This is a genomic window from Vibrio nomapromontoriensis (genome assembly GCF_050337205.1).
In the GTDB taxonomy this organism is placed as follows: domain Bacteria; phylum Pseudomonadota; class Gammaproteobacteria; order Enterobacterales; family Vibrionaceae; genus Vibrio; species Vibrio nomapromontoriensis.
Genome location: NZ_JAKJSS010000015.1, coordinates 57,672 through 115,342 on the forward strand (window position 1 = coordinate 57,672; position 57,671 = coordinate 115,342).

51 protein-coding genes (2 of these 51 cut by a window edge) are annotated in these 57,671 nt (G+C 44.7%); 25 read left to right on the forward strand and 26 right to left on the reverse strand.

Going from position 1 to position 57,671, the window contains the following annotated elements:
* The 4 genes from cgtA to folA form a co-directional block, all read left to right on the forward strand.
* Nucleotides 1-789, forward strand: the 3' portion of a protein-coding gene (gene cgtA, locus L4D05_RS18765; RefSeq protein WP_250617469.1) for an Obg family GTPase CgtA. The gene continues 384 nt to the left of window position 1, outside the view; the window shows 789 of its 1,173 coding nt (coding positions 385-1,173); the start codon falls outside the window, past its left edge; its stop codon occupies nucleotides 787-789.
* Nucleotides 790-920: 131 nt separating this feature from the next.
* A complete protein-coding gene (locus L4D05_RS18770) occupies nucleotides 921-1,688 on the forward strand; it encodes a threonine/serine exporter family protein (RefSeq protein WP_428794914.1) in 768 nt (255 codons plus the stop codon).
* Between the two features lie 5 nt (nucleotides 1,689-1,693).
* A complete protein-coding gene (locus L4D05_RS18775) occupies nucleotides 1,694-2,167 on the forward strand; it encodes a threonine/serine exporter family protein (protein ID WP_428794958.1) in 474 nt (157 codons plus the stop codon).
* 97 nt (nucleotides 2,168-2,264) lie between these two features.
* Nucleotides 2,265-2,747 (forward strand): type 3 dihydrofolate reductase, encoded by a 483-nt coding sequence (folA, locus tag L4D05_RS18780; protein WP_428794915.1) that lies wholly within the window; start codon nucleotides 2,265-2,267, stop codon nucleotides 2,745-2,747.
* A 116-nt stretch (nucleotides 2,748-2,863) separates the two neighbouring features.
* On the opposite strand, the gene L4D05_RS18785 is transcribed toward folA, so the two are convergent.
* From L4D05_RS18785 to lptD, 6 genes are all read right to left on the reverse strand, one after another.
* On the reverse strand, nucleotides 2,864-3,667 hold the full coding sequence (locus L4D05_RS18785; protein ID WP_428794916.1) for a symmetrical bis(5'-nucleosyl)-tetraphosphatase: 804 nt from the start codon (nucleotides 3,665-3,667) through the stop codon (nucleotides 2,864-2,866).
* 114 nt (nucleotides 3,668-3,781) lie between these two features.
* Nucleotides 3,782-4,162 carry a Co2+/Mg2+ efflux protein ApaG gene (gene apaG / locus L4D05_RS18790; RefSeq protein WP_428794917.1) on the reverse strand — a complete coding sequence of 127 codons (381 nt, stop codon included), beginning with the start codon at nucleotides 4,160-4,162 and terminating at the stop codon, nucleotides 3,782-3,784.
* A gap of 59 nt (nucleotides 4,163-4,221) precedes the next feature.
* Nucleotides 4,222-5,028 carry a 16S rRNA (adenine(1518)-N(6)/adenine(1519)-N(6))-dimethyltransferase RsmA gene (rsmA, locus tag L4D05_RS18795; RefSeq protein WP_428753254.1) on the reverse strand — a complete coding sequence of 269 codons (807 nt, stop codon included), beginning with the start codon at nucleotides 5,026-5,028 and terminating at the stop codon, nucleotides 4,222-4,224.
* Nucleotides 5,025-6,017, reverse strand: coding sequence for a 4-hydroxythreonine-4-phosphate dehydrogenase PdxA (gene pdxA / locus L4D05_RS18800; protein WP_428794918.1), 993 nt, complete (start codon nucleotides 6,015-6,017; stop codon nucleotides 5,025-5,027). The genes rsmA and pdxA overlap by 4 nt, the downstream gene beginning before the upstream one ends.
* A 65-nt stretch (nucleotides 6,018-6,082) precedes the next feature.
* On the reverse strand, nucleotides 6,083-7,387 hold the full coding sequence (surA, locus tag L4D05_RS18805) for a peptidylprolyl isomerase SurA (protein WP_428794919.1): 1,305 nt from the start codon (nucleotides 7,385-7,387) through the stop codon (nucleotides 6,083-6,085).
* Between the two features lie 94 nt (nucleotides 7,388-7,481).
* Nucleotides 7,482-9,812 carry an LPS assembly protein LptD gene (lptD, locus tag L4D05_RS18810; RefSeq protein WP_428794920.1) on the reverse strand — a complete coding sequence of 777 codons (2,331 nt, stop codon included), beginning with the start codon at nucleotides 9,810-9,812 and terminating at the stop codon, nucleotides 7,482-7,484.
* Between the two features lie 153 nt (nucleotides 9,813-9,965).
* On the opposite strand from lptD, the gene djlA reads away from it, so the two are divergent.
* Both djlA and L4D05_RS18820 read left to right on the forward strand, forming a co-directional pair.
* Nucleotides 9,966-10,814: a co-chaperone DjlA gene (gene djlA, locus L4D05_RS18815; RefSeq protein WP_428794959.1), complete on the forward strand. Its 849-nt coding sequence runs from the start codon at nucleotides 9,966-9,968 to the stop codon at nucleotides 10,812-10,814.
* Nucleotides 10,811-11,356: a DUF924 family protein gene (locus tag L4D05_RS18820; protein ID WP_428794960.1), complete on the forward strand. Its 546-nt coding sequence runs from the start codon at nucleotides 10,811-10,813 to the stop codon at nucleotides 11,354-11,356. The genes djlA and L4D05_RS18820 overlap by 4 nt, the downstream gene beginning before the upstream one ends.
* 68 nt (nucleotides 11,357-11,424) lie before the next feature.
* On the opposite strand, the gene L4D05_RS18825 is transcribed toward L4D05_RS18820, so the two are convergent.
* From L4D05_RS18825 to leuA, 5 genes are all read right to left on the reverse strand, one after another.
* Entirely contained in the window at nucleotides 11,425-12,204 is a 780-nt protein-coding gene (locus L4D05_RS18825) for a DUF547 domain-containing protein (protein ID WP_428794921.1), read from the reverse strand.
* Nucleotides 12,205-12,432: 228 nt separating this feature from the next.
* Nucleotides 12,433-13,035 carry a 3-isopropylmalate dehydratase small subunit gene (gene leuD, locus L4D05_RS18830; protein ID WP_428794922.1) on the reverse strand — a complete coding sequence of 201 codons (603 nt, stop codon included), beginning with the start codon at nucleotides 13,033-13,035 and terminating at the stop codon, nucleotides 12,433-12,435.
* 10 nt (nucleotides 13,036-13,045) lie between these two features.
* The gene (leuC, locus tag L4D05_RS18835) at nucleotides 13,046-14,449 is read right to left on the reverse strand and encodes a 3-isopropylmalate dehydratase large subunit (RefSeq protein WP_428794923.1); all 1,404 of its coding nucleotides are present in this window, start codon (nucleotides 14,447-14,449) and stop codon (nucleotides 13,046-13,048) included.
* A 125-nt stretch (nucleotides 14,450-14,574) separates the two neighbouring features.
* Entirely contained in the window at nucleotides 14,575-15,663 is a 1,089-nt protein-coding gene (leuB, locus tag L4D05_RS18840) for a 3-isopropylmalate dehydrogenase (RefSeq protein ID WP_428794924.1), read from the reverse strand.
* Nucleotides 15,664-15,721: 58 nt separating this feature from the next.
* Entirely contained in the window at nucleotides 15,722-17,269 is a 1,548-nt protein-coding gene (leuA, locus tag L4D05_RS18845; RefSeq protein WP_428753241.1) for a 2-isopropylmalate synthase, read from the reverse strand.
* A 400-nt stretch (nucleotides 17,270-17,669) separates the two neighbouring features.
* On the opposite strand from leuA, the gene L4D05_RS18850 reads away from it, so the two are divergent.
* The 7 genes from L4D05_RS18850 (at nucleotide 17,670) to L4D05_RS18880 (ending at nucleotide 28,066) form a co-directional block, all read left to right on the forward strand.
* Nucleotides 17,670-18,323: a TetR/AcrR family transcriptional regulator gene (locus tag L4D05_RS18850; protein WP_428753240.1), complete on the forward strand. Its 654-nt coding sequence runs from the start codon at nucleotides 17,670-17,672 to the stop codon at nucleotides 18,321-18,323.
* A gap of 14 nt (nucleotides 18,324-18,337) precedes the next feature.
* The gene (locus tag L4D05_RS18855; protein WP_428794925.1) at nucleotides 18,338-19,639 is read left to right on the forward strand and encodes an efflux RND transporter periplasmic adaptor subunit; all 1,302 of its coding nucleotides are present in this window, start codon (nucleotides 18,338-18,340) and stop codon (nucleotides 19,637-19,639) included.
* The gene (locus tag L4D05_RS18860; protein WP_428794926.1) at nucleotides 19,636-22,737 is read left to right on the forward strand and encodes an efflux RND transporter permease subunit; all 3,102 of its coding nucleotides are present in this window, start codon (nucleotides 19,636-19,638) and stop codon (nucleotides 22,735-22,737) included. Before L4D05_RS18855 ends, L4D05_RS18860 begins: the two co-directional genes overlap by 4 nt.
* A gap of 161 nt (nucleotides 22,738-22,898) precedes the next feature.
* Nucleotides 22,899-23,477, forward strand: a complete 579-nt coding sequence (locus L4D05_RS18865) for a phosphatase PAP2 family protein (RefSeq protein WP_428794927.1) — start codon at nucleotides 22,899-22,901, stop codon at nucleotides 23,475-23,477.
* A gap of 10 nt (nucleotides 23,478-23,487) precedes the next feature.
* The gene (locus tag L4D05_RS18870; protein WP_428753234.1) at nucleotides 23,488-24,531 is read left to right on the forward strand and encodes an MJ1255/VC2487 family glycosyltransferase; all 1,044 of its coding nucleotides are present in this window, start codon (nucleotides 23,488-23,490) and stop codon (nucleotides 24,529-24,531) included.
* Between the two features lie 566 nt (nucleotides 24,532-25,097).
* On the forward strand, nucleotides 25,098-26,057 hold the full coding sequence (gene leuO, locus L4D05_RS18875; protein ID WP_265676223.1) for a transcriptional regulator LeuO: 960 nt from the start codon (nucleotides 25,098-25,100) through the stop codon (nucleotides 26,055-26,057).
* A gap of 176 nt (nucleotides 26,058-26,233) precedes the next feature.
* Nucleotides 26,234-28,066 carry an AMP-dependent synthetase/ligase gene (locus tag L4D05_RS18880; RefSeq protein ID WP_428753232.1) on the forward strand — a complete coding sequence of 611 codons (1,833 nt, stop codon included), beginning with the start codon at nucleotides 26,234-26,236 and terminating at the stop codon, nucleotides 28,064-28,066.
* A gap of 204 nt (nucleotides 28,067-28,270) precedes the next feature.
* On the opposite strand, the gene shyC is transcribed toward L4D05_RS18880, so the two are convergent.
* Entirely contained in the window at nucleotides 28,271-29,560 is a 1,290-nt protein-coding gene (gene shyC, locus L4D05_RS18885; RefSeq protein ID WP_428794928.1) for a peptidoglycan DD-endopeptidase ShyC, read from the reverse strand.
* Nucleotides 29,561-29,689: 129 nt separating this feature from the next.
* On the opposite strand from shyC, the gene tyrS reads away from it, so the two are divergent.
* On the forward strand, nucleotides 29,690-30,877 hold the full coding sequence (tyrS, locus tag L4D05_RS18890) for a tyrosine--tRNA ligase (RefSeq protein ID WP_428794929.1): 1,188 nt from the start codon (nucleotides 29,690-29,692) through the stop codon (nucleotides 30,875-30,877).
* Between the two features lie 206 nt (nucleotides 30,878-31,083).
* Here tyrS and grcA read toward each other — a convergent pair whose 3' ends face one another.
* On the reverse strand, nucleotides 31,084-31,461 hold the full coding sequence (gene grcA, locus L4D05_RS18895) for an autonomous glycyl radical cofactor GrcA (RefSeq protein ID WP_428754559.1): 378 nt from the start codon (nucleotides 31,459-31,461) through the stop codon (nucleotides 31,084-31,086).
* A gap of 369 nt (nucleotides 31,462-31,830) precedes the next feature.
* Here grcA and nfo point away from each other — a divergent pair, with 369 nt between their 5' ends.
* From nfo to L4D05_RS18910, 3 genes are all read left to right on the forward strand, one after another.
* Nucleotides 31,831-32,682 carry a deoxyribonuclease IV gene (gene nfo / locus L4D05_RS18900; RefSeq protein ID WP_428754560.1) on the forward strand — a complete coding sequence of 284 codons (852 nt, stop codon included), beginning with the start codon at nucleotides 31,831-31,833 and terminating at the stop codon, nucleotides 32,680-32,682.
* A 351-nt stretch (nucleotides 32,683-33,033) separates the two neighbouring features.
* On the forward strand, nucleotides 33,034-33,720 hold the full coding sequence (ung, locus tag L4D05_RS18905) for a uracil-DNA glycosylase (RefSeq protein ID WP_428794930.1): 687 nt from the start codon (nucleotides 33,034-33,036) through the stop codon (nucleotides 33,718-33,720).
* Between the two features lie 86 nt (nucleotides 33,721-33,806).
* Nucleotides 33,807-34,358: a hemerythrin domain-containing protein gene (locus L4D05_RS18910; protein WP_428794931.1), complete on the forward strand. Its 552-nt coding sequence runs from the start codon at nucleotides 33,807-33,809 to the stop codon at nucleotides 34,356-34,358.
* An 83-nt stretch (nucleotides 34,359-34,441) separates the two neighbouring features.
* Here the strand turns inward: L4D05_RS18910 and L4D05_RS18915 are convergent, their stop codons facing one another.
* From L4D05_RS18915 to L4D05_RS18960, 10 genes are all read right to left on the reverse strand, one after another.
* Nucleotides 34,442-35,629: a tetratricopeptide repeat protein gene (locus L4D05_RS18915; protein WP_428794932.1), complete on the reverse strand. Its 1,188-nt coding sequence runs from the start codon at nucleotides 35,627-35,629 to the stop codon at nucleotides 34,442-34,444.
* On the reverse strand, nucleotides 35,626-36,252 hold the full coding sequence (locus tag L4D05_RS18920) for an energy transducer TonB (RefSeq protein WP_428794933.1): 627 nt from the start codon (nucleotides 36,250-36,252) through the stop codon (nucleotides 35,626-35,628). Before L4D05_RS18920 ends, L4D05_RS18915 begins: the two co-directional genes overlap by 4 nt.
* The gene (locus L4D05_RS18925) at nucleotides 36,252-36,656 is read right to left on the reverse strand and encodes an ExbD/TolR family protein (protein WP_428794934.1); all 405 of its coding nucleotides are present in this window, start codon (nucleotides 36,654-36,656) and stop codon (nucleotides 36,252-36,254) included. The genes L4D05_RS18920 and L4D05_RS18925 overlap by 1 nt, the downstream gene beginning before the upstream one ends.
* Nucleotides 36,653-37,246 (reverse strand): MotA/TolQ/ExbB proton channel family protein, encoded by a 594-nt coding sequence (locus tag L4D05_RS18930; protein ID WP_428794935.1) that lies wholly within the window; start codon nucleotides 37,244-37,246, stop codon nucleotides 36,653-36,655. Before L4D05_RS18930 ends, L4D05_RS18925 begins: the two co-directional genes overlap by 4 nt.
* On the reverse strand, nucleotides 37,236-38,579 hold the full coding sequence (locus tag L4D05_RS18935; protein ID WP_428754564.1) for a MotA/TolQ/ExbB proton channel family protein: 1,344 nt from the start codon (nucleotides 38,577-38,579) through the stop codon (nucleotides 37,236-37,238). The genes L4D05_RS18930 and L4D05_RS18935 overlap by 11 nt, the downstream gene beginning before the upstream one ends.
* Entirely contained in the window at nucleotides 38,579-39,346 is a 768-nt protein-coding gene (locus L4D05_RS18940; protein ID WP_428754565.1) for a DUF3450 domain-containing protein, read from the reverse strand. The genes L4D05_RS18935 and L4D05_RS18940 overlap by 1 nt, the downstream gene beginning before the upstream one ends.
* Nucleotides 39,347-39,658: 312 nt before the next feature.
* A complete protein-coding gene (locus L4D05_RS18945; RefSeq protein WP_428794936.1) occupies nucleotides 39,659-40,381 on the reverse strand; it encodes a siderophore ferric iron reductase in 723 nt (240 codons plus the stop codon).
* Nucleotides 40,382-40,478: 97 nt separating this feature from the next.
* Nucleotides 40,479-42,620 carry a TonB-dependent siderophore receptor gene (locus tag L4D05_RS18950; RefSeq protein ID WP_428794937.1) on the reverse strand — a complete coding sequence of 714 codons (2,142 nt, stop codon included), beginning with the start codon at nucleotides 42,618-42,620 and terminating at the stop codon, nucleotides 40,479-40,481.
* A gap of 122 nt (nucleotides 42,621-42,742) precedes the next feature.
* Nucleotides 42,743-43,663, reverse strand: coding sequence for a helix-turn-helix domain-containing protein (locus L4D05_RS18955; protein WP_428794938.1), 921 nt, complete (start codon nucleotides 43,661-43,663; stop codon nucleotides 42,743-42,745).
* Between the two features lie 218 nt (nucleotides 43,664-43,881).
* Nucleotides 43,882-44,067 carry a DUF3545 family protein gene (locus L4D05_RS18960; RefSeq protein WP_250617504.1) on the reverse strand — a complete coding sequence of 62 codons (186 nt, stop codon included), beginning with the start codon at nucleotides 44,065-44,067 and terminating at the stop codon, nucleotides 43,882-43,884.
* A gap of 702 nt (nucleotides 44,068-44,769) precedes the next feature.
* Between L4D05_RS18960 and L4D05_RS18965 the strand changes: the two genes are divergently transcribed.
* On the forward strand, nucleotides 44,770-46,212 hold the full coding sequence (locus tag L4D05_RS18965; protein ID WP_428754569.1) for an alanine/glycine:cation symporter family protein: 1,443 nt from the start codon (nucleotides 44,770-44,772) through the stop codon (nucleotides 46,210-46,212).
* Between the two features lie 113 nt (nucleotides 46,213-46,325).
* On the forward strand, nucleotides 46,326-47,099 hold the full coding sequence (yaaA, locus tag L4D05_RS18970) for a peroxide stress protein YaaA (RefSeq protein WP_428754570.1): 774 nt from the start codon (nucleotides 46,326-46,328) through the stop codon (nucleotides 47,097-47,099).
* Between the two features lie 85 nt (nucleotides 47,100-47,184).
* Here yaaA and srmB read toward each other — a convergent pair whose 3' ends face one another.
* Together srmB and L4D05_RS18980 are read right to left on the reverse strand one after the other, a co-directional pair.
* Entirely contained in the window at nucleotides 47,185-48,414 is a 1,230-nt protein-coding gene (gene srmB / locus L4D05_RS18975) for an ATP-dependent RNA helicase SrmB (protein ID WP_265676424.1), read from the reverse strand.
* Between the two features lie 95 nt (nucleotides 48,415-48,509).
* A complete protein-coding gene (locus tag L4D05_RS18980) occupies nucleotides 48,510-49,232 on the reverse strand; it encodes a tRNA1(Val) (adenine(37)-N6)-methyltransferase (RefSeq protein WP_428754572.1) in 723 nt (240 codons plus the stop codon).
* A gap of 296 nt (nucleotides 49,233-49,528) precedes the next feature.
* Here L4D05_RS18980 and brnQ point away from each other — a divergent pair, with 296 nt between their 5' ends.
* The gene (gene brnQ, locus L4D05_RS18985) at nucleotides 49,529-50,839 is read left to right on the forward strand and encodes a branched-chain amino acid transport system II carrier protein (protein ID WP_428794939.1); all 1,311 of its coding nucleotides are present in this window, start codon (nucleotides 49,529-49,531) and stop codon (nucleotides 50,837-50,839) included.
* 126 nt (nucleotides 50,840-50,965) lie between these two features.
* Here brnQ and fldB read toward each other — a convergent pair whose 3' ends face one another.
* Nucleotides 50,966-51,484 (reverse strand): flavodoxin FldB, encoded by a 519-nt coding sequence (gene fldB / locus L4D05_RS18990; RefSeq protein ID WP_428754614.1) that lies wholly within the window; start codon nucleotides 51,482-51,484, stop codon nucleotides 50,966-50,968.
* A 156-nt stretch (nucleotides 51,485-51,640) separates the two neighbouring features.
* On the opposite strand from fldB, the gene xerD reads away from it, so the two are divergent.
* The 5 genes from xerD to lysS all read left to right on the forward strand — a co-directional run.
* Complete coding sequence (gene xerD, locus L4D05_RS18995) at nucleotides 51,641-52,549, forward strand: site-specific tyrosine recombinase XerD (RefSeq protein WP_390902956.1); 909 nt, start codon at nucleotides 51,641-51,643, stop codon at nucleotides 52,547-52,549.
* A gap of 74 nt (nucleotides 52,550-52,623) precedes the next feature.
* Nucleotides 52,624-53,412 (forward strand): bifunctional protein-disulfide isomerase/oxidoreductase DsbC, encoded by a 789-nt coding sequence (gene dsbC, locus L4D05_RS19000; protein ID WP_428754575.1) that lies wholly within the window; start codon nucleotides 52,624-52,626, stop codon nucleotides 53,410-53,412.
* A 37-nt stretch (nucleotides 53,413-53,449) separates the two neighbouring features.
* A complete protein-coding gene (gene recJ / locus L4D05_RS19005; RefSeq protein WP_428754576.1) occupies nucleotides 53,450-55,189 on the forward strand; it encodes a single-stranded-DNA-specific exonuclease RecJ in 1,740 nt (579 codons plus the stop codon).
* 104 nt (nucleotides 55,190-55,293) lie between these two features.
* Nucleotides 55,294-56,392 (forward strand): peptide chain release factor 2 gene (gene prfB / locus L4D05_RS19010; protein ID WP_265676420.1). Its coding sequence is split into 2 segments (ribosomal slippage): nucleotides 55,294-55,368 and nucleotides 55,370-56,392, totalling 1,098 coding nucleotides; the frame shifts between segments, so codons are not numbered across the junction.
* A gap of 29 nt (nucleotides 56,393-56,421) precedes the next feature.
* On the forward strand, nucleotides 56,422-57,671 hold the 5' portion of the coding sequence (gene lysS / locus L4D05_RS19015) for a lysine--tRNA ligase (RefSeq protein WP_428794940.1). Its footprint extends 268 nt past the window's final position; 1,250 of the gene's 1,518 nt are visible here — the first part of the coding sequence; it begins with the start codon at nucleotides 56,422-56,424; its stop codon lies off the right edge, out of view.

The window sequence follows — 57,671 nt, forward strand, 5'->3', positions numbered from 1 at the left end:
CGTTTCAAATCTTCAGTTAACCGTGCACCACGACAAAAGACACTGGGTACTAAAGGTGAATTACGCGAGCTAAGACTTGAGCTTTTGTTGCTGGCTGACGTGGGTATGCTAGGTCTACCTAACGCAGGTAAATCGACGTTTATTCGTGCGGTTTCAGCAGCCAAGCCTAAAGTGGCAGATTACCCATTTACGACGCTAATCCCAAGCTTGGGTATGGTGAGTGTTGTTCCTGAGAAAAGTTTCGTCGTTGCCGATATTCCAGGCCTTATCGAAGGTGCTGCGGATGGCGCAGGTTTAGGTATTCGCTTCTTGAAGCACCTAGAGCGCTGCCGAGTGCTGCTGCATGTGATTGATATCATGCCTATCGATCAGTCTAGCCCAATTGAAAATGCGTTGACTATCATTGATGAGCTTGAGCAGTACAGTGAAAAACTGGCTGGTAAGCCTCGTTGGTTGGTGTTCAATAAGGTCGATCTAATGTCTGAGGAAGAAGCGGACGAGATCATCCAAGAAGTGATTGATGCACTAGGTTGGGAAGACGATCACTTTAAGATTTCAGCGGTGAACAAGCAAGGTACCAAAGAACTGTGCTATAAGCTGGCTGACTTTATGGAGACATTACCTCGAGCTCAGGAAGAGATTTCTGAAGAAGAGAAAGTTGACTTCATGTGGGATGATTACCACAAAGATGCGATTGCTGGTAAAGACGTTGTGACCGAAGATGGTGATGACTTCGATGATTGGGATGACGAAGAAGATGATGGGCACGTCATCTATGTTCGTGACTAATCGCGATTCGCAAGATAGTTAAATAAGGCCGCAATATAATATTGCGGCTTTTTTGTACCTAAATCATTTTTACTCAACCCAATATAAGGCAAACTGACGAACCAAAATTATTGTGTATGCTGGAAGGAACCATGGCATCAAAACAAAGAAACGTATCAAGACTGATCGCTCAAGCTGGTCAAATGCTGTTAGCTCACGGTGCAGAGAGCACATTGGTCGGTCATATCACGCATCGGATAGGCATTGCAGCGGGCATGGATGAAGTTGAAGTCTCTCTGTCAGCAAGCTCTTTAGTTGTGACAACCGTTTACCACGAACATTGTGTGACGACGGCGCGTAGGAGTCCGGATAAAGGGCTGAACATGCGTGTTGTCACGCAAGTTCAGCGAATTTGTATCATGATGGAGAAGGGCATTCTCGATTATGAGTTGGCGCAAAAGAAACTCAATGCCATTAGCCCCGAGCGCTATAATCGTTGGCTGGTCGTGATCATGATTGGTTTGTCGTGCGCGGCATTTAGCCGCCTTGCCGGTGGGGATTGGTCGGTATTTATGATGACATTTTTAGCCTCATCCATAGGTATGATTGTGAGGCAGGAAGTCGGCCATCGCCACTTCAATCCGCTACTTAACTTCGCAGTCACAGCTTTTGTGACCACGTTAATATCCGCTCAAGCGGTGATCTATAGTATTGGTGCTCAGCCTCAATTAGTGATGGCTTCTTCGGTATTGATGCTAGTCCCAGGTTTCCCACTCATCAACTCTGTTGCCGACATGATCAAAGGTTACATCAATATGGGTATTGCTCGTTTTGTCATGGCCAGTTTGTTGACCCTAGCAACCTGTCTAGGGATTGTCGGCGCGATGAGTGTCACTAACGTACTAGGGTGGGTGCAATAATGGTTATGCCAGGATTTGATCTTATACTCGCGTTACTCAATGACATGTTTTTTGCTGCCATCCCTGCTGTGGGTTTTGCGTTGGTCTTTAATGTTCCTCAAAATGCATTGGCTTACTGTGCGGTAGGAGGAGCGATAGGACATGGCAGCCGTTTTCTTATGCTGCATTATGGGGTGCCTATTGAATGGGCGACGTTTTTTGCCGCCACGATTGTCGGTTGTATTGGTGTCCACTGGTCGCATAAATTCTTAGCACACCCGAAAGTGTTTACCGTTGCGGCGCTCATTCCTATGGTACCGGGCGTGTTTGCTTTTAAGGCGATGATTGCAATGGTCGAGATTAACCATCTAGGTTTTACACCAGACTTATTGGCAACCTTAATGGAGAACTTTCTTAAAGCGATGTTTATTATCGCCGGACTTGCTATTGGCTTAGCGATGCCGGGGCTGCTATTCTACCGTCGCCGCTCCGTTGTTTGAGGCTTAAAGTTATTAAGGCTTAGAGCTTTTAAGGCAGGAGATAGAACGCCAAGCGCTTATGAGCGACTTGTATCAGCAGTAAATAGGAATAATAACAATGATCATCAGTATGATAGCAGCCATGGCGAGCAATCGCATTATTGGCAAAGATAATCAAATGCCTTGGCATCTTCCTGCCGATTTTGGGTGGTTCAAAAAATGTACCATGGGTAAACCCGTGATTATGGGAAGAAAGACCTATGATTCTATTGGGCGTGCGCTACCGGGCAGACGAAATATTGTTGTGACCAGAGACGAGACATTGACCATTGATGGTGTGGATACGGCGACATCATTGGATGCCGCGTTAGCGTTAGTACATGAAGAGGCGGAAGTGATGATCATTGGTGGTGGGGCATTTTATCGCCATTGCCTACCAATGGCGAATAAACTCTACTTAACGTTCATCGACGCTGCTATAGAGGGGGATACTCAGTTTCCTGAATGGGGAAGGGAGTGGCGTGAAACCTATCGTGAAGCGTTTACGGCCGATGAAAAAAACCAATACGACATGAGCTTTGTGATACTTGAAAATCAGTAGGACGGGTTGCCTATAGATTGAGCCCATAGGTTGGTAAGTAGCTCCGACCTATGGAATGATTTTGTCACTTGTGCATGCGCTAAGCGAAAGATCCGCTAGCATGAGCTCTTCGAGTTCTAAAGCGCTGCTTGGGAGAATAATTGTTTATCTTCCCAGCGAATCATAGTGAGAGTTCCTCCCCACACGCAGCCAGTATCTAGCCCAATCACTTCGCTACTGATATAGCCACCCAATGCCGCCCAATGACCAAATAAAACGGTTTTTTGTAACTTAGTTCTTTGTGGGGCTTGGAACCAAGGCAGTAGCTGGTCGTCTTTTATCTCCTCAGGAGGAAGCTTGCATGCCATGTCAAGACGGCCATCTGGGAAACAAAATCTCATTCGAGTAAACGCATTGATAGTATATCGCCAGCGGTCTATCCCGATTAAATCTGAGCGCCATTTATCAGGCTGATTGCTATACATATTGGTAATGAGTTGCTGCCAACGGTCTGAGGATAACTCGACCTCAACCTCGCGGGCACATGCTCTTGCGGTAGATAGTGACCAGTCTGGTGAAATGCCTGCGTGGCAGACAACAAACTCATCATGCTCAAGAAGCAGTGGCTGTTGGCGAAGCCATTCTAACAATTCACTACGATCGTCTGCTTCGAGGATAGGTAATGTTTGATCTTTCGCTTTGATTGGGTGTACACCCAAAGAAACCGCGAGGAGATGAAGATCATGATTTCCTAGACAGATCTTTGCTGACGCTCCTAATTCCTTTAGGAAACGAAGGGTTTCTAAAGATTTATTACCTCTGGCAACGAGATCGCCTGCGACCCAGAGTGTATCGACATTGGCATTAAACTCGACAGATGTGAGTAATTGGGTAAGCTCATCAAAGCAACCTTGAATGTCACCGATAATATAATTGGCCAAACTGTACCTATAATGTTTGCAGATTAAAAAGCGTAGTTTTAGTCGTGTAGCTATGGCGCCTGCATGCTACACAAACTGATACGTGAGGTGAATTTATGTGGTTGGCGCATGGTATCAGTTGAGAATATTTGGTACGGCAAGCCGAAAGGGCTCAACCTCTGCTTTGAACTCTCGCCCCTTACCATTAAGCATGACGTAGTGACCTTGCATGACACCAACAGGGGTTTCTATTGCCGTACCACTACTGTAAGTGTATTCGTCATTGCCTTCAATTATCGGTTGTTGCCCAACGACGCCATCACCTTCAATACTCATTTGTTTGCCATTTGCATCGGTGATTAACCAGCGGCGACTAAGCAGTTGGATCGTTTCTTTACTGAGGTTTTTAATGGTAATGATGTAGGCAAAGACAAAGCGTTGATTATCGGGATCAGATTGCTCAACGATGTATTTAGTATGTACTTGGCATTTAACACAAGGGGAAGAAGTATCCATGTCTCTCTCCTTTGCTTAAAAAAAACGCCCAACATGGTAAATGTTAGGCGAAGAGTTCATTATTTGTGGTTGTCTTCTAGCCAGTTGGCCATGGCAACAAATTGCTCCAGAGTGAGGTTTTCTGGGCGCATGCCGGGGTTAACTCCAAGCTCTTCGAGTATTTCAGTAGACATAAGAGACTTGTAGCAATTTCGAACGGTCTTTCTGCGTTGGTTGAAGCCATCACGGCATACACGTTCTAACCACTTAATGTTTTTTGCCGGATGCGGCAACACTTCATAAGGCATTAAGCGCACAACTGCGGAATCAACTTTTGGTGGTGGAACAAACGCCGTTGGTGGCACTTCTAGTACAGGCACTACTTTACAGTAATACTGCGCCATAACGGTTAAGCGACCATAGGCTTTACTGCCAGGACCTGCAGCCAAACGGTTGACCACCTCTTTTTGCAACATGAAGTGCATGTCTTGAATATCTTTATGAAATTCAAAAAGGTGGAACATTAGTGGCGTTGAGATGTTGTATGGTAGGTTACCAAAAATACGCAGTTTGTTATTCGGCTTCACAAGTTGAGTGAAATCGAATCGCATTGCATCGCCTTCGTGGATGGTCAGCTTATCTGCCAAATCTGGGTGGTTACGTAGGCGTTCAGCCAGGTCACGGTCTAATTCGATAACCGTCAGTTTATCCACTTCTTTACCGACTGGCTCAGTGATCGCACCAAGGCCTGGACCAATCTCAACAAGGTTTTGACCTGGTCTTGGATTGATAGACGATACGATACCATCGATGATGTACGGATCGTTAAGGAAGTTTTGACCAAAACGTTTTCTCGCTTTGTGCCCTAAGTGGACATCATTTCTCATTGTCTGCTCTCTACTAAATCTATCGCGTATGCTAATGCTGTCTCAAAGCTGCCAAAATCTGCAAGGCCAGTGCCTGCAAGATCTAAAGCAGTGCCATGATCAACCGATGTCCTTATAAAGGGTAGACCAAGTGTGATATTTACTGAACGACCAAAGCCTTTGTATTTTAATACAGGAAGCACTTGGTCGTGATACATACCTAAAACAGCGTCTGCATCGCGCAGGTATTTGTCATTGAAAATCGTATCGGCAGGTAGTGGGCCGATAAGGTTATAACCTTTTTCCCTGCGAAGGGTTTCTAGTGTTGGAGTAATCGTTTCGATTTCCTCCGAACCTAGGACTCCATCTTCTCCCGCGTGGGGGTTGAGTCCACACACATAAATGGTTGGATGATCAATGCCAAATTTACTGACGAGGTCGTGGTGCAAGATCTCAATGATACTTGCAACACGTTCTTTGGTTATTGCGGCAGAGACGGCTGTCAAAGGCAAATGGGTCGTTACTAACGCAGTACGTAGGCCTTCGGTAGCTAGCATCATTACGACAAGTGGTGTATTTGACACCTCAGCAAAGAACTCAGTATGGCCACTAAAGCTGACGCCAGCACGGTTGATCACCCCTTTATGCACAGGGCCGGTGACAATAGCATCAAATTCCCCATTCATACAGCCTTTTGCTGCTTTTTCTAGCGTATTTAATACGTACTGACCGTTAGACTCATCGAGCTTCCCAGCTTGTACTGGGGTACTTAGTGGCTCATGAAGGATAATCAGCGTACCCGCTTGGTGTATATCCTGAGATGCACTGTCGTAATCGATCAGTGTTAACGGCGTACTAAGTTGTTTTGCTCGTTCGGCAATCAGCGACTTATCAGCGCAGACAACGATCTGGTAAGGCCACTCTCGTTGCGATAATGCGACGACTAAATCGGGGCCAATACCAGCCGGTTCTCCAGCAGTGATTAGGATTCGTTTTGTTTTTCGTAACATAGAATCTTCTCGTTCCGTTGGTTGTTAAGTTACTTGGCTATTTAATTACTTAGCTAAATAGCTACTTAGTTGCTGGTATTGTCAGTGTCTTCGTCGTCGATCATTTCAACAAATGCACTAGCGCGGATTTCTTGCATCCATGCTGAGGCTTCTTCATTGAACTTGCGGTTGAACAAAATACGATACGCGCGATTTTGCATCGCTGAGCCAGTCTTATCGACATCACGTCGGTCTAACACTTCAACGATATGCCACCCGTGAACGGTTTTAAATGGGGCACTAATTTGGCCAATCGGTAACGTCTCTACCTGATGTTTAAATTCAGGCACATACAGCTCTGGCGTTTGGTAGCCAAGCTCTCCCCCTTGAGCGGCAGAGCCCGGATCCGCACTGTATTGCTCGGCGAGCTCTGCAAAGGTAGCGTCGCCAGATTGAATTTTTTGAATGTAGCTGTTGAGTGCACGTTTCACCCCTTCATCACTTAAGATGACAGTAGGTTTAATGAGGATATGGCGCGCATTCACTTCTGTGACGGACACGGTTTCTAAACCTTTTACGTCGTCAATTTTAAGGATATGGAATCCAACACCGCTACGGAATGGACCAATAATGCTTCCCTTCGTCTGCATTTTTATCTGATCAGCAAAAATAGTCGGCATTTCTTCTTTTCGCATCCAGCCCCAATCACCACCTTCTAAGGCTTTTGGCCCTTTTGAGTACGTGTAGGCCATCGTTGAGAAGTCTTCGCCATCGTTGAGTTTGGCAACAATGTCTTTCGCTTGTTTCTCTACGTCACTCTTATCTTCACCTTCTTTAAAGCGTAATTGAATGTGGCTAATTTTATAGGTGACGGTGGCATTACTCTCTTGAGCGAGTAATTCAGCTAGGTTATCAACCTCTGCTGGTAGGATGTTAATGCGTTGTCTAACCATGGCATTTCGAGCTTCACTTGCGGCAATTTCGTCACGAATTTGTTCACGAAATGATTCCCACCCCAAGCCTTCTTCAGCGACAGTTTGGCGAAGCTGCGCGACGGTTTGTTGGTTGTTTTTTGCGATGTCCTTTAATGTCTCCTCAAGACGGTTATCATCGATTCGAACCCCAATTCTTTCCGCCTCTTGAAGTTGCAGCTTTTCTAAAATTAGCTTATCGAGAATTTGCTCTTGAATAATGTCTTGTGATGGCAACTCTTGATTATTTTTTTTCGCATTGGCAAACAGAGTCTTTGTCGCTGATTCAATGTCGCTCTGTAAAATAACACCATCGTTGACAACGATACGTACTCTATCTAGTTCAACCGGTGCTGCAAATGCGTGCAGTGCAACGGTCGAACATAATAAAGTAGAGAGAATTTTGCTAATAAATTTCATCGATATTCCTAGTGTAAACTTCTCCAACTAAGAGTTGGAGAAGCGTATAAAGTTCCTAACATGACGTTTTTCCGTGAGACGGGTCATAAGGGAATTAATCATTGAGTATAAAAGGTCGGCCATATTTCAGTGCGTTACCGTTTGGTGGCTCAGGCGCTTTTGAGCTGCCACCGAGTCCGGTAATACCAAAGCTAAAGCGAACATTATCTTCAAAGTTTGCAGCGCCAATCCCGACAATGCCTGATTCCCAGCTTCTTAATTGGCGACTGTAATCAACACCGAGATACCAACAATCAGAGTGATATTCGAGTTTTGCTAGCCATTCTACTGAGACTTTTTCAGTCATATCATAGTAATACTGTCCGGTAGCAAGCCAGCGTTGGTTGATTTGGTACCCACCCATAAAACCGACTTGATTGATGCCGTTTCGGGTCAGCTTTTCGAGTTCGTCAGTAGTATAGCTATTGACGCTTTCAATATACTCTTTGGTGACATAGCGATAGTTGGCTTGAATAAAGTCATCATTAACGCGATATTCAATGGCGCTGTTTGCTAAAGCAACGGTGGAGGAGTCAATATCGTACTGGATGCCACCGTGGTAAAACACGCGGTCGTTGTAATTAAAGTCTGTTTCTACCGCCCAAGATGAGTAGCTAGATTTAGCGTCTGCATTAGGTGAATTCGGGTTCTTGTTGCCTGCATCTAAGTAATAGATTTGACCAAACGAGAGAGCCAGACGTTCTTTTTGCCCACCATCGTAAAAGCGCGACGTCGCACCATAACTAATTTGATTGGCAGCAGCGATTTTATCGACACCGCTAAATCGGCGGCTACGGAATAGGCCGTAATAATCCGTTTGCAGTAATGTGGTGTCGTAGTTATAGATGTTGGTTTGATTGACTTCTGGCACATAGAGATATTGTATTTGAGGCTCAAGCGTTTGCGTGTAGCCTTCAACAAATGCCGTATTTCGTTCTAGTACAACATTGGCATGCGTTCGGAACTCAGGTAAGGAGCGCGTGACATTGTCTTCTAACCCCAGCAAGTCGCTGTTGGCACTAGTATCAAGCCCTTCAATATCTTGTTGATATTGAGTAAGCATATAGCGTGCTTCGGTTGTCCATGTGCCCCATGTCGTCGACAGGGGAAGAGTCAAACCGGGCTCGACGTGTACTCGAGTCGCAGAGGGTTTGTTTTTATCATCCGTCTCAAAACGCGACACGTGACTAACAAGGTCAAAGTTAATAGTTTTGTATACTTCAGGACGATAATAGTTAAATTCGAACTGCGGCATCAGCTGATAAGGCTTAGTGTCATCCACCAAGATTTGGAAGTCCTGCACCGTTAGGGCTGCATCCCAGAACTCTTCACGATAAGCAACGGTGCCGCGTTGAGACAGTTGGCCTTCTGAGCGGCTACCAATACTGGAGTCGAGATCTTGAAAGTAATCGTTATCACTGACTTGCGAGTAGTCAAGGTCCAACTTCCAGTGCGTTCCAAAGTTACTGTTGTTCTTATACTGAACGGCCCAGCGATCGCCTTTTTCAGGGTATTTACTATCACTAGCAAGGTATTCTGAGCGAAGATCACCTTTGCTAGTATCGGTTAAGTAGCGAAAATCAGCTTTTAATTGCATCCCACGAGTTTGCATGTAGTGGAATGTGGTCAGTAAATCGTAGTTGGGAGACAAGTTCCAATACACTGGCACTTGTAGCTCTAGCCCGTTTTTTGACCCCAAAGATAACGATGGAAAGAGGACACCCGTCTTTCGCTTGTCACTAGTCGGCATGCTCATATAAGGCATGTAAAAAATAGGCACATCTTTGACTTCGACTCGGCTACCATACAGGGTTGCTACTTCATTTTCTTGATCGACTTTTATGTCGTCAGCCAGAAATCGCCAAGAGTTATCATCTTCTGGACAGGTAGTGATCGAACCGTCTTCGATTTGATACATCGACTTGCCGGTTTTCGACACATAGACCGCGTCACCGCGACCGCCGCCACATAACATTTTGTAGCTGGTGTTCTCGGCGGTAATCTCATCTTTATTCAGATTGTTGGTGATTTTGTCAGAGACCGTTTTTAGCTGCCCATCATCCAGTGTTACGTTGCCTTCCGCTACCACCACATTCTCATTTTGGTGTAGCGTCACCTGATCTGCGGTGATGGTTTTATTGCCTTGAGTGACAACCACGTCCCCTTTATAGGTCGCGCGTTGGCCATTGATCGCCTCTAATGAGTCGGCTTCAATATTGATTGGCTCTTGATTGGAGTCAGAACTTTGTGCAGTATCAACAGAGCACTGGTCTGTTGGAGGCATAGTTTGCCCATTATTTTTCGATGTATCTTCGGCGTGTGCGTAGGACGCGAGCAGCGCAGCAGCGACAGAAGCCGCTAGATATGAGCGTGAATAACGTGACATCGAGTTGTACTATCCTGTTTAACTTGATTCATTCTATTGAATTCGATTGATATTGAATCGTATATAAGACGGTTCCTATCATAAAGGAAATTGACCTTACAGACACTAGTAGACTGCGAATCAACGCAAAAATTCATAGATAGAGAGCACATTATACAAATGATAGGAAAAATTTTAGGTGTATTTTTTGGCATACTCTTCGGCGGGCCTCTTGGAGCCTTGTTTGGATTGTTCCTTGGTCACCAGTTTGATAAAGCAAGGCGGTTAAATCGTGCTGGGTTTAACCGTTCAGGTTTTGGTGGCGTGAACCAAGAAGAGCGTCAGCAAGAATTTTTGAATTCCGCTTATGCGGTTATGGGGCATGTGGCAAAAGCAAAAGGCCAAGTGACCCAAGAAGAGATTCAGCTTGCAACCATCATGATGGATCGCATGAACCTTAATGGTGAGCAGAAAAAGCAGGCTCAGAATGCGTTTAGGCTAGGAAAAGAAGCCGATTTTCCCCTAGAACGCACGCTGGATAAGGTGAGAATATCGTCGGGTGGTCGCCATGATCTACTGCAGTTTTTCTTGGAGCTGCAAATTTCCGCCGCTTTTGCTGACGGCAGCATTCACCCAAGTGAGCGTGACGTATTACATCGTATTGCTCAGGGGCTAGGGTTCTCTGCCGAGCAGCTAGAGCAACGATTGCGAATGCAAGAAGCCGCGTTTCGTTTCCAGCATGGTGGTTTCGAAGGAGGACAGTACCAAGGCAGTCAGGGCGGAGGCTGGCAGCAAGCGAACAGTGCCTCTCAACTGTCGGACGCCTATAATGTTCTAGGTGTTGATGAATCGGCGGATGCAAAAACACTCAAGCGTGCCCATCGTAAATTGATGAATGAGCACCACCCTGACAAATTAATGGCGAAGGGGCTACCGCCAGAAATGATGAATGTAGCGAAAGAAAAGTCTCAGGAAATTCAAAAAGCCTATGACTTAATCAAAAAGGTAAAAGGATTTAAATAATGATCGGGTACAAGGACGTATTAACATTTTGGTTCGATGAATTAACGCCGAGCGATTGGTTTTCGGGCGGGGCGTCGATTGATGCGGTTATTGCGAAGCGATTTACTCAATTACATACTGCCGCTGCTGCCGGTGAATTGTCTTCATGGAGAGAGTGCGCGCAAGGGCGGTTGGCTGAAGTGATCGTGCTGGATCAGTTTTCTCGAAACCTGTATCGCGATCAAGTCGGTGCGTTTGCTTGCGATTCAATGGCCCTTGTTTTGGCGCAAGAGTGTATTGCGCTTAAGTTGGATGCCGCACTCAGCACTCAAGAGCGAACCTTTTTATATATGCCATTCATGCACAGTGAATCCCTAGTGATTCATGAGCACGCGGTTAAATTATTTACCCAAAATGGTGTTGAATCTAGCCTTGATTTTGAACAGCGCCACCAAGCTATTATTGCGCGTTTTGGGCGCTATCCGCATCGAAATGAAATTTTAGGACGCCTGTCTACGCAGGAGGAAATTGAGTTTTTAACACAGCCGGGCTCGAGCTTTTAGTTCGGCGGCTATCTTGTCCTACGCTAATAACGCTAATAACGCTAATAACGCTAATAACAGAGTTAGCGTTATTTTGAATTCAATGCCCAGTCATAATCGTAGTCAAGTTGCCCGTTAAATTGAGCGACGTCTGGGCGGTATTGACTGATATGTGCCATCACCCCACCTTGCGTAGAAAAATCTTCTGCAAACCACTCGTAAATGGAAGATAGAGTCGCCTTGTCTGCCTGTATATCAATGCCTTTGTCGCTATTTATAAATGTTGTTGCAGCTTGTTCGAGTAGCGTATTGATGTTTTGCGCGCTAAAGGCTTGAGCCTGCAAATTAGGGCAGCCCAAGCTTGCACAATTGACCGCGTAATGTGTGCGTGGGTCGTTCCAGATTGGGCGCAAGATCCGGTGTTCAATATCATTCAACGTCAGTGTTTGACCTGCGATGGTAATGACATCATCTCCCCAAGGACCAAAGCTAAATAGCCCACCAAGTTTGGTGATGGATTTTACTGGGTAGTCATCAAGAATGAGATCCACTGTTATCGCGTTATAGAGATTGACCCAGTATGCATACTGCTCCGCTTGATTCAGTGTTCTTGGATCGACGTTGGCAAGCTGTTCTAGATAACGCTTTAAGTCTTGTTTGTCATCACTAGACACGCGTATGTAGCGCACTAAAGTATTTTCTCCTTCAGTCACAAGATAGCGGTCAAGAAACTGCTGCCAAGGCTGATGTGAAATCACCTGCTCGTTTGACTCATCACTCACATTCCAAAAATCCCAAAGCTCGGATTTTGGGGCTGCCAACACGTTGGTTGTTAGGAAAAGGGCAAGAAATGATAGTACTCGAAACATAATGAACATCCGTATTGATAGTGACTAATTGTAAAAGACCTTACTTAGCAAGATAAACTTTCATATTGAGATAATTATTGCCAATGATACAGGGAAAGCAAGGTACGGAGTCGTGTAGTTATAGAGAGTCGTGTAATTATAGAGAGAGTGATATTAGTGATAGATCAAAAAATCCCGGCGATGAACCGGGATTGATGTGAATGCATAGTCATGCTTATCCAGAAGCTTCTACTTTAGAAAACTTGGAATTTTTGCTTCATAGGCGGAAATCTTATCGGCGTGTTGCAGTGTTAAACCAATATTATCCAAACCGTTTAGCAAACAGTGGCGACGGAATTCATCAATTTCAAATGAATATGTTTTACCATTTGCTGATACCGTCATTGACTCTAAATCGACGGTAATTTCCGCCCCTTCATTGTCAGCAACAAAGTGAAATAGCTCATCGACTTCTTGTTCCGTCAATCGCACGGGTACCATTTGGTTGTTGATGGAGTTACCGTAAAAAATATCCGCAAAGCTTGGGGCGATCATCACTTGAATGCCATAGTCTGCTAGTGCCCAAGGAGCGTGCTCTCGTGAAGAGCCACAGCCAAAGTTTTCACGCGCGAGCAAAATGCTAGCGCCATGGTAGCGCGGAGCATTCATGATGAATTCAGGGTTAGGTTGCTGACCGGCGTCATCCAAGAAGCGCCAGTCATTGAATAGGTGCTGACCAAAACCCGTGCGAGTGACTTTTTGCAAAAATTGCTTAGGAATAATCGCATCAGTGTCGATGTTGGCGATATCTAAAGGGACGACTAACCCTGTGTGTTGTTTAAATCCTGACATGTGTTATTCCTTATGAGTCCAATTCTCTGATATCAACAAAATGACCAGCAATAGCGGCGGCTGCAGCCATCGCAGGGCTGACTAAGTGGGTACGGCCATCACGGCCTTGGCGACCTTCGAAGTTGCGGTTACTGGTAGACGCGCAGCGCTCTTGAGGACCCAATCGGTCATTGTTCATGGCCAAACACATAGAGCAGCCAGGTAGACGCCACTCAAATCCAGCTTCTTTAAAGATAACATCTAAGCCTTCTGCTTCTGCTTGTGCTTTTACCTGTTCAGAGCCTGGAACAATTAATGCTTGTACGTGAGAGGCAACGCTGCGACCTTTTGCAACAGCTGCTGCCGCGCGCATGTCTTCGATGCGAGAGTTAGTACAAGAGCCGACAAAGACTTTATCGACGTTATAATCGGTTAGGGATTTACCCGCTTCAAGTCCCATATACGCTAATGCTTTTTCCGCAGACATTTTCTCTACTGGGTCTGCAAAGCTTTCTGGTGCAGGAATAGGTTGATCTACTGCGATCACTTGACCCGGATTGGTACCCCATGTGACTTGAGGCTTAATGTCGGCACCATTGAGTGTCACAACTGCATCAAACGTCGCATCAGCATCGGTTTTAAATGTGTTCCAATACTCAACGGCTGCATCCCAGTCGCTGCCTTGCGGAGCAAACTTACGACCTTTAATGTATTCAAATGTCGTTTCGTCTGGTGCAATTAGACCTGCTTTAGCACCGAGTTCAATGGCCATATTACACACGGTCATTCGGCCTTCCATAGAAAGGTCGGTGATGGCTTCACCACAAAACTCAACGACATAACCCGTGCCGCCAGCGGCGGTAGTTTCACCAATTATGGCTAGTACAATATCTTTTGCAGTCACGCCAGGCGCTACTTTGCCATTTACTTCAATCTTCATGGTTTTCGCACGAGATTGCTTTAGAGTTTGAGTTGCTAATACGTGCTCAACTTCAGAGGTGCCAATACCGAATGCTAATGAGCCAAAAGCGCCATGTGTTGCGGTGTGGGAGTCACCACAAACAATGGTCATCGCCGGAAGAGTGATGCCTAACTCAGGGCCCATTACATGCACAATACCTTGGTATTTATGATTTAGGTCATACAGTGTGACACCAAACTCTTCACAGTTTTTTGATAGTGTTTCCATTTGGATACGAGCCATCTCACCTGACGCATTAATGTCTTTCGTTGTAGTGGAGACGTTATGATCCATGGTGGCGAAGGTTTTATTGACTTGGCGAACTGGGCGACCTTTCTCACGTAAGCCATCAAAAGCTTGTGGAGACGTCACTTCATGGACTAGGTGACGATCAATATAAAGAATTGGGTTTTCACCTTCGGCTTCTACGGCGACGTGCGCATCATAGACTTTTTCATACAGTGTTTTCGACATTGCTAATTCCTTGCTGTTGGTCTGCGCGAATTATTTCATCACGCAAGCAGAGTATTCTTATTATGATGTCGCGATGACATGATTTGCCATCGCGCAATTGCGAACCATTATTGGCGGCAACCTAATTAGCTATTAGCGATATAGCTAGCAATTTTATCGCCCATCTCTGATGTGCTCAGTGCAGGCTTATCACCAGATAGATCAGCAGTAAGCTCGCCAGCAGATAGTGCCTTACTGACTGCAGATTCAATATCTTGAGCCGCGGCTTCTTCACCTAAGCTGTAGCGAAGCATCAGTGCAGCAGAAAGGATTTGCGCGACTGGGTTAGCAATGTTCTTACCAGCGATATCTGGCGCAGAACCGCCTGCAGGTTCATACAAACCAAACTGGCTTTCATTTAGACTTGCTGATGGCAACATGCCCATTGAGCCGGTAATCATCGCGCATTCATCAGAGATGATGTCGCCGAAGATATTTGAGCACAGCATGATATCGAACTGAGAAGGATCTTTAATTAGCTGCATCGTCGCATTGTCGATATACATGTGATTAAGCGTGACATCTGGGTAGTCTTTTGCCACTTCCTCAACGACTTCACGCCACAGGATAGAGCTTTGCAATACGTTAGCTTTATCGATGGAGTAAACATTTTTATTACGCAAGCGAGCCGATTCAAAGGCAATTTTAGCAATGCGTTCAATTTCGTAGCGGTGATACACTTCGGTATCAAATGCTTTTTCTGTTGGACCTTTACCTTCACGGCCTTTTGGTTGCCCAAAATAGATGCCACCGGTTAGTTCGCGTACTACGACAATATCAAAGCCTTTAGCTGAGATGTCTGCACGCAGCGGAGAGAAGTCTTCTAAGCCACTGTGAATTTGTGCTGGACGCAAGTTACAAAACAGTTGAAAGTGCTTGCGTAAAGGAAGCAGGGCGCCGCGCTCGGGTTGATCATTGGGTGGTAAGTGCTCCCATTTAGGACCACCGACGGAACCAAATAGAATCGCATTTGAGTCTTCACAACCTTTGACCGTGCTTTCTGGAAGCGGACAACCATGGTTATCAATGGCGATACCGCCAACATCATATTCTTCGCAATCAAATGTGATGCCATGTTTAGTTTCAATTGCATCCAATACTTTGTGTGCTTGAGCCATTACTTCTGGACCAATGCCGTCGCCTGGTAATACTGCAATTTTATATGTGCCTGCCATGGTGTCCTGTTCCTTACTTGTTGTATTTGCGTTAATTTATAAGATTTTTGATAAAGACTTAAACCGTCTCTACTTTCTTCTGTTTTATTTCTTCCACTTGATTGGCACGGTGAATGCTATTGATCACGTGCAGTAGTGCTTGACCAGAGGCTTCAACGATGTCGGTTGAAACGCCAGTTCCGTGGTATTTGCGACCTTTGTAGTTAGCAATAATGTCGGCTTGTCCTAAACCATCCTCGCCTTCACCTTTTGCAGTCAAATCAAACTTATCTAGAACAATGTCGTAACCGGTTACACGGTAAATACATTGGTAAAGCGCATCAACCGGACCGTTGCCTACTGCCGCTTCGCAACGCTCTTCATCGCCACATTGAATTTTGATGCTAGTGGTCGCCATGATGCTACCAGACTGAACACTCAAGTAGTTAAGCTTATAGAAGTCGTCTTCTTCACGAAGATTTGAGAAATGCATCAAGGCTTCTAGGTCGTAGTCAAAGACTTGCCCTTTGCGATCCGCTAGTTTCAAAAAATCTTCATACAATGCATCTAGATTATATTCAGCTTCGTTGTAACCCATTGAATCCATATGGCTCTTCACAGCTGCGCGACCACTACGACTGGTTAGGTTTAAGGCTTTGTTTTTAAGACCGATGGACTCAGGCGTCATGATTTCGTAAGTATTTTTATTTTTGATCATGCCATCTTGGTGGATGCCGGAAGAGTGGCTAAATGCATTGGCACCAACAATCGCTTTGTTATCTTGAATCGGCATATTACAAAGCTGGCTAACCAATTTACTTGTGCGGTGCAACTCTTGATGATTGATACCGGTTTGCACGCCCAATAACTCTTGGCGAGTTTTGATGATCATGGCGATTTCTTCTAGTGAACAGTTACCAGCGCGCTCACCAATGCCGTTAATGGTCCCTTCAATTTGACGTGCGCCCGCTTGGACAGCTGCAATCGAGTTAGCAACCGACATGCCTAAGTCATCGTGGCAATGCACAGAAATGATGGCTTTGTCGATGTTAGGGACTCGGTTAAACAAGGTTTGGATAATCCCGCCAAATTCATTGGGCACGGTGTAGCCGACCGTGTCCGGAATGTTGATGGTTTTTGCGCCAGCGTTGATTGCCGCTTCAACCATGCGACACAGGTTGTCGATAGGCGTTCGTCCGGCATCTTCACAAGAAAATTCCACATCGTCAGTATAGTTACGGGCATGTTTTACCGCTTTTACTGCCATTTCGACCACATCATCGTAACTGCGGCGAAGTTTGTCTTGTACGTGGACTGTCGAGGTTGAAATAAACGTGTGGATACGGAATGCATCGGCAACTTTTAGCGCTTCAGCTGCCGCATCAATGTCTTTTGCGACTGCGCGAGACAAGGCACAAACACGGCTGTTTTTGATGTTCTTCGCAATGGCCTGTACAGACTCAAAATCACCTGGCGATGAAATTGGGAAGCCAGCCTCGATAACATCCACACCTAAGCGTTCGAGAGCGAAAGCAATTTGCAGTTTTTCTTTTACTGTCAAACTGGCTGAAAGAGCCTGCTCGCCGTCACGCAACGTGGTGTCAAAGATAATTACCTGGTCATTCATATTTGCTTCCTCTTTGTACAGGTTAATCGTTTACGTCCTGTTCGATTGATATAAAAAAGCCCGCATCTCGATGCGGGCTTTAAGAAAATTCTTAGTGGTGTTTTTCAGACACTGGCTACCCGCGCGTTTTGTTCACGATAAGGAGGAGGCTCAGCAGGAGAGAAAAACGTAATGTCATTGTTATACATTCCACGAAATTTGGTTAACAAATTAGTACCGCACTCACACTTCAGCGTCAAGTGTTTCCGCTATTTTTTCTGGTTATCGGATGAGTCAGACTGAAATGAGGTGAATTCATCACTATTTAATCGATTGATTAAATAGTGATGAATTTAAACGCTCTCAATATGTTAATTAATTGTTCTATAATTAATCGCTTGATTAATAAAAGAGATCAGAGATGCAAGAAAACGATGTGGCGATAAAAAGAAAGGTGGGACGACCGAGTAAGCAAACCGACACCAGAGAAAAGCTGTTAAGTCATGCTCGAGATTTGTTTGTCGTCATGCCTTATGACAAGGTTTCTACTCGTTTAATCGCACAACGAGCTGGCGTTAATATTGCGATGATTCGTTACTACTTTGGTAATAAAGAGGGGCTGTTTGAGACGATGATTCGGGAAACAATTCAGCCGATGAAGCAGCAAATGGAAGCGACCTTTGCCTCGGATGATCACAAAAATATCTTTGAGTTTATGCGAATCTACTATCACGAAATGAATAAAGTACCGCAGTTCCCAAGGTTGATTTCTCAAGTTATGCATATGCCGCCATCGGCCACGCAGCGACGCCTGTTTGAAAAAGTCTTTAGCGATATTGGTCGACCTGATCACGACTTAATCTTTGGAAAATTACAAGCGGCGGGTTACTTACGAGATGGTGTGGATCCTAAGTTGTGTAAGGTTTCCTTTATTGCCCTCATGGTTTTCCCGTTCCTTGCGCCTCCTGCGATGTTGCAACTGCATGGTATTGAGTTAACGGAAACGTTCCTCGATGAATTACTCGATCACAACATCCAACTTCTTACGCGTGGCTTGCTGCGTACTAATTATTAAAAATCAGAATGTTAATGAAGAAGCCTATGAATAAGAAATTACTGTTTTTTCCAGCACTTGCTGTCGGGGTGGTGGTATTGATTGCTGCGATTAATTTAAGACCTGATATTCCAACAAAACCTGCCGGTGATCGTGCCAGAGTCGTGGATATTGTTACCATGCAGCCGCAACTTTCTTCCCCCTTTGCTATGGGTTTTGGTCGTGTGACGCCAAAACTGGAATGGAAGGCTATTTCGGAAGTATCTGGTGAAGTGGTGTTTAAACATCCTGAGCTAGAAAAGGGCAACATCGTTGCTGCAGGTACGGAAGTGCTGCGTATCGACCCGCTCGATTACCAACTCAGGTTGTCGCAGGCTATTGCTGATGTGAAATCCAGCCAGACGCAGCTTGCGCGTATTGATCAAGAAGAAATCAACTTAAAGCAAACGCTAACTATCGAGCTTAATCGCCTGACGTTAACAAAGAACGAGTATCAACGACGAGTCGACCTCAATAAGCGAGGCCTTAGCTCGCAGTCGGATGTGGATACCCAGAAGCAAAACATGCTGTCACAGCAAAAATTGGTGCAAGAGCTACAAAATCAATTGGCATTATTACCGGATGAAAGAGAAGTGGCGCTTGCGGTGGTCAATGTGAATAACGCAAAAGAGCAAGAAGCGCAGCGATTGCTTGCCAAAACGCGTATTTATTTGCCACAGACATTGCGGATTTCGGAAGTGGATGCCGAGGTCAATCAAGTGGTCAATCAGCAGCAAGCCATGGTCACCGCACACGGTACTGACATGATGGAAGTGGAAGCTCAGTTATCCATCCACGATCTTCAATTGATCGCCAATACCTTTAATGGCAATGAACAGGATTCGTTACAAAGCCTAAATGCGGTCATTGAGTTAAGTAGCGGTAACCTGTTATCCACATGGCCAGCAAAAGTCGTGCGCGTGAGTGAAACGGTGGATCCTAACCAAGCAACGGCAGGCGTGATCCTTGAGATCCCACAAGCCACAACGGGAAATGGTTTGTCTGATACTCCGCTGTTGGTCAATGGAATGTTTGTTAAAGCCATTATTGAAGGTAAACCACAGCAAGCGTGGCTGATCCCAGAGCGAGCGTTGCACGGCGATAAAGTGTACCTGATGGATGATGAGCAGCGCCTTACTATCATGCAGGTTACGGTTGTATATCGTCGTGACAACCAAGTTTCAGTGGCAGGGGCTTTTCAAGGGGGAGAAAAACTGATCCTGAATGATTTGTTGCCTGCGATTGAGGGCATGCTGCTTAGAGATTCGAGCGTGAAGCAGGAGGAACCTGACTCATGATTCGTTTCTTCGCAAAGCACCCCACGGCTGCCAACTTATTGATGCTGGCCCTAGTAATACTGGGTCTATCTTCACTCTCGACGATTAAACGTGAGACGTTTCCCGAGTTCAGTCCTCCTTACATCATGGCGGCGATCACCTATCCCGGCGCTTCGCCTCAAGAGGTGGAAGAAAGTCTATGCATTCGTATGGAAGATGCCGTTGATGGCTTAGCAAACATTGAAGAGACGAAATGTGAAGCGATTGAAGGCTCAGCCCGCTTGACGTTAAAGCTATCTGAGAAAGCGGATATTGGTCGGATGCTGGTGGACGTTCAGACTCAGATTAACTCCATCAATGACTTTCCTGACGAGATCGAGTCTCCGATTGTCCAAGAATTGGATTGGAATGAACCCGTGGTCGATATTGCCATTACCGCGGATATAGGATGGCCGGAACTCAAAGCCTACGCCGAGCAACTCAAGAGAACATTGAAACTCGACTACGGCGTGTCGTTGGTTGAGGTCAGTGGCTTTTCCGATCATCAATATCGTGTTGAGCTCAATACCCAGGTAATGCGACAACTTGGGCTGAGCGTGAACGATATTGCCGCTAAAATTGGTAAACAGAACGTGAAGTTACCAAGTGGTAATGTCGAGACGGAGGATAAAAATTTTCTCATTCGGTTTGATGAGCGTCGAGTCTCTCCGCAAGAATTGGCCTCTCTGGTTATTGGCTCAAGTCCTTCTGGTGCTTTAATTCGCCTTAATGATGTTGCCACGATTACCGACAGGTTTGAGTTGGATGAGCAGAAAGTGCTGTTCAATGACAAACCCTCTGCAGTACTTAAAATCAGCAAAAACAAAGAAGACGATGCACTGCGAATTAAAGACAATGTGGTGCAATTTGTCGAAGACCAACGCGCGATAGCACCGAATGGTGTGACACTAGAAATGACCAACGATCTCTCATCTGTGTTGTGGGATCGTTTGACCATGATGGTGAAAAATGGTTGGCAAGGGATTGTCTTAGTATTTGCCACCATGTGGCTATTTTTTAGCTTCCGTTACTCATTTTGGGTTGCGGCAGGTTTACCCGTCGCCTTTTTAGGTGGATTGTTCTTAATGGCGAGCCTTGGGTTATCCATCAACATTATGTCGTTAGTCGGGTTGTTGATGGCGATAGGGATCATGATGGATGACGCCATTGTGATCGCAGAGTCGATTGCTTCACATCTTGATCGTGGACAAAAAATTGATGACGCGGTCATTAATGGTGTTAAGAAAGTGCTACCCGGTGTTATTTCTTCATTCTTAACTACCGTGTGTATTTTTGGTAGCTTACTGTTCCTTGATGGCGAAATGGGCGCGGTATTGAAGGCGGTGCCACAGGTATTGATTTTGGTGTTGTCATTGAGCCTCATCGAGGCATTTTTGATTCTGCCGAGCCACCTATCTCACTCGTTACATAAACAGAAAAATGAGAAACCGCCGATTAAATTTAAGCGTGTTTTACTCGAACGCTTTGAGAACTTTAGAAATACTACGCTAGTTAATGCGGTCGATCGGGTCGTATCGCAGCGGTATGCCTTTATGGGGGGAGTGTTGTCGCTGCTCTTGGTTTCCATTGCGTTAATTGCTGGTGGTGCGGTGAAGTTTGTCCCATTCCCAGAGCTCGATGGTGATACGGCGGAAGTTCGTATTATTTTGCCGCCTGGGGCGTCGCTCGCGCAAACAGAAAGGGTGGTCGATCGCGTGGTTGCCTCTGCCAAAAAGCTAAATGTGGAATGGAGTGATAACAACGAAGGTGGACGAACATTAGTTCAACAGATCACCAGTCAGTTTAATACCAATCAAGATGCTAATGAATCAGGACCTCACCTTGCTACCGTTCGGCTGGATCTATTAGGGGCGGAACAACGCAATACCCTCATCGATGATTTTGTCGATGCGTGGCGTGATGACGTCGGTGAATTAGCAGACCCTATCTCGCTTGTCTTTAAACAGCCTACGATGGGGCCGGGTGGTCGAGCGATTGAAATTCGTATTAAGCATGACAACCTTGAGCAGCTCAAAGCCGCGTCTATCGATATTCAGCAGTATCTCAATGAATTCGATGGTGTGCATGGTGTTCTCGATGACATGCGATTGGGTAAAGAAGAAATTCTGGTTAAGTTACGTCCGGGAGCAGAGACATACGGGGTAGATGGACAACTGATAGCCAATCAATTAAGAGCGGCCTTCTTTGGTCAAACTGCCGATGAGATCCAGCTTGGTGTTGAGAACATCAAAATTGAGGTGAAACTCAATAAGCACGATATCGCTGATGTTCAGCAACTGGCGAACTTCCCGATCATTCTTCCTGATGGGGCGCAATTGCCGCTAGGTGCTATCGCCACCATGGATTTTCAGCGTAATTATGTCAGGATCCAGAGAATTGATGGGCTGCGAACTATTAGCGTGTTTGGCGATACCGATAGCAGTAAAGTCAGCTCATCTGAAATTATCCGCCAATTCCAGAATGAGGAAGTGCCGATCCTAAAGCAAGCTTATCCTGGACTTCGTTTTGATTTTGAAGGGTCAGCAAAAGATACCGAAAAAACCGGTTCCTCGATGGGTAAAGGGTTCTTGCTCGGACTGTTTGGTGTGTTTTGTATTTTAAGCTACCAGTTCCGCAGTTACTTAGAACCATTTGTGGTTATGTTGGCTATTCCACTCGCATTCATTGGTGTGGTATGGGGACATCTGTTACTTGGGCACTCGTTAAGCATGCCGAGTATTATGGGGTTTGTGTCTTTGGCGGGCATTGTCGTGAATGATTCTATCTTACTAGTGCAATACATACGTCACCACGTCGATGAAGGGGAGTCGGTTCACGAGTCTGTTGTGAAAGCCAGCCGAGAGCGTTTTAGAGCGGTATTTTTAACCTCGATGACAACGGCTGCTGGGTTACTGCCACTGCTGATGGAAACCAGTTTGCAGGCTCAGGTTATCCAGCCGTTAGTGATCTCGATTGTGTTTGGTATTTTCGCTTCCACGTTACTGGTGTTGTTCATGATTCCATCCGCTTACGCCATATTAGCGGACTGGGGATTGGTGCATAAACACGAAGACATTTAACCGTTAGTCGCGCTATTTCATTGATAGCGTGTTAGAAAAATGAGTGAGGTAAGCTATTACCTCACTCACCTTCATCATATCTCCAACAATTCGTCACCTAACTGTCATGCAACCTGACTATTTTTTGATCATACGAGATTATCAATGACAAGGAGTAGGTCATGCGTACTATTGAACCGATTGCTCGTTTCGATCTGGCGTTTTCATTGTTTTGTTTGGATCACCGTTTTAATGCTCAAGTCGCGCGACTGAGCCGGTTAATTTCTAGAAGTGGTGATGGTCCCCTGTATGCTTGTTTAGCTGCCTTCGTTTGGTTTTTTGATGAGCGTGTCGGCGAGGCCTTTCTAGCAGTAGCGTTGCTTGCTTTTGCCGTCGAACTCCCCATTTATTGGGTGGCGAAAAATAGCTTTAAGCGCCGTCGTCCACAAGAGCTTTGTCAGTATGTTCAACCCTTTATCACTCCATCTGATCGCTATAGCTTACCTTCCGGGCATACCGCCGCAGCATTTCTTATGGCGACCGTAATTGGTCATTTCTATCCAGAATTCTTCTTTGTTTGTCTTGTATGGGCAACCTTAATTGGCGTGTCGCGCGTTTTGCTCGGTGTGCACTTTTTAACGGATGTTGTCATTGGTGCGGTGCTAGGTGTGCTATGCGCCATGTTTGCGCTGAATTGGGTTACTGCAAATTATATAACGTCAAAATTGGTCGTATTGGATTACGTCGAACTACTGGCTTAGGGGGATGTGCGTGAAGATTCTATATGGAGTTCAAGGGACCGGAAATGGTCATATTGCTAGAGCGAGAGCCATGAGTGAAGCGCTGCGGGCTCATGATGTCGAGGTTGATTTTTTATTCTCTGGTCGTGACAAAGATAAGTACTTTTCAATGGAGCAATTTGGGCAATACCAAACTCGGCGCGGATTTAGCTTCGTAACGAAAAATGGCAAAGTTGACTATCTGCAAACGGCGACGGATAACAACATACTCCATTTCATGCAAGAAACGCGATCATTGGATGTCAGCCATTATGATTTAGTTGTGAACGATTTTGAGCCGATTTCGGCTTGGGCTGCGAAGCGCCAAAAAGTGCCGACGGTGAGTATTAGTCATCAGAATGCTTTTCGCTTCGACGTACCACAAAAGGGCTCAAGTTGGTTGGACAGCCAAATTATCCAACATTTTGCCCCCTCGGATCACCAATTAGGATTGCATTGGTATCACTTTGATCAGCCAATTTTGCCACCGATTGTGCATACTCAATCGCATGAGGTGACGTCAGAAGAGATGGTTCTGGTTTATCTGCCGTTTGAAAGTCTCGATGTCATCATTGATCTTTTGGTTCGCTTTGTTAATCAGCCATTTGTTTGTTATCACCCTGATGTTGTTGAAATCGCAACCATTGAGAATTTGACGATGAAGCCATTGAGTCATCAGACTTTTCAAGTCGACTTACATCGATGTAATGGTGTCATCGCAAATGGCGGTTTTGAATTACCTTCTGAAGCATTGAGCTTAGGCAAGAAGTTATTGGTAAAGCCTTTAGAAGGGCAGTTTGAACAACAAAGTAATGCTGCAACATTAGAAAGCCTTGGGTTAGCTCATACTATGGATACATTAAACGCGTCTGTGGTTAGGGATTGGTTAGATGAGCAACAAGCAGAGCGCGTGGTTTATCCAGATGTAGCAAGCGAGATAGCACATTGGTTAATGTCAGGGGAGTGGCATTGTAGTCAATTGTTGCGACAACGCTTGTGGGAGAAAGTTGACTTTCCCAGCTATGTTTCAATGTGAGTCCGAGTTTCAATGTGAGCCCGAATCTTAGGGATACGTTTACTTGGCATCCTGAAATTCAGTCATTTCTCATCCGCTAAAGACATAGAGCAGCAGAAAAAGCGACGATAGGTCGCTTTTTTTCGTATATAGGGTGGGTAAGTTATCCATATTTTAAATGAATCACCTTGTCGTTATTTGTCTCATCTATCTAATTGGCTAATGGTTCGAGCGATGACCTATAAAATATAGCGATGAAGAGCTTCTATCATTAAATTGCACTCATATAGCGTTCGTTTATCATTTTAGAGGTTCTTTGCAACAAAAGTTATCAAAAATATAATTTATCTTTTTTTATAATACATGTAAGCTATTGTTGTTTATGGTTATTGTATTGTTGTCGGTAAAATATGATGATTCTTTATCAATCTAGTTGGTGTTGAAGTTATTATTAGTGGATAGTTTGCTTCGTCCTCGAACTATGCAGAGGATTAATGGAACATTGTAGGGTACAGAAATGAACGACATACGTTTCTGCTTAATCCTTACCCACATATTCGAGATTGAAACTTAACGAGGCTTACTAAATGTTAGACAAAAAAGATGCTATGAGCGCAATCGCTAGCTACCGCATGGAAAGCACATTACGTGGCGTAGATCTAAACCTATTAACCGTATTTGACGCAGTAATGCAGGAACAAAACATTACTCGTGCAGCGCACAACTTAGGAATGTCACAACCAGCAGTTAGTAACGCCGTAGCGCGTCTAAAAGTGATGTTTAATGACGAGTTGTTTATGCGCCAAGGTCGCGGTATCCAACCTACTCAACGCGCTCGTCAGTTGTTTGGCCCTGTTCGTCAAGCATTGCAATTGATTCGCAATGAGCTACCAAGCTCAATCTTTACGCCAGAGACATCAACACGTCTATTTAAGATGGCGATTTGTTCTCCATGCGATATGCGTTTTGCTCCAAAAATCATGCAAAACATTGGTGAACAGGCGCCTCACGTACAGTTGCATTTAGATGCAGAAGCGGACCGCCAATTGGCTGACCGTATGCGCTACCAAGAAATCGACTTTGTTATCGATTACGCACGCTATGATGCACAAGGCTTCTCAAGCACAGAAATCTTCCAAGATGAGTTAGTGGTTGTTGCGTCGAAAAACCACCCACGTATTCACAATGCAGTGAGTGTTGCTCAACTAAGCAATGAAAAGCACGCGAAACTATCTAAAGTGCACGGTGTTCGCAGTTTCTCTGAGCACGCTTATAAAGACTTAGAGTGCCAAGCATCTTATGAAGGCACTAGCTTAAGTAATGTTCTATATGTTGTCGGACAATCTGAACTTGTGACAATCGCACCACGTTGGATGGTAGAAAACGCGGTCAATAAAGATCAATTACAAGTCATTGCATTGCCATTTGATAATGCGATGATTAGCGGCTACCTAAGCTGGCATGAATCGAGTGAAAAAGATAAAGGTCACATTTGGTTGCGTGATCAACTGATGATGATTTGTGGTGAAGTTGTCGCACTAGCGTAATTCACACCCAATGAGAATAAGCCCTTGATATTAGCTTTAAAGCCTAGTGTCAGGGGCTTTTTTCGTTACATTATTTATTGATAACTTTGATTTGAGTCTGTTGCCTTTTTTACCATCATAGGTACACTTGTTCGCTGAAAAAGCTTACATGTGTACGCTTAAAGGTAAGATAGAACATGGCTAATTTAGAATTCCATATCGTAAAAAAGATTCGCGACAGGATCACGCAAGGTGGCGACAAGATCGCCTTAAAACACAAGATTAACAATGTGTGGCAAGGGATCAGTTGGAAAGAGTTTGGCGCTAGTATTGACGCGCTGTCTCTCGCTTTGCTGAATAAAGGAATCCAACCTCAAGATAAGATCGGTATCATTGCCAATAATATGCCGAAATGGACCATCGCTGACTTCGCCTCGCTCCAGCTGCGGGCGGTGACGGTACCTATTTACCCAACAAATACCCCAGCTCAAACCAGTTATATTCTTCAAAATGCCGACGTACGTATTCTCTTTGTTGGCGAACAAGAGCAGTTTGACGCCGCGCTTTCTATTTATGAAGAGTGTCCACAATTAGAGTGGATTGTTGCGATGAGCGACGACATCGAGATCACAGATGATTCCTATGTCACACGTTGGGATGACTTTATCGCCACGCCAAGTGTTCAACCAGAGCACCTTGAGCAAACGCTGCAAGCGCGAATTGAACAGGCTAATTTTGATGATCTTTTGACGCTTATCTACACATCAGGAACAACGGGACAGCCAAAAGGAGTCATGTTGGACTACCAAAACATTGGTGCCCAGTTAAAAGGGCATGATGAGCGTTTGAGCTTATCAGAAGATGATGTGTCGCTGTGTTTCTTACCGTTATCTCATGTATTTGAGCGCGCTTGGACCTTCTATGTTTTATATAAAGGGGGAACCAATTGCTACCTACAAGACACAATGCAAGTTAGGGATGCGTTAGGTGAAATTCGTCCAACCGTGATGAGCGCCGTTCCGCGCTTTTATGAGAAGATCTTCTCGGCTATCCATGAGCGCGTATCCAAGGCCCCTGTGCATCGCAAGGTATTGTTTACTTGGGCGGTGAATATGGGCGCTAAAATGGCGCAATGTCGTCAAGATAATGTTCAGCCTTCTTTTATGTTAAAAAAGAGCTATGCATTAGCGGATAAAATCGTACTAAATAAGCTACGTGAATTGCTTGGTGGTCAAATAAACTTTATGCCATGTGGTGGTGCAAAGCTTGATGAAACCATCGGACGTTTTTTCCAAGCGATTGGGATTAACGTTAAGCTTGGCTATGGTATGACTGAAACCACGGCAACCGTGTCATGTTGGGATGATACTTGCTACAACCCTGACTCTATTGGCATGCCTATGCCGGGAGCGGAAGTTAAGATTGGCGAAAATAATGAAATCTTAGTTCGTGGTCCTATGGTGATGCGTGGTTACTATAAAATGCCAGAAGAAACGGCGAAAACCTTTGATGCCGATGGATTCTTAAAAACTGGCGATGCTGGTGAGTTTGACGTTAATGGTAACCTGTTTATTACCGACCGAATAAAAGAATTGATGAAAACCTCTAATGGTAAATATATTGCGCCTCAAGCGATTGAAGGCACCATTGGTAAAGATCATTACATTGAACAAATTGCCGTGATTGCTGATACCAGAAAGTTTGTTTCGGCGCTTATCGTGCCTTGTTTTGATACGCTTGAAGAATACGCCAAAGAACTGAACATCAAATACCACGATCGCATTGAGTTGATTAAGCACAATGAAGTGGTTGAGATGTTCGAAAAGCGTGTATTTGAGCTGCAAAAGGGTTTGGCTAAATTTGAACAAGTGAAGAAATTCAAATTGTTGCCACGTGGCTTCTCGATGGATAAAGGTGAATTGACACCAACTCAAAAATTACGTCGTAAAGTGATTAACGATCGCTACCAAGACGAAATTGAAGAGATGTACAACGATCATCCTCATAAGCACGATAAAAAAGACAAGTAATCGGTCGATAACAAAAAAGCCCTCAGAACTCTGTTCTGAGGGCTTTTTGCTTTTATGGCGTCAGAGTCAGTGCGTGCTAAAAATACGCACGCTGTGCTTTACAGGGAGTGATTCAGTCATGTTCTATATCTAATAGAACCATAGAACCATAGAACCATAGAACCATAGAACCATAGAACCATAGAACCATAGAACCTGCGCTAATTACGGTTTAGCTAACAGCAACTCACTGTAACGTTCCATCTTATTTAAGCGAATTTCGGCATTGGCTAAGAAGGTTTGTTTTGCTTTACCGGCTAGTGATTTAGATTGAGGCAACTTTACCGTTCTGGCATTTTTGTGCACGCCGTTGACCAAAAATTCATAGTGTAGGTGCGGTCCGGTAACCCGTCCTGTGCCACCCAATGTACCAATAGTTTGCCCCTGCTTAACCCTTTGTCCTGTTCTTACTGTACGTTTGGTCAAATGCAGGTACTTAGTGATATAGGTATTACTGTGCTTAATGAAGACGTAATTACCATTAAATTGGTTGTAACTGGATTTTTGTACCACCCCGTCTCCGGCCGCCCAAATAGGCGTTCCCACTGGTGCTGCGTAATCCGTTCCTCTGTGCGCCCTTACTTTTCCGGTGACCGGATGGCGACGAGTGGGGTTGAAATTGGACGTAACGCGACGGAAATCAAGCGGAGAGCGTAAAAAGGCTTTCTTCATGGCGCGACCATTTTCATCATAATAGCTGCCAGTATTGTCATCGAGGATAGCTTTAAACGTATCACCTTGGTTCTTAAATACCGCCGCGATAATTTTACCTCGCCCAATCACTTCACCTTCCACTACTTTCTCTTGATACAGCAACTCAAAATGGTCACCTGAGCGAATGTCTAGAGCGAAGTCGATGTCCCAACCAAATATACCGGCAAGTTCCATGATTTGATTGGCGGTTAGTCCTGCCCCTATGCCCGCGTTCCAGAAGTTTGAGGTGATATCCGCTTCAGCATAGTTATATTGGTAATCAATCTCTTTCTTGCTGAGCTCAGAGCGAAAACCATTGTCAGTGCGAGTGATAACAAACGTTTCGTAGTCGCTGATCTTTCGTTTTAGCTGCAGTAACTCATTATTTTCATCAAAGCCAAATATCAGCTTGTCACCTGGTCGAAGCCTGGATAACTGTTTTTCAATGTCTTTGTTGGTATTCACGAGATCGTAAAGCAGTCGAGCGGACAAACCGACCCGTTGAAAAAGAATCGCTGCGCTTTCACCTGAGCGAACAGAATGCTCTTCCCAATTGAGTACAACGGTAGGGACTTGTTCGTTAACAATGCTTAACGCCGACGCTTTGATTTTCAGAGGGTAGTACTTACCGACCTCCAGTTTATTGGGGTCGTCGTGAAGATCGGCGGCGTCGGGCAGAAAGAGTGCCACAACAATTAGCGCCGTAAAAAAAGCGATAAGAGCTCGGTGAAGCCAAGGGAGGCGCTTAAAAACAGATACCATGAGTGATTAATTCAACATTATTTTCTAAATTTCCTGAACCATTTAGTCTAACTGGTTTCAAAAAACATCGCTATTCAAGTAAGATGTCCAACTATTATATTTTTGCCAAATCTGTGGGAGTGAACAAGAATGGCGAACCTAGAAGCAGCATTGGCTGAAATTAAACGTGGTGTTGATGAGCTAATTCCAGAAGAAGAGCTCATTGCAAAGCTTAAAGAGAACCGTCCTCTACGTATTAAGCTAGGTGCCGATCCTACAGCACCGGATATTCACTTGGGACACACCGTTATTTTGAATAAGCTGCGTACGTTCCAAGATTTAGGTCATGACGTGACGTTCCTTATTGGTGATTTTACGGGCATGGTCGGTGATCCGACGGGTAAAAACACAACTCGACCACCACTGACTCGTGAAGATGTGCTTCGTAACGCAGAGACGTATAAAGAGCAAGTATTCAAAATTTTGGACCCAGCGAAAACAAAAATTCAGTTTAACTCTGAATGGCTGTCTGAGCTTGGTGCAGAAGGCATGATTCGTTTAGCGGCAAACCAGACGGTTGCGCGTATGCTTGAGCGTGATGACTTTAAAAAGCGTTACAGCAATGGACAGCCAATCGCGATTCATGAGTTTATGTATCCGTTGCTGCAAGGCTATGATTCAGTAGCGATGGAAACGGACGTAGAGTTAGGCGGTACTGATCAAAAGTTCAACCTGCTTATGGGTCGTGAACTGCAAAAAGCACATGGTCAAAAGCCACAGGTTATCTTGACGATGCCACTGCTGGTAGGCTTGGATGGCGAGAAGAAAATGTCTAAGTCGGCTCACAACTATATTGGTGTGAGTGAAGTCCCGACTGAAATGTTTGGCAAAATCATGTCAATTTCAGACGTACTGATGTGGAGCTACTACGAGCTGCTGTCTTTCCGTCCACTAGAAGAGATTGCGCAATTTAAGGCTGACGTTGAAGCGGGCAAAAATCCACGTGATGTTAAAATACTGCTAGCAAAAGAAATTATTGCACGTTTCCACTCACAAGCGGATGCCGATGCAGCAGAGCAAGAGTTCATAAACCGTTTCCAGAAAGGCGCGATGCCAGATGAAATGCCAGAATTTGAGCTGGAAGCCGGAATTGCGATCAACAATTTGCTAAAAGATGCAGGTTTGGTGGGTTCAACTTCAGATGCTATGCGCATGATTCGTCAAGGCGCAGTGAAGATCGATGGCGAAAAAGTGGAAGATACCAAATTAGTGCCAGCAGCGGGTCAAGCGGTTTACCAAGTTGGTAAGCGAAAGTTTGCGCGAGTGACGCTGAAGTAACTGCAACGGTACTTAGTATTTATCATTCTTGCCTAGCGGGATGACATTCCTAAGACTCAGGTGTTTATTTTAGAGTTTTCTTTAAACCTCCTCCGGGAGGTTTTTTTGTATCAGGAGATGATGTATCGAGAGAGGATTATCTACAGGCATAAAAAAACAGACGCCGAAGCGTCTGTTTTGACTATTCATTTACTTGACGTCTTTAATTATAGAGACTCAGTAAAGGTACGAGCGATAACGTCACGTTGCTGCTCTGTCGTTAGAGAGTTAAAACGTACAGCGTAACCCGATACACGGATAGTTAGCTGAGGATAGTTCTCTGGGTGTGCAACTGCGTCTTCTAGCGTTTCACGCTTAAGAACGTTGACGTTGAGGTGTTGACCACCTTCAATGCGAGGCGCAGTTTCAATCGCAACTTCACGGCTTTCGTATTCGCCAAGGTCACTGATTGCAATGACTTGGTCTGCTTCAAAGCCTGTGTTTGCTGCAACACAGCGAGCTTCGTTCTTTTCACCGTCAAGCAACCAGATTGAATTTAGTAGGTCGTCGTTTGCTGCTTGAGTAATTTGGATACCTTGAATCATCACTATCTCCTGAACCACTTTAAAGCGGTATTGTTGTGGTGTTATTTTTCAAATTTTGTTGAGCTGAGCTATATATACCTAATAATGGGTATTTTAGTATTGATTTAGATCAAATTACAACAAAAAGCATTAATAAGAGTAAGGTTGTTTTGTTGACCTACATCAACAAACCCTCTTAAATAGTAGTCTTAAAACAATATTTTATACATTAAAATTTATTTTAAACGCCAAATGTAGTAATAAAACTACATTTTGGTTTATTGGATGCGCTAGATTACCGGAAAACAAGGGCTTCAATAGTTAAATGTGAAAGTATAAGATCGCTAAATAACAGTTTTAAATATGTGATATAGATCGGGTTATTAAAGTATGAATAAATTTATAGGGGCGCATCTGTCGGCGGCAGGCGGGGTAGATAATGTGCCACAAAGGGCGGCGGAAATTGGCGCTAATGCTTTTGCTCTGTTTACCAAAAATCAAAGACAGTGGGTAGCAAAGCCGCTAACCGAAGAGACCATTAACCGATTTAAGCTTGAGTGCCGTAAATATGGCTTTCTTCCTGAGCAAATACTGCCACATGACTCTTATCTGATTAATTTAGGGGCACCAGAGTTGGATAAGTTGGAAAAGTCTCGAGAAGCCTTTGTCGATGAGATGGCACGTTGTGAGCAGTTAGGTTTAACACTTCTGAATTTCCACCCTGGCAGTCATTTGAAAAAGATAGCTGAGGACGTGTGTTTAGATCGGATAGCGGAATCGATAAATATTGCCCACAGACGCATTCCGAATGTCGTCGCTGTGATTGAAAATACGGCTGGTCAAGGAACTAACTTAGGATGGCGCTTTGAACACCTTGCTCACATTATTGATAAAGTTGAGGATAAAAGCCGTGTTGGGGTTTGTCTTGATACCTGCCATACCTTTACGGCGGGCTATGATTTACGAACCAAGCAAGCGTGCCATTCAACATTTTCGGAATTTGATAGGGTGGTTGGCATGCACTATTTGCGCGCGATGCACCTTAATGATTCAAAGATAGCTTTGGGAGATCGTGTTGACCGTCACCAATCCTTAGGTAAAGGTGAGATCGGCTGGGCGTGTTTTGAGTATATTATGCAAGATGAGAGGTTTGATTCTATTCCGTTGATTTTAGAGACAATTGAGCCTGAGATCTGGGTGGATGAAATCCAACAATTGAGACAATTTACTATTAAAAACTGATTTTTTTTATCATCACATGGATCTTTGGCATCTTTCTTTCATACTTAGTTTCATGCACGTTGCATAAAAGTGTGATTCTGAAAAACGAATCATCAACAATAATAGTGTGAATTTAAGTAGTGTGAATAAGTAGGTGCCATTATGTCTCGATCTATCGCTTCCCAACCCCACGCCATGCGCGCAAGCCGCTATCCTGTTCCAAACCGCCACGTGACAGGGCAGGGACATTTTCGAACGCCACAGCAAAAAGGTCATTAATCGCGACGTTCGAGGCTACTGTTGTGAAATCAGTAGAGATGGTGACTTTTGAAATGGTAAACTCCCCAGAGTTTTAAATTCTGGGGAATACGAGTGACGACACTAACATGGCGTGATGTTATAGAAAGCCAACATCAGCAAGCGTACTTTAAGCAGACGTTATCTTTCGTTGCGCAAGAAAGACAGGCGGGAAAGGTTATTTACCCACCTGAAGAAGACGTGTTTAATGCTTTCGAACTGACCGAGCTTGATGCGGTTAAAGTCGTCATATTAGGCCAAGATCCTTATCATGGGCAGGGGCAGGCTCATGGTTTGTGCTTTTCCGTTTTGCCCGGTGTGAAAACGCCTCCTTCGCTGGTCAATATCTATAAAGAATTGGCTGAGGATATCTCTGGGTTTGAAATTCCTACGCATGGTTATTTAAAAAGCTGGGCACAACAAGGCGTATTACTGCTAAATACGGTCTTAACTGTCGAGCAAGGGGCTGCTCATTCTCATTCCAAAGCAGGTTGGGAGGTATTTACCGATCATATTGTGGATACCCTTAACCAACAGTGTGAAGGCGTTGTCTTTCTACTCTGGGGCGCGCATGCTCAGAAAAAAGGTATGATGATTGATCGTGAACGCCATCATGTGCTTACCGCCCCACACCCTTCTCCTCTCTCTGCACGGCGCGGATTTTTTGGCTGCCAGCACTTTTCTCAAACTAATATGCTGCTGAAAAATATGGGTAAAACCGCTATTGATTGGCAGCCTAAGCTTGTTAGTTGTGAAGGCTAATTGTCTATTTTTCGAGCATAGTCAAAGCACGCTTTCTAAATCTCTTATACACTTATTAAGAATAGGGACTTAAGGGAGATAGGACGATGATGATCGAAAGAATAAGGCGCGAGCACGGCTATATGGTTCGTTTGCTCGCGATACTGAATCGTAAGTTGCATCTGCTGGAACGTGAGGAACCAGTAAATTATTCACTCATCAAAGAGATCGTAGACTATCTGACGTTGCACTCTGAAAAGATACACCACCCGAAAGAAGATATTCTCTATCGTTACTTTATTGATCATTATGGGCAGCAAAGCACTATTTCAAACCTTGAATTGGAGCACCATGAGTTGTCGGATAAAACTCATGATTTTCTTGCGATTGTCGAGATGATTTTACAAGATGCAGTGGTGCCTCATGAGATTTTTTCCACTAAATTAGCGGAGTTCATTCGTAATCAAAAACAACATCTTGATCTTGAAGAGCAGTCAGTACTGCCGTTGATTGAGAAAAAGTTTACCACGACAGATTGGCAAGCGGTCGAAGCGTTGTGGACCGAAGTGGATGACGATCCGGTATTTGGTGACACCATTGCTGATCAGTATAAGCAACTTGCTGAGCGAGTGAGACAAAATGATTATGAGAGTGTGTAGCTAGCTTTCGAACTTTCATAGAAATGGCACCGTGATGGTGCCATTTTTTATGGTTTACAGAGGTTTACAGAGGTTTGCAGCCGTTACCGCGACTCTGTCATTTGGTCTAGATAGTCCAGCCAATCTGAGGTTTGAGTGCTAGGTTTTTCTCTGTGTGCTGCTTGCGCGAGTTTTTTAGCAGTCTCATATTGTTTCAAGCCAACATACGCTCGTATTTGCAAAATCTGTTTTTCTTGCAGGCTTATGCCTTTCACTTTACTCAGTGATACCAAGGCTGCATTAAATGCTCCTTGCTGAAGTTCAAGTCGCGAAACCTGTTGGTAATATTTTGCATTTAAGCGCGCCGCGGCTTGCCATGAACGCTGAGCGTTGTGCCATTCCCTTGCCATCTGCCAATGTGTCGCTTGTTTGATGATGGTTTCAATATCTGTGTCATTAACTTGCAGTTCAGAATAGAGGTGAGCGGACTTTTCCGGAATGCCTTGTTGGGCATACAATTGTGCCATGCTTACTTGCATCGATTCTGGCATATCAATGCCTGCTCGCTGCGCTGATACTAATGTCGCAAGTGCCAGTTTATACTGTTTAGTCTGCATATATAGGGCGCTGAGTTGCTGCCACCACATGGTATTGTTAGGCTGAAGAGCCAGCAGTTTTTGACTGGTGATGATCGCGCTTTTTAAGTGAGACAGTTGCAGCTCGGCACTTAGCTGTAAGCTTAGTGGCTGTAGCTTCGGAGTACGATCTAACTTGTGATACTGCTTAATAGCCGTCAGCAATGGTGTCCATTGTTGTAATAGGTAGTGACTTCGGGCGGTATTTAGCCAGACGTTTGTTATCTGTTCTTTAGGAATATCAATACTGCCAGCTGATTTCGCTAGAGCGTTAAAGTGGACAAGCGCTTGTTCAGCCTTAGTTTCTGATAATAACAGTTCAGCTAGCATTCGTTCTGTTTGCCAGCCTTGCTCACCAGCAAAGGCGCCAGTATTAACGGCAATTTGTAACTGTTTGATTGCCAGTTCACTTTTCTCTGCTTGCCAGTAATAAATACCGAGCATTCTTGCTACGTAAGCTTGGTCATAGCTAGCGCTTGGCTTGAGTTTCTCTAGTAAGACAATGGCATCGGCAAGTTTGTCTTCTTGCTCCAACGAATAGGCTTTTGAGACCTGCGTTGCGGTGCGCATCCCGAGTTCTTGTTTTGCGATGACCGATGGGGCAAACCAAAGGCTGCAAACCAGTACCAGCCCAATATGCGAGATTAGTTTGTTCATTGGTTTAATTTAAACTCCAATTTAACCGTTTGACCCACTCGTGGTTGCGCGGTGCCATTGACGACCATTGGCTGATATTTCCATTGCTTGAGAGCCACCATGGCTTCGCGCTCAAAAATGCGCTTTGGTTGGGCTTCAACCACTTTAATGTCAGTTGGGCGACCATTAACGTCAATAGTAAATGACATCACGACATAGCCTTCCATATTTCGTTGAATGGCGCGGCGAGGGTAGCGTGGCTCTTTACGGTGAAGTGGCATGACCTGCTGATTACGACCAATATCAGGCACACTTGGGGCATTCATCGCCACACCAGCCACTTGTGTTGATATCGCAATATTCGGCAGCTGCGGTGTGCTAGGTGTCTGTACCGTTGAGGTCTGTGAACTCTGCTCGACCACGGCTGCCGCTGGTGGTGTCGCCGGCATTTTTGGTGGTTCAGGAAGCACGCGTGTACGTCGTGCTGTTTCACTTTCCGGCTCAATCATCACTAAGTCATAGCTAAGGCGAGCAGACTCTTCTGGCTTGGATTTAGGACCAATGTCTATCATCCAACTCATTAAAGAAAACAGCGTGAACGCGAAAGCGATCGCAAAAGGAATGCTTAATAAAAAGCGCACCATTATCGGCTCTCCGTTGCTAAAGCAATTTTGGTTACTCCAGCTCCTTTTGCACTGTCCATCACCTGTACGACGGTACCGTTGAAGGCATGCTTGTCTGCTTGAATGACCATGGACGCACTAGGTTGCTCGAGAAGAAGCTTCTCAATAGTGGCTTGTACACGTTCAACATCGACGCGACGTTTATCAATGAACACCTCGTTACTGGCGGTGATCGCGACAAAAATTCCCGCGTCTTTTTGGCTTACCGCGTGGCTGGCTTGCGGGCGGTTCACATCGACGCCAGATTCTCGAACGAAGGAGCTGGTGACAATGAAAAAGATCAGCATAATGAAAACGATATCGAGCATCGAGGTCATGTCGATGTTGGCTTCTTCTTGCTGTTTTCTACGGTGGCCAAGTCTCATTGTGTATTTCCTATGCGATTATCTGTGACCGTGTGTAAGTCAGTCTCTTTGCTTTGGTCACTTCTCAGTAATTGTTCTAATTGGAACAAATGTTTGTTGCTCCATTTTTGGATGCGAGAGAAAGCTAACATTCCAGAAAGTGCGGCGACCATTCCTGCCATTGTCGGGATCGTTGCCATAGAAATGCCAGCCGCCATTAGGCGAGGCTGAGCACTTCCTTGAGCTGCTAAGGTATCAAATACGGTGATCATGCCGGTTACGGTGCCCAGTAACCCGAGCATTGGACACAACGCTAGTAGGCACTTTAGCAAGTTGAGGTGCTGTTTTAATTGGTTTTCAGCGTCGCTAAGTATGGCATCACGCTGAGCGCGGGCATACCATGAAAAGTGGTCACTACGTTGAGACCACTTTTGTGTCCAAACCCGCTTTTGCTGTGGGAAGTATCGAGAAAAGTAGAGTACGCGTTCAAACGCGACCATCCAAAAAACGATAACAACCGCAGCGAGCCACCAAAGAATAGGCCCGCCTTGATTCATAAATTGGCTCAGATGTTCTGAGCCAGGTAGCCATTGGGCCAAATTATGCAGCATAGCTCGCTCTCTGCTCGGTCGAGTGCACTTCGGCCTGCTCAGCAACAAGGCCAACACTTTGACGCTCTAGAATATTGCGAATCGCGTCAGCTTTTGAACTCAATAAGTTATGGGCTAGCAGCAGTGGCATCGCGGTAATCAAACCGAGAACGGTTGTCACCAATGCCATGGAGATGCCTCCGGCCATGACACGAGGCTCGGCGTTACCAAACTGTGTGATAACTTGGAACGTTTCAATCATGCCAGTTACCGTACCAAGTAATCCCAGCATTGGCGCGAGTGCTGCAATCAATTTAAGCATACTAAGACCGCGCTCTAGGTGTTGTTGTTCGTCCATTATTGATTCAAGAAGACGTAATTCAAGCGCTTCAACATTCATCTTTTTATCGTGGTTATATACGCTAAGAACGCGACCTAATGGGTTATTTGTTGGGGCTTCAGGTGTTTTTAGCTGCTTGCCAATTTGTTGCTCGATGCGCAGGAGTACCACGGCACGATAAAGCGCAATGACAAGACCAATTAGGAATAGGCCTGCAATGATCTTACCCACGACACCACCGTGCTCAAAACGTTGGGTAAGCGTCGGGTTTTCAGCCAGTTGGTGGTAAATATCGCCACGACTTGGATCGATAATAACGGCGGTCTGTCCAGTGACTATGTTATTAGCGTCCTCATAGCGAGATACATTATCAGGTAGGCGGGGGAAGTCGCTGGCTAGTTGCCCGTCCCAGTTAATCGGCCCTTGTTTAGCAAGTAGAGCGAAGTTACCTAATCGTACGGCGTCAATAGTCGTGACTTCACCTGCGCCTGTTACGAATGGAACCGTGATAGTCGCGTAGGTTCCGCTGCTAATAATTTGAGCGTTAAAAGCTTGCCATAACGTGGTTAGCTCTTGGATGGATGGCAAGGTTTTCGCAGCCACAATAGTGTCGATGTCAGCACGTTGTTGGGTTTGTTCTGTGTTGGCGACAGAGCGGCTCAGTTCGACTTGAAGCTCTTTAGCTGATTGACGGACGACACCAAAAAGCTCACCCAAACTGCCCGTTTGCAGGTGAAGCTGCTTTTGTTGCTCTGCTAATGTTTTCTCATTGGTTGAAAACTGATCACTGAGCGAAGTAATGGCCGCATCTAGTTGCGCTTTGCGTTCGGCAAGTTGCTTTTTCTTAGCTAAAAGCGCTTGCTGCTCTTGCTTAAATTTGGCTTCACGCGATGCGTTATGCTGCTTCTCTTGTTGCTGCGCCGTTTTTGCTTCGCTGGTGAGTGTGCCTGCTGCAAGGGTCAGTGGTGAGAAGCTAACTGTGAATAGGGCGATCAATAAAGTTAGGTAACGCATTAGCTCGGATCCTTAGCAAGAGAAACAGGGAGCGTCATTAAAGTTGGTGACGTTTGTTTGTTTGCAATTGCAAACGCTTGGTCGATATAGGATGAGAGCGAAGCTTCAACATTCACCCACGCTTTTTTGTCGTGATCCCATGACCAGTACTGATTTCTGTCTAGGCTACGAGCGACGAGCGATAGGCGCCCAAGGTAAAGCTGTTCTGCTTCTATGCTACTGCCCACATCGATTCGTGAACGGTAGCTGCCTAGCTTGATGCCGTAATCCATTTCAATTTGGTAAGCTTCTAAGATACGACGATATTTTTCGGCATCACTGACATCAGCTTGCGGCATCAGAGATTTGAGTTCATCTAAGCGGGCGAGGCGAGCATCGATACGAATCGGCTTGTCTTGCTGAATGTGCTGTTCAAGGCCAGCTAACATCTTGTACATCAGAGGGACAACACCTTGACGGGTATCGTTGATCTGAACTAATTGTGTTTCGATGCTCGATAGCTCTTGCTGTTGGTTATCCACCACTGATTGTAGGTGACGCTGGTAAACTTCCAAGTTGGAGACTTCTTGTTCCAGTGCCGCGATTTCCGACTTAAGTTCAAACGCTTTATCACTACTTTTGTTGATTCGTTGTTGGCTTTGCGCGCCTTGAGTAATGGTCTGAGCCTCAACATTTCTTGCATTGTTGAGGTCGTTGGCAAACGTCTGCCCACTGCTAAGGAGCAGAGGGAGGGTGCACAATGCGGCGCGAACGAGCGTTTTGTTCATTTCAAGAGCCTTCTTCTACTAGAAAGTACCAGTTGTTTAATTGAATTCTGATGGCAAACACACTCAATAGGCTTGGTGAGTCTGTCTATTTAATCGCGCTATCAAGCACGGCGCGTTAGAGGTGCTGTACTACCTTTATGCGCTTTTTAAGCGCGCTTATTGTATTGCAACTCATGTAAGAAATACAGTCTAAATGATATTGATATGAGTTATCATTTGTTATCTCTTAATCAATTTGATGTAAAAAAATACCACTATTTTCGTTGTTGCTTGAATATCATGATGAAATAAAAGCCATCTGGGTAATGAGCGCTATTTTTTTTGCGGACAGCCTTGGCAGTAGCTGCCGTCACGGCGGCGATAGTGCATACAGCAGGCTCGGCGTTGTATAACATAATCCCCTTCTTGAGTGACATCTAAGCGTCCAAACCTTGTGATTGGAAGATCAAGAGCCTGTTGCCAGTGCTGCAATTCATGAGCAAAGGTAGGGTGTAGATGTTTATTGGCGAGTAATTGACGGTTGACCATGTGTTTTAGGCCGCGAAGTAGCATTTCCATGATGGTGTCAGCGAGAAGCTTTTCACGGGTGCTAGGGCTCATGCGAATGATATCGTCAAATTGCTCAGCAAGTTGTGTCAGTAATGATTTGAGTTCTGTTGCAGCCAATAGTAATCGTTGATGTTGATCGCCTTCTTGCCATTGTTCAGAAGCGAAATCGAAGTGTCCCACAATGCCATTATCAAGGTTAAGTCCTTGTCTCATTCGGCTAATCTTTGGAACGGAATCTGAGTAATAAGTAGTAATAAGCGCAATGGTGATAGGTTGCCAAATCAGCATTGTCCAGGTTCTGGTTAGCCAATAAATCTGCCCTGCTTCTGGGTAGTGCTCTTTCCAGTATCGATAAAGTGCGTTTAGTGGTTCATGGCTGTTTTGATGAGGAGCAATGATAGATGCAGTCTTTAAAATCGGTACTAATAATGGAGATATTTGTATGGAAATATCGGTAAGCGTCCGCAATTTTTGAGAATGTGTCATAGCCATAGTCTTCGATTTCTATAAGCAAACTGAGTAAATAAAAGCAAGCAGCGCAAATACATTGTGCTGCTTAACTAGGGAGGGGGCTCTTTGCCCGCTATAGGTCGAACTTGACGTTTAACTCGACGGTTTGTTGTTGGCCCATCCAACAATAGCTTTGGCTATAACAGCTATAATACTTTTGATTAAATAGGTTGTTAGCAATCAGGTTTGCGGTTGCGCCCTGCATACTATTGCTTATCTGGCCAAGGTCATAACCAATAGACAGATCGACCAACGTATAAGAGGGGACTGAGCCTTGATTTAAATTAGTTGTGCCATTGTTCAATACAGTATTACCGACATATCGAACCCCACCACCCACTCTTAATCCCTGCATTACGCCTTCGTGCATGGTGTAGTTAGCCCAAAGGTTTGCTGCGTGATCTGGGACGTAAATTGCGCTCTGACCAACGTTTGCCTGGTCTTCGTCCTTAGTGATTTCCATATCGGTATAAGTGTAATTTGCGATAATATCGAGATTGTCGTTTATCGCTGAACGCCCTTCTAGTTCTAAGCCTTGAGAGCGAACTTCGCCGACAGCTTCCCATGGTGCATTACCATCTCGGCGCACACCTACATTTTGCTTTTTGATGTGGAAGAGAGCTGCTGAGGCCGTTGTGGTTGAATCATAGGAGGTAAATTTCAGACCTGCTTCAACTTGCTCGCCTTTTTCAGGTTCAAGGTTTTTGCCATTAGCGTCAATTTTTGCGTTTGGTTCAAAGCTGGTCGCGAAGTTGGCAAACGGAGAGATGCCATTGTCGAACTGATACATAGCCCCGACACGATACGAGAAGTTGCTCGCACGTGAAGTCGTATTGTTTTTAGCGCCGCCGTTTTCTGATTTGTCGGTATTAGACTCAACTACGTCGTAGCGGCCCCCGGCAATCAGAACCCAGTTATCAACAAGCATTTGATCTTGAAAATAACCGCCGAGCTGTTTAATAGAAACATCGGTGTTGGAGTAATAACCTGGGGTGAAGTCGTTCGGGTTAAGTTTACTATTATCTGGGTTGTATAGGTTGATGCTATCGACATTACCAAAACTGTTATAGGCCGAATCTCCTTCGACAGAGCGATAATCGATGCCAAACAATAGGTAATGATCGACACTTCCAGTATTTACAAAACCAGAAAGTTGGTTATCAATACTAAGACCTTTAGATTGCTCATCTGTCGTATAGGCAGTACGTTGTAGTTCACCTGTCGCGGCGTTAAACCCGTCACTACCCGCGCTTTGCGTCGTTTTTTGATCGAACTTAGTTTCCGTGTAACGGAAGTTTTGTAAGAAGGTCCAATCGTTGTTGAACTCATGGTTAATTTTATAGCCAGCCACAACGAATTCGCGCTTAAGCTCATTAAAGTTCGTATCACCTGCAAAAGTAGAGGCGGACATTTTTCCGGATTCAATCGCCTCGATAGGGACGGTAACGTTCTGGCCTAGACTTGGATCATTTTGGTAGTAAAGGTTGAAATTGACCAGTGTTTTGTCTGAAACGTTCCAGTTCACCGATGGTGCAAAAACGTAACGTTCTTCTTTTACGTGATCAATTGTCGCGTCTTTTTTACGACCAAGTGCGATCAGGCGATAAGAAACGTTGTCGCTTAGAGCGCCTGTTTTATCAATGGAAGCTTCCATTAGGTTGTTCAAACCTGTTGCGACATTGACTTTGGTTTTTTCTTCAAAGCTTGGTGCTTTTGCAATGATGTTCACCATGCCACCCGGAGGCATAGAGCCGTAAAGAACCGATGTTGGACCTTTAAAAATCTCTAGACGTTCCATCGCAATAGGATCGATTTGTGGCTTGGCATTCCATCCTGGCAATTCAGGTAGCATCAAACCATCATAGTAATTTTGCGAAGAACTAAATCCTCGAATAGTAACAAAGTCAGTGAATACGACTGCGCCACCCTTGTTTTCTGTAGAAACACCAGGGGCATAACGCAATGCTTGCATTACTGATTTTACCCCGCGCTGCTCCATTTCTTCGCTTTCAATCACATTCAGCGTCTGCGGGGTTTCTTCTGGTGATAAAGACGTTTTGGTGGCCGTATTACGATACGTTTTCCCCAATACGGTCATTTGTTCATCCGTCGTCGTGGATGAAGATTCTGAATTTGATGTTGTCGCCAAAACGCTTGGTGAAGACAACACTATGGATACCATTACTGCTATTGGGGATATTTTTGTTTTTAACATAATCAAAGAATTTATTTAACGAGTTGTGAATGTGATTGATAATTAGTTTCATTTTCATTCTATCGCGTGTGATTCTGTGATACTTAACAATTTGGTGCAAGTTTTATTGATAATGTCTGCGATTAAAGGTGTGCTTTGATAGTGGCGGGGCAAATGGGCAGCCAGAATTCCATTTGAGCATCTAAGTTCAATGGATTGTAATGATTGGGGTAGTATTCAAGTTCATAACCTTCTTCTCCATGAAAACCTGAAGCGGGTAACCAATGGTTAAGTACCCACTCTAATGTTTTAGGGAAGTTTGCAATGGGACCGATATGCGTGATGACCGCATAGGTTTGCTCTGGAATGCTTAATTGCTCCATATGTGCTTTGGCATGCTCTAATTGCTGAGCATTAAGTGTAGCTTGCTCACAGCTCGCCCAGTATATGAGTTGGCTTTCGGGAAGAGGATGAATGGTGTCAATAATGCCAAATACAGCTTCAGAGTGTTGGCGATGACCAAGTGTTGCTTGGGCAAACTGACGCCAAATATGTGCAACTTGAGTGCTATATTGGGGGTCTATGGAGTAAATGGTATCGATGGGGGCATGCATGCCCCAAAAAGTACTGGCCGCGCGAGTTTCGATGCGCACGATCTGGCTAGCACTTTGCTCAAGCGGCAGTTCAGGACTCATGACTAAGGGTAAGCGGATGCCCTTTAGAATACCTTGCTGTTTGTATTGTCGTGGTGAAACAGAAAAAAGCTGTTTAAATGCGCGGCTAAAACTGACCTCTGAGTTAAAGCCAAACTGCAAAGCGATATCGGTGATCTTACTTTCGTTGGACAGAAGGTGTTCAGCTGCGCGGCTAAGCTTCTGTTGGCGAACATATTGAGCGATGTTCTGTTTTGTTTGCTCTTGAAAGACGCGTTGGAGTTGCCAGCGAGACCAGCAACTAATGCTGGCAAGTTCTGCGACGGTTAATGGCTTATCCAAATTGTGATTGATGTACTCAACCACTTTTTCAACGCGATTGAGGTGAATCGGTTTTCGTTTGGAGACCATAGTATGTGCTTACTCGGTGGCTAGATGCAGGCATTTTGGCACTTTTGATACCAGTCGTCGAATAAATGTACGAGTTTGATGAGCTCCATTCATGGGAGCGTGTTCAGCTTTTATCGGATAGGTAGGGGTGGTAGGCAAGGTAACGCCCTCTATTGAGGGCGCTATTTTAAGTCCAGTGAATAGGGTTCAGGCTCCTCAATCACTGAAAATTAGGTGAGTTAAAGCTTGATATCTTCGTATGCGAAATCAAGTCCGATATCCATATCGTTGAGTTCTTTTTGTAAACGTCGTTTGTCTTTTATTGCTTCTATTTCGCGCCATTTACGCTTTAGTGGTTTTGATCGAGATGCTCGAGTCCGGGGAGCATCCATTTCCATTATATCGTTTAGTTCAAAGCCATCCATAAGCTACCTCTTAGTATTTATCTCCTCACGGAGACTTTTAAGTACCATACTCCTAGGCAGAATAACTTTGATTTATTTCTCATTTGTTTCTTTAGTATGAATGTTTTATGCCAAACTGAACTCAATCTCACAGTTTTAATTCCATATGTAGATTAAAAAATGACCGTTTGATTCAAATAATGAAAAAGAATTAGTTAGCGATGATTGTTAACGTGAGTCCACTGAGAGTTAATTAAGGGACACAAGGTTCTACGAGAAACATTCTCATTCGACAAGAATGATTAAAAAGCATTCCATTCTATAAATACGCCTCCACGTCTGATGAACAAAGGTTTACCCGTGAATGGTGCGGTAAGATCCGTTTTCATTGCTATGATTACTAGTTGTTATCGTAAGGAAGATTAAATGGGGGTTGCTGGTAATGCAATTGTTACGGTTAGTGTTAAGGGAACGTGATGGTTCAGTGAAAAATACCTTTGATGTCAATCTAATTGCGTATTGATTTTTATCGAGCATCCCTGCAAAATCCGCTCCGTCAAATGATATGTCGATTTGTATTCCGTTCCCAATAGGTGAGAAATACAAGCTAAGTTGCCGTGAAAAACAGTAAATTAATCAAAACCACACGGATGGGTATAACCTCAGCAACTTAGTTAGCACAGGATGTGCTGGCGGCGCTCTAATTTTAAAAGAGGTTTTAAAGTGACAGACATTATTAGTTTAATGAATGATCTTCTTTGGGGATCGATTCTGGTTTATCTGCTCGTAGGCGTAGGGATCTATTTTACAGTTCGCCTTGGGTTCATTCAGTTCCGCCATTTCGGCCACATGTTCAGTGTGCTGAAAAACAGTCGTAAATCCGACGCTGCTGGTATCTCATCTTTTCAAGCACTTTGTACTAGTTTAGCGGCACGTGTTGGTACGGGTAACATGGCAGGTGTTGCCGTTGCCTTAACCTTTGGTGGACCGGGTGCGATTTTCTGGATGTGGTTGATTGCCATGCTTGGTATGGCAACAGCGTTTGCAGAAAGTACGCTTGCTCAGCTTTATAAGACGCGTGATGACGATGGTAATTATCGTGGTGGTCCAGCTTACTATATGGAAAAAGGCTTGGGCATGCGCTGGATGGGGGTATTGTTCTCTGTCTTCCTAATTATTGCATTTGGTCTAGTGTTCAATGCGGTTCAAGCGAATGCTATTGCAAATGCGATGCAAACAGCCTTTGGTTTTGATCCTTTGTATGTAGGTATCTTCATTGCCTTGATTTCCGCGTTTGTCATCTTTGGTGGCATTCGTAAAATTGCTCGTACGGCTGAATTGATTGTACCTATCATGGCGCTAGCTTACTTGTTACTTGCCTTTTACGTGGTGTTCATGAACATCGAAAAAGTGCCAGAAATCCTTGCCTACATCTTCAAGAGTGCTTTTGGCCTTCAAGAAGCAGCGGCTGGTGGTGTGGGCTATGCCATTGCACAAGCCATGATTCAAGGTATTAAGCGCGGACTGTTCTCAAACGAAGCGGGTATGGGTTCGGCTCCTAACGCTGCAGCGTCAGCTACGCCATACCCTCCGCATCCAGCGTCACAGGGTTATGTTCAGATGTTGGGTGTCTTTACCGATACTATTGTTATCTGTTCTGCAACAGTTGCTATCATTTTAATGTCTGGCGAATACGTCCCTCATGGTGAAGTGACTGGTATTGAATTGACGCAGCGTGCATTGAGCTCACAAGTGGGCGATTGGGGCGGAATTTTCATTGCGGTAGCGATTTTCTTCTTCGCCTTTACTTCAATCATTGCTAACTACTCGTACGCGGAAACAAACCTGATTTTCTTAGAGCACAATCATAAAGCGGGCCTTGGTCTATTCCGTCTTGTCGTGCTTGCTATGGTGTTGTTTGGTTCAGTCGCAACGCTACCTATGATTTGGGCATTAGCAGATGTTTCTATGGGCTTGATGGCTCTGGTTAACTTGGTGGCGATAATTTTGTTGTCGGGTATCGTGGTTAAGTTGGCCAAAGATTACAACCAACAGCTTAAAGCGGGTAAGGTTCCAACGTTTGATGCTAACGATTACCCAGAATTAAAGTCTCAGTTAGAGCCTGGGATTTGGGATAACACGAAAGCGGACAAAACGGTGAAATAGCCTTAATAGTTTCCTTCTATCTCAGAAATAGAATAAGCCACGCATGATTTCATTGAAGATCAGGCGTGGCTTTTTTTATACTAGGAACAAATAATCATGATAAGAGTAAAGTTATGCTAATTGTTGTCTCACCAGCGAAGACGCTGGACTATGAATCGCCCTTGGCGACGGAACGTTACACACAGCCGGAGTTTATCGAGCAATCTGCTCAATTGATTGAGGTATGCCGTAAGCTGACGCCTGCTGATGTTTCGGCGCTGATGAAGGTGAGCGACAAGATTGCAGGGCTGAATGTCGCACGCTTTGAGCAATGGCAAACAAACTTCACGACAGAGAATGCACGCCAAGCTATTCTTGCATTTAAAGGGGATGTGTATACCGGGTTGGATGCAGCAAGTATGTCAGAAGCGGATTTTGACTACGCTCAAACGCATTTGCGTATGCTATCGGGTCTATATGGGTTATTAAAACCTTTGGATTTGATGCAGCCTTATCGCCTAGAGATGGGAACGAAGTTGGCCAATGAGCGTGGTAGCAATTTATACCAGTTTTGGGGAAGTCTCATTACGGATAAATTAAATCAAGCACTGGCCGAGCATGAGAGTGACGTTTTAGTTAATTTAGCTTCCAATGAGTATTTTAAAGCGGTAAAAGTTAAGCAATTAAACACTCAGGTGGTGACTCCTGTGTTTAAAGATTGCAAAAATGGCCAATACAAAGTGATTAGCTTTTACGCGAAAAAAGCGCGCGGAATGATGGCTCGATACATCATTGATAACCAAATCGATTCCGTTGAAGCCCTACAGAATTTTGATGTCGCTGGTTATTACTTTGTTGCGGATGAATCAACGGCAAATGAATTGGTGTTTAAGCGCGAGGAGCAGTGATTTAAACCATTTCGAGTCTGATTATAAAAAATGCCCCACTCATGAGTGGGGCATTTTTTTTCAAAAGTACGGTTCTAAGCGCGAGTTACTTCTTTTTCGCTGCTTTTTTCTTGACGGTCTTTTTCTTGTCGTCTTTTTTCACTTTCTTCTTTTTCTTGAACGTTGGCTTTTTGTGCGTAGGACGAAGTCCGTCGATGAAGCGCTCTTTGATGGTTTCGCTGGTGTAGCGAGCTACGCGTTCCATCATTGGCTGATCGTGTGCTTCGACAATAGAAATCGCGATGCCTTTCTTGCCTGCGCGAGCAGTACGGCCAATACGGTGTAAGTAAACATCTGCAGTACGAGGTAAGTCGTAGTTGATCACGTGTGACACATCTGGAAGGTCAATACCACGCGCTGCGACATCAGTGGCAAGCAGTACGTTGACTGAGCCATCTTTGAATCGGCTGATAGCGTTATTACGGCGATCTTGTGGCATTTCACCTTGGATCCAGGCACAAGGAATTTGAGCACTATCAAGTTGTTGGCGAAGATCGGCAAGACGTTCACGTGTTTTCAAAAATACAATGGTACGCTCAGCTTGCTCGGTTAAAATGTGCTTAAGCAAAGTGAGTTTGTGCTCAGCTGTATCGGCACGGTGGTACCATTGCGTGATTTTTTTTCGTTCACGTAAAGACGGCTCTGCTTTAATTTCTGCTGGGTTCTTTAGAAGATCAGTCGTAAACCCTTCTACACCACGGCCTTCCAGTGTCGCTGAAAATAGCAGTGTTTGCTTACGCCAGCGACATTCTGCCGATAGGCGATCAACCGTTGGCCCAAAGCCCATATCAAGCATGCGATCCGCTTCATCAAGAACTAGCCACTCAATAGCGCGACAATCAAAGCGTTCTGCTTCGATATATTCCATTAGACGACCTGGAGTTGCTACTACGATATCTTGCGTTTGTGCCAGTGTATCTGCGTGAGTGTCGTATGTGACTCCACCAGTAATGGTCGCCACTTTTAGATGTGTATTCTTTGCCAGAGCTTTAGTGTGCTCAGCTACTTGCATCGCAAGTTCACGTGTTGGTGTTAACACAAGAATACGTGCAGGTCCGGCTTTCTTTCTTGGAAAGTCAAGCAGGTACTGTATAGCAGGGATCGCAAAAGAAGCCGTTTTACCCGTTCCTGTTGGAGCGGATGCCAAGATGTCTTTTGCCTCTAAAGCTTGTGGAATGGCTTCTGCCTGAACCTGAGTAGGGCGCTCATAGCCCATGTCTTCAATCGCTTCTAAAAGGATTGGGTCTAAATCTAATTCGGCGAATGTTCTGATCACTATCGTGTCTCCACAAGACTGAGGGTGTACCTGCTCAAAAATACGACACAGGAAAAGTAGGGCGGCTATTATACTCAAACGCTCGCTAAGCGCACTTACATTTTAAGGTAAAAGTCACCAGTTAGCTGAATAAAGGCGTCAGAATAGCCTCCATGAGGACTATGAATGACTAATTGCTCTTCGATGGTAGCGATTTCTTGTTTGCGTAATGTGAAAAGAACTCGGTTTATTGGCTTTGTTTGTGTCGGACGAACTAAGCAGCGTCGGCTGAGAAACCATCCCTTATTTTGAGCGATTGTGATGAATTGCTCTCCCTCTGTAATCGGCAGGATAAAGCTGGCTTCACCGTCGTTGTTGAGCAGCTGATAGCAGCGCGACAGCAGCTCGGTATGATTGAGGCTAGAGGTATGTCGGGCAGTGGCTCTTTGCTGGAGTGCGGCTTGCTCGCCAGAATTAAAGTAAGGAGGATTACAGATAATGCCAGAAAATGCGTGTTCAAAGTTATGGTTAAGAATGTCCCCCTTAATGATATGAATTCGCTCTTGCCATTGCGAGTGTTCAACATTGTTGCTGGCGTCTTTGATTGCACTGTCTTCGATGTCAATGGCGTGGATCACCCCTTCAGGATAACGCTGAGCCAGCATTAATGTTAGCAGTCCGGTACCGACGCCAATATCAAGGATTGGGTCAGCATGTTGGAACGTTGCCCATGCACCAAGCATCACGCCGTCGGTGCTGACAGGCATACCTGCTCCACCTGAATGGATCTTGAACTGCTTGAATGCAAAGCTTTTTATTTTACTGGTTTTAGATGTCATGATTATATGGTTAATCGATTGCTATTGAGTGAATTAATCTATTGTTAATTATTTGTATGGATATATGTTCTGATTGTGCTTATATTGTTTTGATAAATGATCGAGATTATATACTGGCTTTTTAATTAAAGCTGGTGAAACAAACTGCTTTCGTCTTAGTTCTGTAAATTAATGTAGTGTTTTTTTCTGACTCTATTGCTAATCCTAAGCCTATTCGTCATCATGCCGCCCTAAATTATACGAGGAAACAACGATTTTCTCGATAACACACAACATTAACTTATAGGGGTATATCTGTGAATCAGAGCTTAAAAACAACAGATATTATAGCAGTCGGCTTTATGCTGTTTGCGTTTTTTCTAGGTGCGGGCAACATTATATTTCCCCCTCTTGCTGGTCAGCTAGCAGGTGAGAACTTGTTACCTGCAATGACGGGTTTTCTTCTCACTGCGGTAGGTCTGCCTCTTATTACCATTATTGCTGTCGCAGTTGCTGGGGGCTCTTGGGAGCACCTGACTAAAGATCTTCCCAAGCGTGCAGCTATGTTAATTGCAGTGCTTATCTTTATCATCATTGGTCCTGCATTTGCTGCGCCGCGTACCGGCCTAGTAGCGTATGAAATGGCGATTCGTCCATTCTTTTTGGAAGCGACGCAAATACACCTAACGGTGTTCTCTATTTTGTTTTTTGCTGTTGCTATGTGTTTTGCATGGTCACAAGGCAAGTTGATTGATGTCATTGGTAAGGTACTGACGCCTGCGCTCTTTGTGGGGCTGATTATTCTTGCTGTCGCAGTATTTGTTGACCCGCAAGGTGAGATGATTGCGCCTGTTGGTGACTACGCGACACAACCATTAACAACCGGTTTCCTTGAAGGTTATAACACCATGGATACCTTCGGCTCTTTGATGTTTGGTATGCTGATTGTTGATGCGTTACGTAAAAAGGGCATCACTGAGCAAAGTGCGACAACGAAGTACTTGATCAATGCCGCTTTCATTGCCGCTGCGGGTTTGGCATTTGTATACATTTCGCTGTTTTATCTTGGTGCGACAAGCGCAACCGTTGCTGCGGGCGCGGATAATGGTGGTGCCGTGTTAAGCCAGTATGTCCAAGCGCTGTTCGGTCCGTATGGACAAATCGTACTTTCGGTTATTGTATTGCTTGCTTGTTTGACAACAGCTATTGGCCTCATTTCAGCTTGTTCTGACTACTTTAGTACCATTACTTCAGTCACTTATAAGAAGTGGGTTGTTATTCTTGGTGCTGCTTGTGCACTCGTTGCGAATATTGGTCTTGCTCAACTTATTTCGTTGTCAGTTCCGGTGTTATTTGCCCTTTATCCTGTTGCGATAGCCTTGGTTGCATTGACATTTGTACGCAAATTCTTGCCAAACCCTAAGCTAGCTTATCGAGTCGTGATTTTAGTGTCGTTGGCGTTTGCGCTAATTGATGCAGCTAAAGTCGCTGGCCTTGATGTTTCGTTCTTTAACGTATTGCCATTGTTCAGTGTTGGCATGGGGTGGGTACTACCAACAACCGCCGCTATCATTTGTATGGGCTTTATTGGTCGTAGTGCTGATGAGTTGACGGAAGAAACTGCATAGTCAAAGCAGCTTAATAGTTAGCACTAAAAACGGCACCTTGTGTGCCGTTTTTTATTTCATTTTATACCGTCACTGGTCGTTTCAATATAGCGCGCAACACTACACTGTAGTTAGGTGAGTATCGGCTTATAACGAGGCTTGGTACTCTAATAGAATTTGCTCACACCAAGTTGCAATCCGTTCATCACTTAGTTCATATTGTGAGTCTTCGTCGAGGGCTAAGCCGACAAATTTACTATTGTTGTCAATGAGGGCTTTAGATGCTTCAAATTCATAACCCACATTCGGCCAATAGCCAATAAAGTTAGCGCCGGTGGGTTTGAGTTCATCATGAAGCATTCCCATCGCATCCAGATACCACTCGCCATAGCCTTCTTGATCGCCGAGTCCGAACAGCGCGACGTACTTGCCTTTTAGTGATACGCCAGCGATTTGATCCCATATCCCGCCCCAGTCTTCTTGGAGTTCACCAAAATCCCATGTAGAGATCCCTAAGATAAGTAAATCATAGTCGCTCATTTGCGAAATAGGGGTATCTTTTACATTAAATATATCAACGATATCTGGGCCAATAATATCGCGTATCTTCTCTGATGCCATCTCGGTGTAGCAAGTCGATGAGCCGTAAAATAGTCCTATTTTCATAATCGTTCGCATGGTTTGTGAGTCTGTTGTATCGGATTCTACCTCTAATTTGCTTAGCGTTGCAGCGGTTATCGAGGATTTATTGAGTTTTATTGGCATTCTCACCTTAAGTCGAATATTCTGTTTTTGTACTGTATAAACATACAAGAGGTTGCTGTGAGTGACGTCAATATTCAAGACCAAGGGTTGGTCGAGCAATTTTTGGACTCAATGTGGATGGAGAGAGGGTTAGCTGAGAATACGTTGTCGTCGTATCGAAATGACCTTATCAAATTACTGGTTTGGATGAATAAGCATCACTATAAACTGCAATTCATCAGCTTCTCGGGTTTACAAGAATACCAAACATGGCTAGTTGACCAAGATTATCATCAAAGCTCTCGAGCTCGGATGCTGTCTGCCATTCGTCGTCTATTTCAATATATCCATCGTGAAAAATTGCGTGCTGATGATCCTACCGCGCTACTTATTAGCCCTAAGTTGCCCAAACGTCTTCCTAAGGATTTATCGGAAGATCAGGTGACGGCGCTTCTTGATGCTCCGGACTTGAATAACCCACTAGAGCTTCGTGATAAAGCCATGTTGGAGTTACTGTACGCGACAGGGCTTCGTGTTACTGAGCTCGTCAGTCTCACTATGGAGAATATCAGCCTTCGGCAAGGGGTGGTTCGTGTCGTCGGTAAAGGAAATAAAGAAAGATTGGTTCCAATGGGGGAAAACGCTATTGATTGGATTGGTGAATTTATTGAAAATGGGCGACCAGACTTACTTGGAGAGAAAACCTCCGATGTGGTTTTCCCCAGTAAGCGAGCTAAGCAAATGACGCGGCAAACATTCTGGCATCGGATAAAGTACTATGCTGTATTAGCGGGCATTGATACTGAGCTACTCTCACCACATGTGCTGAGACACGCGTTTGCGACGCACCTATTGAACTATGGGGCTGATTTACGTGTCGTACAGATGTTGTTAGGACATAGTGACTTATCAACCACACAAATTTATACTCATGTTGCAACTGAAAGGTTGAAAAACATTCATAGCCAGCATCATCCAAGGGCTTAATTTTACCTTTTTGAACGTTTTTCACGTTCGAAAACCGTATAAAACTCTATATTTTTGAAATTATGGTGACTTTAATGAGCGTAATGCGCTGTTTGACTCTTTTTTCTCTTCCTTTCTTTGTCACCGCTTGTGGTGCAGAAGAATCTCAACCAACTTCACAGCCAGCGAAGGTTGAAGTCGCGGCAACAGTGTCTGCCGATGAGGCTGCCATTACGTCTCGTTTTGCTAAGATTGGTATTGAAGTACTTGAGATTGTACCGTCTGATATTAATGGCTTGATGGAAGTTCGTACGGAAGGTGGGGTGTTGTTCACCTCACCAAATGGTGACCACTTTATTGCAGGGACCTTGTATGCATTGGATAAAGATGGCAACTACAAAGACATCATTGCTGAGCGCCAAGCACCGCTGAATGCAGAGAAAATCGCTCAATATCGCGATAGCATGATTGAGTATAAAGCGGATGATGAGAAATACGCCGTAACCATCTTCACCGACATTACCTGTGGTTATTGTGTACGACTACACAGTCAGATGCAGGGTTATAACGACTTAGGTATCACTGTGCGTTATTTAGCGTATCCTCGTGAGGGGGCTAATGGTCAAGTTGCTGAAAATATGGCAAAGATCTGGTGTGATGAGAATCCAAATACCGCTATGCATGACGCAAAGGTTAACCGCAAACAACCAAGCTTTGATGGGGATTTGACCCAATGTAAAGCCACGATCGCGACACATTATAATTTAGGTCGTGAGTTAGGCATTAGCGGCACACCGGCTATTTTCTTACCGAATGGTGAAATGGTGGGAGGGTATTTACCGCCTGCTGATCTTCTTAAACGCCTTGAAAGCATTAAAAAATAATTAGGAAATGGGCTCATTATTGAGCCCTTTTGATTTTATGATAGAAATTCAACGTCGCGATCCTGTCGATGTCTCTGCGTTGCCTGAGACGATTCCTGAAATTCTTAGACGCTTGTATCTTTCTCGTGGTATTTCCAACCTAGGAGAATTAGAAAAAGCCGCTAAGGGGTTACATTCTTACACTGAGCTAGCGGGTATTGATAAGGCAGTAGAGCTGCTGTTTCAAGCGATTCGCGAGCAAAAGCGCATTATCGTCGTGGGAGACTTCGACGCTGATGGAGCGACGAGTTCAGCGTTGTCAGTATTGGCACTGCGCATGCTTGGTAGCCGTAACGTAGACTATTTAGTGCCGAACCGATTTGAAGATGGCTACGGTTTGAGCCCAGAAGTCGTCGATCAAGTATTAGAGATCGGTGCTGAAGTCATTATGACGGTGGATAACGGGGTTTCATCGATTTCGGGTGTGAAATACGCGAAAGAGAAAGGGCTACAAGTGATTGTTACTGACCATCACCTTCCTGGTGGTGAGCTTCCTGAAGTAGACGCAATGGTTAACCCTAACCTCAATGAGTGCAGCTTCCCTTCTAAGGCGCTAGCGGGAGTCGGCGTTGCTTTTTATTTGATGATGGCGTTGTGCGTTGCAATGAGAAAGCAAAATTGGTTTGCCTCGCAAGGCATGGCAGAGCCTAAACTTATGGAGCTTATTGACTTGGTTGCGTTGGGCACGGTTGCTGATGTGGTACCGCTGGATAAAAATAACCGGATACTAGTTCATCAAGGTTTGCAGCGTATCCGCGCTGGTAAAGCGAGACCGGGTATTCAAGCCTTGATTGAAATTGCCAAAAGAGATCCTAGAAAGTTAGTGGCAACGGATTTTGGTTTTGCGCTTGGCCCCCGAATTAATGCTGCGGGTCGACTCGATGACATGTCATTTGGTGTTGAACTTTTAATGAGTGACAACATCCATGCGGCGAGACGCATGGCCAGTGAATTGGATGGATTGAACCAAACTCGAAAAGAAATCGAAGAGGGCATGAAGCAAGAAGCGCTGGCTTTTTGTGAGCGTCTTCAGATCAGCGATAAAGCCACTATGCCTTATGGTTTAGCGTTATTTCAACGAGATTGGCATCAAGGCGTCATTGGCATTCTAGCATCACGAATAAAAGATAAATTCCATCGCCCAGTGATTGCATTTGCCGACGGTGGTGAGGGAACCATTAAAGGCTCTTGCCGATCAATCCCAGGTTTGCACATGCGTGATGCTCTTGACCGTATCGACACACAAAATCCGGGTCTAATTGCCAAGTTTGGCGGCCATGCTATGGCGGCAGGTTTAACGATTCAAGAGAAAGACTTTGAACGTTTCAGTCAGCTATTTGATCAAATTGTTCGTGATGAGCTTGGTGAAACGGCGTTAAAGGGGGTGATTTTATCGGATGGTGAATTGTCACCAGAGGAATTCTCCATGCATACAGCGGAAACACTGCGTGCTGGTGGACCGTGGGGGCAAGCTTTCCCTGAGCCTATTTTTGATGGTGAGTTTAAAGTTCTGCATCAAAAACTGGTGGGCGAGAAGCATTTGAAGCTAATGGTTGAGCCTATGCATAAAGGCTTTGGCACCAATATTATGTTGGATGCCATTGCTTTTAATGTGGATTTACGTCGCTGGCCTGATGCGTCGGTAAAAACGGTGACACTCGCCTACAAGTTGGACATTAATGAGTTCCGTGGAAATCAATCTCTGCAGCTCATGGTGGATCATATTGAGCCTCGATAGAGGCTCTTTTAAAACCGCAAGCTAAATCGATATTTTTCTGTATCTTCATCACATTTTTGAGTAGAATTCTTCGGTTAAATTCTACTCATAAATGCTGAGCGAATATGTTTGAAATCAATCCTATTAAAAACCGCCTACAGGACGTGACCGAGCGCACGAATATCCTGAGGGGGTATCTTTGACTATGATGCCAAGAAAGAGCGTCTAGAAGAAGTTAACGCAGAATTAGAACAACCGGATGTATGGAATGAGCCAGAGCGCGCACAAGCGTTGGGCAAAGAGCGTTCATCACTTGAAGCGATCGTAGAAACTATCGATATACTTGACCAAGGGGTTGAGGATGTTGCTGGATTACTCGAGCTTGCGGTTGAAGAAGAAGACCAAGAAACCTTTGACGAAATTGAGCCAGAATTGGCTGAGCTCGAAGCTAAGCTTGAAAAGCTTGAGTTCCGTCGTATGTTTGCTGGTGACCACGATGCGTCTGATTGTTATATCGATTTACAATCGGGTTCTGGTGGTACTGAGGCACAAGATTGGACATCAATGCTGCTGCGCATGTACTTGCGTTGGGCGGAAGCCAAGGGCTTTAAGACGGAAGTCATTGAAGTGTCTGACGGTGATGTGGCTGGTTTGAAAGGGGCGACGGTCCGTATTAGCGGGGAATACGCATACGGCTGGCTACGGACTGAAACGGGTGTGCATCGCCTTGTTCGTAAATCACCATTTGACTCAAGTGGCCGACGTCATACCTCTTTTGCTTCTGCGTTTATCTATCCTGAGATTGATGACAACATTCAGATCGACATTAATCCTTCTGATCTTCGTATCGACGTATACCGCGCGTCTGGCGCGGGTGGTCAGCACGTCAATACCACAGAATCTGCGGTGCGTATTACCCACGTACCAACCAATACCGTGGTTCAGTGTCAAAATGATCGTTCTCAGCATAAGAACAAAGATCAAGCGATGAAGCAGCTTCGAGCGAAACTGTTTGAGTTAGAAGTCCACAAGCAGAACGCTGAAAAACAAGCGAACGAAGATGCGAAATCAGATATTGGATGGGGCAGCCAAATACGCTCATACGTATTGGACGACTCTCGAATTAAAGATTTAAGAACAGGCGTTGAGAACCGTAATACACAAGCGGTTCTTGATGGTGATTTAGACAAATTTATCGAAGCTAGCCTGAAATCAGGTCTGTAAGCTTTTAGCAACTTAACAGGTACATCCAAATGACTGATGCTGTTCAAAATGAAAACCTACAAGAAGAAAATAAGTTAATTGCTGAGCGTCGTAGCAAGCTGGATCACATCCGCAAAAGCTGCAAAGCGAATGGCCACCCAAATGATTTCCGTCGTGAGCATCTCGCTGGCGATCTGCAGGCTGAGTTCGGTGAAAAATCGAAAGAAGAGCTAGAAGAGCTGAACCACATTGTGTCTATTGCCGGTCGTGTAATGGCAAAGCGTGGTCCATTCCTAGCGATTCAAGAGACCTCTGGCCGTATCCAAGCCTATGCAGCAAAAGATGTTCAGAAGGTTTTAAAAGAAAAATATCAAGGTCTTGATATTGGTGACATCATTGGTGTTAAAGGTGCACTTCATAAGTCAGGTAAAGGTGATCTTTACGTGAATATGGAAGAGTTTGAACTGCTAACTAAAGCACTTCGTCCGCTACCTGAGAAATTCCACGGTCTAACGGATCAAGAAATGCGTTACCGTCAGCGTTATGTTGACCTGATCGTAAACGAAGATTCTCGTAGTGCATTTATCATTCGCTCTAAGCTGGTATCTTCTATCCGTAACTTTATGAGTTCAAAAGGTTACTTAGAAGTTGAAACGCCAATGATGCACGTGATCCCTGGTGGCGCAACCGCTCGTCCATTCGTGACTCACCATAATGCGTTGGATATCGACATGTATCTACGTGTGGCGCCTGAGCTATACCTGAAGCGTTTGGTTGTCGGTGGTTTTGATCGTGTATTCGAGATCAACCGTAACTTCCGTAACGAAGGTCTGTCTCCTCGTCACAACCCTGAATTCACCATGATGGAATTCTACCAAGCGTACGCAGACTACAAAGATCTTATGGATTTGACTGAAGAGATGCTAAGCACGGCAGCAATGGATGTGCTGGGCTCTACATCAATGCCATACGGTGATGAAAAGGTTGAGTTTGGTGGTACTTACGCACGTCTAAGTATGTTTGACGCGATTAAGCAGTACAACCCAGATCATGCGCAAATCCAAGCGCTAACCGAAGCAGATTTGCAAGATCGTGAGCTTATGGTTTCTATTGCTAAATCGGTCCATGTCGATGTTGAAACGTTCTGGACATGCGGTCAGCTACTAGAAGAAATCTTTGGTGAGACAGCTGAGCCTCAGTTGATGCAACCAACGTTTATTACTGGCTACCCAGCAGATATTTCGCCATTGGCTCGTCGTAGCGATGATAACCCGTTCTTTACTGACCGTTTCGAGTTCTT

What these genes read in the sequence shown, in the direction of transcription:
- tyrS (WP_428794929.1), top strand. Translation starts at nt 29,690, where the DNA reads ATGGCGAACCTAGAAGCAGCATTGGCTGAAATTAAACGTGGTGTTGAT.
- L4D05_RS18825 (WP_428794921.1), bottom strand. Translation starts at nt 12,204, where the DNA reads ATGTTTCGAGTACTATCATTTCTTGCCCTTTTCCTAACAACCAACGTG.
- L4D05_RS18980 (WP_428754572.1), bottom strand. Translation starts at nt 49,232, where the DNA reads ATGACATCTAAAACCAGTAAAATAAAAAGCTTTGCATTCAAGCAGTTC.
- leuA (WP_428753241.1), bottom strand. Translation starts at nt 17,269, where the DNA reads ATGAATGACCAGGTAATTATCTTTGACACCACGTTGCGTGACGGCGAG.
- L4D05_RS18945 (WP_428794936.1), bottom strand. Translation starts at nt 40,381, where the DNA reads ATGACACATTCTCAAAAATTGCGGACGCTTACCGATATTTCCATACAA.
- L4D05_RS18880 (WP_428753232.1), top strand. Translation starts at nt 26,234, where the DNA reads ATGGCTAATTTAGAATTCCATATCGTAAAAAAGATTCGCGACAGGATC.
- L4D05_RS18935 (WP_428754564.1), bottom strand. Translation starts at nt 38,579, where the DNA reads ATGCGTTACCTAACTTTATTGATCGCCCTATTCACAGTTAGCTTCTCA.
- surA (WP_428794919.1), bottom strand. Translation starts at nt 7,387, where the DNA reads ATGAAATTTATTAGCAAAATTCTCTCTACTTTATTATGTTCGACCGTT.
- leuO (WP_265676223.1), top strand. Translation starts at nt 25,098, where the DNA reads ATGTTAGACAAAAAAGATGCTATGAGCGCAATCGCTAGCTACCGCATG.
- leuB (WP_428794924.1), bottom strand. Translation starts at nt 15,663, where the DNA reads ATGGCAGGCACATATAAAATTGCAGTATTACCAGGCGACGGCATTGGT.
- L4D05_RS18960 (WP_250617504.1), bottom strand. Translation starts at nt 44,067, where the DNA reads ATGGATGGCTTTGAACTAAACGATATAATGGAAATGGATGCTCCCCGG.
- L4D05_RS18860 (WP_428794926.1), top strand. Translation starts at nt 19,636, where the DNA reads ATGATTCGTTTCTTCGCAAAGCACCCCACGGCTGCCAACTTATTGATG.
- recJ (WP_428754576.1), top strand. Translation starts at nt 53,450, where the DNA reads ATGATAGAAATTCAACGTCGCGATCCTGTCGATGTCTCTGCGTTGCCT.
- L4D05_RS18910 (WP_428794931.1), top strand. Translation starts at nt 33,807, where the DNA reads ATGATGATCGAAAGAATAAGGCGCGAGCACGGCTATATGGTTCGTTTG.
- pdxA (WP_428794918.1), bottom strand. Translation starts at nt 6,017, where the DNA reads ATGTTACGAAAAACAAAACGAATCCTAATCACTGCTGGAGAACCGGCT.
- fldB (WP_428754614.1), bottom strand. Translation starts at nt 51,484, where the DNA reads ATGAAAATAGGACTATTTTACGGCTCATCGACTTGCTACACCGAGATG.
- L4D05_RS18855 (WP_428794925.1), top strand. Translation starts at nt 18,338, where the DNA reads ATGAAGAAGCCTATGAATAAGAAATTACTGTTTTTTCCAGCACTTGCT.
- folA (WP_428794915.1), top strand. Translation starts at nt 2,265, where the DNA reads ATGATCATCAGTATGATAGCAGCCATGGCGAGCAATCGCATTATTGGC.
- leuD (WP_428794922.1), bottom strand. Translation starts at nt 13,035, where the DNA reads ATGTCAGGATTTAAACAACACACAGGGTTAGTCGTCCCTTTAGATATC.
- L4D05_RS18865 (WP_428794927.1), top strand. Translation starts at nt 22,899, where the DNA reads ATGCGTACTATTGAACCGATTGCTCGTTTCGATCTGGCGTTTTCATTG.
- L4D05_RS18915 (WP_428794932.1), bottom strand. Translation starts at nt 35,629, where the DNA reads ATGAACAAACTAATCTCGCATATTGGGCTGGTACTGGTTTGCAGCCTT.
- apaG (WP_428794917.1), bottom strand. Translation starts at nt 4,162, where the DNA reads ATGGATACTTCTTCCCCTTGTGTTAAATGCCAAGTACATACTAAATAC.
- grcA (WP_428754559.1), bottom strand. Translation starts at nt 31,461, where the DNA reads ATGATTCAAGGTATCCAAATTACTCAAGCAGCAAACGACGACCTACTA.
- L4D05_RS18955 (WP_428794938.1), bottom strand. Translation starts at nt 43,663, where the DNA reads ATGGTCTCCAAACGAAAACCGATTCACCTCAATCGCGTTGAAAAAGTG.
- nfo (WP_428754560.1), top strand. Translation starts at nt 31,831, where the DNA reads ATGAATAAATTTATAGGGGCGCATCTGTCGGCGGCAGGCGGGGTAGAT.
- L4D05_RS18850 (WP_428753240.1), top strand. Translation starts at nt 17,670, where the DNA reads ATGCAAGAAAACGATGTGGCGATAAAAAGAAAGGTGGGACGACCGAGT.
- L4D05_RS18920 (WP_428794933.1), bottom strand. Translation starts at nt 36,252, where the DNA reads ATGGTGCGCTTTTTATTAAGCATTCCTTTTGCGATCGCTTTCGCGTTC.
- L4D05_RS18950 (WP_428794937.1), bottom strand. Translation starts at nt 42,620, where the DNA reads ATGTTAAAAACAAAAATATCCCCAATAGCAGTAATGGTATCCATAGTG.
- L4D05_RS18930 (WP_428794935.1), bottom strand. Translation starts at nt 37,246, where the DNA reads ATGCTGCATAATTTGGCCCAATGGCTACCTGGCTCAGAACATCTGAGC.
- L4D05_RS18925 (WP_428794934.1), bottom strand. Translation starts at nt 36,656, where the DNA reads ATGAGACTTGGCCACCGTAGAAAACAGCAAGAAGAAGCCAACATCGAC.
- leuC (WP_428794923.1), bottom strand. Translation starts at nt 14,449, where the DNA reads ATGTCGAAAACACTGTATGAAAAAGTCTATGATGCGCACGTCGCCGTA.
- yaaA (WP_428754570.1), top strand. Translation starts at nt 46,326, where the DNA reads ATGCTAATTGTTGTCTCACCAGCGAAGACGCTGGACTATGAATCGCCC.
- L4D05_RS18775 (WP_428794958.1), top strand. Translation starts at nt 1,694, where the DNA reads ATGCCAGGATTTGATCTTATACTCGCGTTACTCAATGACATGTTTTTT.
- rsmA (WP_428753254.1), bottom strand. Translation starts at nt 5,028, where the DNA reads ATGAGAAATGATGTCCACTTAGGGCACAAAGCGAGAAAACGTTTTGGT.
- shyC (WP_428794928.1), bottom strand. Translation starts at nt 29,560, where the DNA reads ATGGTATCTGTTTTTAAGCGCCTCCCTTGGCTTCACCGAGCTCTTATC.
- L4D05_RS18770 (WP_428794914.1), top strand. Translation starts at nt 921, where the DNA reads ATGGCATCAAAACAAAGAAACGTATCAAGACTGATCGCTCAAGCTGGT.
- lptD (WP_428794920.1), bottom strand. Translation starts at nt 9,812, where the DNA reads ATGTCACGTTATTCACGCTCATATCTAGCGGCTTCTGTCGCTGCTGCG.
- dsbC (WP_428754575.1), top strand. Translation starts at nt 52,624, where the DNA reads ATGAGCGTAATGCGCTGTTTGACTCTTTTTTCTCTTCCTTTCTTTGTC.
- L4D05_RS18940 (WP_428754565.1), bottom strand. Translation starts at nt 39,346, where the DNA reads ATGAACAAAACGCTCGTTCGCGCCGCATTGTGCACCCTCCCTCTGCTC.